At 71.8% G+C, this 57,671-nt stretch carries 45 protein-coding genes, 1 tRNA gene and 1 riboswitch (1 of these 47 running past the window's edge); of the genes, 22 read left to right on the forward strand and 24 right to left on the reverse strand.

From position 1 onward, the window contains the following. Positions 1–260: 260 nt before the first annotated feature. The 7 genes from rlmB to C503_RS0112060 form a co-directional block, all read right to left on the reverse strand. Positions 261–1,217: a 23S rRNA (guanosine(2251)-2'-O)-methyltransferase RlmB gene (rlmB, locus tag C503_RS0112030; protein ID WP_026316208.1), complete on the reverse strand. Its 957-nt coding sequence runs from the start codon at positions 1,215–1,217 to the stop codon at positions 261–263. Position 1,218: 1 nt separating this feature from the next. After that, positions 1,219–2,610 (reverse strand): cysteine--tRNA ligase, encoded by a 1,392-nt coding sequence (gene cysS / locus C503_RS0112035; RefSeq protein WP_018682456.1) that lies wholly within the window; start codon positions 2,608–2,610, stop codon positions 1,219–1,221. 112 nt (positions 2,611–2,722) lie between these two features. Then, on the reverse strand, positions 2,723–3,427 hold the full coding sequence (locus C503_RS0112040) for an HAD family hydrolase (protein ID WP_018682457.1): 705 nt from the start codon (positions 3,425–3,427) through the stop codon (positions 2,723–2,725). A 28-nt stretch (positions 3,428–3,455) separates the two neighbouring features. Beyond that, on the reverse strand, positions 3,456–3,851 hold the full coding sequence (locus C503_RS0112045) for a PPOX class F420-dependent oxidoreductase (RefSeq protein WP_018682458.1): 396 nt from the start codon (positions 3,849–3,851) through the stop codon (positions 3,456–3,458). Between the two features lie 70 nt (positions 3,852–3,921). Further along, positions 3,922–4,386, reverse strand: coding sequence for a 2-C-methyl-D-erythritol 2,4-cyclodiphosphate synthase (gene ispF / locus C503_RS0112050; protein WP_018682459.1), 465 nt, complete (start codon positions 4,384–4,386; stop codon positions 3,922–3,924). After that, the gene (ispD, locus tag C503_RS0112055) at positions 4,383–5,129 is read right to left on the reverse strand and encodes a 2-C-methyl-D-erythritol 4-phosphate cytidylyltransferase (RefSeq protein WP_051114806.1); all 747 of its coding nucleotides are present in this window, start codon (positions 5,127–5,129) and stop codon (positions 4,383–4,385) included. Before ispD ends, ispF begins: the two co-directional genes overlap by 4 nt. A 52-nt stretch (positions 5,130–5,181) precedes the next feature. After that, positions 5,182–5,673, reverse strand: coding sequence for a CarD family transcriptional regulator (locus tag C503_RS0112060; protein ID WP_018682461.1), 492 nt, complete (start codon positions 5,671–5,673; stop codon positions 5,182–5,184). A gap of 304 nt (positions 5,674–5,977) precedes the next feature. On the opposite strand from C503_RS0112060, the gene C503_RS0112065 reads away from it, so the two are divergent. Beyond that, complete coding sequence (locus tag C503_RS0112065) at positions 5,978–6,703, forward strand: copper chaperone PCu(A)C (RefSeq protein ID WP_018682462.1); 726 nt, start codon at positions 5,978–5,980, stop codon at positions 6,701–6,703. Positions 6,704–6,768: 65 nt separating this feature from the next. After that, positions 6,769–8,151 carry a DNA repair protein RadA gene (gene radA, locus C503_RS0112070; protein ID WP_018682463.1) on the forward strand — a complete coding sequence of 461 codons (1,383 nt, stop codon included), beginning with the start codon at positions 6,769–6,771 and terminating at the stop codon, positions 8,149–8,151. Here the strand turns inward: radA and C503_RS0112075 are convergent. The 7 genes from C503_RS0112075 to C503_RS0112105 all read right to left on the reverse strand — a co-directional run bounded on the left by C503_RS0112075 (position 8,148) and on the right by C503_RS0112105 (position 18,474). Then, a complete protein-coding gene (locus C503_RS0112075; RefSeq protein ID WP_018682464.1) occupies positions 8,148–8,762 on the reverse strand; it encodes a hypothetical protein in 615 nt (204 codons plus the stop codon). The two genes, radA and C503_RS0112075, sit on opposite strands and share 4 nt — an antisense overlap. Next, positions 8,749–10,380, reverse strand: a complete 1,632-nt coding sequence (locus C503_RS0112080) for a VWA domain-containing protein (RefSeq protein WP_033400546.1) — start codon at positions 10,378–10,380, stop codon at positions 8,749–8,751. The genes C503_RS0112075 and C503_RS0112080 overlap by 14 nt, the downstream gene beginning before the upstream one ends. A gap of 2 nt (positions 10,381–10,382) precedes the next feature. Next, complete coding sequence (locus C503_RS0112085; protein WP_018682466.1) at positions 10,383–11,549, reverse strand: toxic anion resistance protein; 1,167 nt, start codon at positions 11,547–11,549, stop codon at positions 10,383–10,385. Further along, on the reverse strand, positions 11,546–12,637 hold the full coding sequence (locus C503_RS0112090; RefSeq protein ID WP_018682467.1) for a hypothetical protein: 1,092 nt from the start codon (positions 12,635–12,637) through the stop codon (positions 11,546–11,548). The genes C503_RS0112085 and C503_RS0112090 overlap by 4 nt, the downstream gene beginning before the upstream one ends. Before the next feature lie 183 nt (positions 12,638–12,820). Beyond that, positions 12,821–15,349 carry a trehalose-phosphatase gene (otsB, locus tag C503_RS0112095; RefSeq protein WP_018682468.1) on the reverse strand — a complete coding sequence of 843 codons (2,529 nt, stop codon included), beginning with the start codon at positions 15,347–15,349 and terminating at the stop codon, positions 12,821–12,823. Between the two features lie 48 nt (positions 15,350–15,397). Further along, positions 15,398–16,828: an alpha,alpha-trehalose-phosphate synthase (UDP-forming) gene (locus C503_RS0112100; RefSeq protein WP_018682469.1), complete on the reverse strand. Its 1,431-nt coding sequence runs from the start codon at positions 16,826–16,828 to the stop codon at positions 15,398–15,400. A 272-nt stretch (positions 16,829–17,100) separates the two neighbouring features. Further along, positions 17,101–18,474, reverse strand: a complete 1,374-nt coding sequence (locus tag C503_RS0112105; protein ID WP_051114810.1) for a threonine/serine exporter family protein — start codon at positions 18,472–18,474, stop codon at positions 17,101–17,103. Positions 18,475–18,649: 175 nt separating this feature from the next. Here C503_RS0112105 and C503_RS0112110 point away from each other — a divergent pair. Next, a tRNA-Thr gene (locus C503_RS0112110) sits at positions 18,650–18,722 on the forward strand. A 232-nt stretch (positions 18,723–18,954) separates the two neighbouring features. Here the strand turns inward: C503_RS0112110 and C503_RS44490 are convergent. Beyond that, the gene (locus tag C503_RS44490; protein WP_084477043.1) at positions 18,955–19,686 is read right to left on the reverse strand and encodes a PIN domain-containing protein; all 732 of its coding nucleotides are present in this window, start codon (positions 19,684–19,686) and stop codon (positions 18,955–18,957) included. 279 nt (positions 19,687–19,965) lie between these two features. On the opposite strand from C503_RS44490, the gene C503_RS0112120 reads away from it, so the two are divergent. From C503_RS0112120 to C503_RS0112155, 8 genes are all read left to right on the forward strand, one after another. After that, positions 19,966–20,781 carry a PP2C family protein-serine/threonine phosphatase gene (locus tag C503_RS0112120; protein ID WP_245572458.1) on the forward strand — a complete coding sequence of 272 codons (816 nt, stop codon included), beginning with the start codon at positions 19,966–19,968 and terminating at the stop codon, positions 20,779–20,781. Positions 20,782–20,783: 2 nt separating this feature from the next. After that, positions 20,784–22,037, forward strand: coding sequence for an FHA domain-containing protein (locus C503_RS0112125; protein ID WP_018682473.1), 1,254 nt, complete (start codon positions 20,784–20,786; stop codon positions 22,035–22,037). Then, positions 22,034–23,593, forward strand: a complete 1,560-nt coding sequence (locus tag C503_RS39090) for a serine/threonine-protein kinase (RefSeq protein ID WP_018682474.1) — start codon at positions 22,034–22,036, stop codon at positions 23,591–23,593. Before C503_RS0112125 ends, C503_RS39090 begins: the two co-directional genes overlap by 4 nt. A gap of 122 nt (positions 23,594–23,715) precedes the next feature. Continuing rightward, the gene (locus C503_RS0112135; RefSeq protein WP_018682475.1) at positions 23,716–29,856 is read left to right on the forward strand and encodes an Ig-like domain-containing protein; all 6,141 of its coding nucleotides are present in this window, start codon (positions 23,716–23,718) and stop codon (positions 29,854–29,856) included. Between the two features lie 73 nt (positions 29,857–29,929). Then, on the forward strand, positions 29,930–30,895 hold the full coding sequence (locus C503_RS0112140; protein WP_018682476.1) for an AAA family ATPase: 966 nt from the start codon (positions 29,930–29,932) through the stop codon (positions 30,893–30,895). 3 nt (positions 30,896–30,898) lie between these two features. After that, the gene (locus C503_RS39095; RefSeq protein WP_018682477.1) at positions 30,899–32,089 is read left to right on the forward strand and encodes a DUF58 domain-containing protein; all 1,191 of its coding nucleotides are present in this window, start codon (positions 30,899–30,901) and stop codon (positions 32,087–32,089) included. Further along, positions 32,086–34,542: a transglutaminase TgpA family protein gene (locus C503_RS0112150; protein WP_018682478.1), complete on the forward strand. Its 2,457-nt coding sequence runs from the start codon at positions 32,086–32,088 to the stop codon at positions 34,540–34,542. Before C503_RS39095 ends, C503_RS0112150 begins: the two co-directional genes overlap by 4 nt. A 307-nt stretch (positions 34,543–34,849) precedes the next feature. Next, positions 34,850–35,077 (forward strand): hypothetical protein, encoded by a 228-nt coding sequence (locus tag C503_RS0112155; RefSeq protein ID WP_018682479.1) that lies wholly within the window; start codon positions 34,850–34,852, stop codon positions 35,075–35,077. Between the two features lie 4 nt (positions 35,078–35,081). Here the strand turns inward: C503_RS0112155 and C503_RS0112160 are convergent, their stop codons facing one another. The 4 genes from C503_RS0112160 to C503_RS0112175 all read right to left on the reverse strand — a co-directional run bounded on the left by C503_RS0112160 (position 35,082) and on the right by C503_RS0112175 (position 39,453). Then, a complete protein-coding gene (locus C503_RS0112160; protein ID WP_018682480.1) occupies positions 35,082–36,029 on the reverse strand; it encodes a methionyl-tRNA formyltransferase in 948 nt (315 codons plus the stop codon). Between the two features lie 341 nt (positions 36,030–36,370). After that, positions 36,371–37,153, reverse strand: a complete 783-nt coding sequence (locus tag C503_RS0112165; protein ID WP_026316211.1) for a PIG-L family deacetylase — start codon at positions 37,151–37,153, stop codon at positions 36,371–36,373. Between the two features lie 33 nt (positions 37,154–37,186). Further along, complete coding sequence (locus C503_RS0112170; RefSeq protein ID WP_018682482.1) at positions 37,187–38,539, reverse strand: lysine N(6)-hydroxylase/L-ornithine N(5)-oxygenase family protein; 1,353 nt, start codon at positions 38,537–38,539, stop codon at positions 37,187–37,189. A gap of 47 nt (positions 38,540–38,586) precedes the next feature. Beyond that, entirely contained in the window at positions 38,587–39,453 is an 867-nt protein-coding gene (locus C503_RS0112175; RefSeq protein ID WP_018682483.1) for a condensation domain-containing protein, read from the reverse strand. Between the two features lie 234 nt (positions 39,454–39,687). Between C503_RS0112175 and C503_RS0112180 the strand changes: the two genes are divergently transcribed. The 6 genes from C503_RS0112180 to C503_RS0112205 all read left to right on the forward strand — a co-directional run bounded on the left by C503_RS0112180 (position 39,688) and on the right by C503_RS0112205 (position 46,940). Beyond that, positions 39,688–40,308, forward strand: a complete 621-nt coding sequence (locus tag C503_RS0112180; protein WP_018682484.1) for a hypothetical protein — start codon at positions 39,688–39,690, stop codon at positions 40,306–40,308. Between the two features lie 198 nt (positions 40,309–40,506). After that, the gene (gene ectA / locus C503_RS39100) at positions 40,507–41,025 is read left to right on the forward strand and encodes a diaminobutyrate acetyltransferase (RefSeq protein ID WP_018682485.1); all 519 of its coding nucleotides are present in this window, start codon (positions 40,507–40,509) and stop codon (positions 41,023–41,025) included. A 25-nt stretch (positions 41,026–41,050) separates the two neighbouring features. Beyond that, positions 41,051–42,310: a diaminobutyrate--2-oxoglutarate transaminase gene (ectB, locus tag C503_RS0112190; RefSeq protein WP_018682486.1), complete on the forward strand. Its 1,260-nt coding sequence runs from the start codon at positions 41,051–41,053 to the stop codon at positions 42,308–42,310. A gap of 16 nt (positions 42,311–42,326) precedes the next feature. Further along, positions 42,327–42,722, forward strand: a complete 396-nt coding sequence (locus C503_RS0112195; protein WP_018682487.1) for an ectoine synthase — start codon at positions 42,327–42,329, stop codon at positions 42,720–42,722. Further along, positions 42,719–43,621 (forward strand): ectoine hydroxylase, encoded by a 903-nt coding sequence (gene thpD / locus C503_RS0112200; RefSeq protein ID WP_018682488.1) that lies wholly within the window; start codon positions 42,719–42,721, stop codon positions 43,619–43,621. Before C503_RS0112195 ends, thpD begins: the two co-directional genes overlap by 4 nt. 595 nt (positions 43,622–44,216) lie before the next feature. After that, positions 44,217–46,940 carry an AfsR/SARP family transcriptional regulator gene (locus C503_RS0112205; protein ID WP_211222385.1) on the forward strand — a complete coding sequence of 908 codons (2,724 nt, stop codon included), beginning with the start codon at positions 44,217–44,219 and terminating at the stop codon, positions 46,938–46,940. 307 nt (positions 46,941–47,247) lie between these two features. On the opposite strand, the gene C503_RS0112210 is transcribed toward C503_RS0112205, so the two are convergent. Next, positions 47,248–48,033: an SGNH/GDSL hydrolase family protein gene (locus tag C503_RS0112210; RefSeq protein WP_018682490.1), complete on the reverse strand. Its 786-nt coding sequence runs from the start codon at positions 48,031–48,033 to the stop codon at positions 47,248–47,250. Positions 48,034–48,229: 196 nt separating this feature from the next. On the opposite strand from C503_RS0112210, the gene C503_RS0112215 reads away from it, so the two are divergent. Continuing rightward, complete coding sequence (locus C503_RS0112215; protein WP_018682491.1) at positions 48,230–48,874, forward strand: DUF3159 domain-containing protein; 645 nt, start codon at positions 48,230–48,232, stop codon at positions 48,872–48,874. 65 nt (positions 48,875–48,939) lie between these two features. On the opposite strand, the gene C503_RS0112220 is transcribed toward C503_RS0112215, so the two are convergent. Both C503_RS0112220 and C503_RS0112225 read right to left on the reverse strand, forming a co-directional pair. Then, on the reverse strand, positions 48,940–49,977 hold the full coding sequence (locus C503_RS0112220) for an N-acetylglucosamine kinase (RefSeq protein WP_018682492.1): 1,038 nt from the start codon (positions 49,975–49,977) through the stop codon (positions 48,940–48,942). Positions 49,978–50,248: 271 nt separating this feature from the next. Further along, on the reverse strand, positions 50,249–51,289 hold the full coding sequence (locus tag C503_RS0112225) for an SIS domain-containing protein (protein ID WP_018682493.1): 1,041 nt from the start codon (positions 51,287–51,289) through the stop codon (positions 50,249–50,251). Positions 51,290–51,455: 166 nt separating this feature from the next. On the opposite strand from C503_RS0112225, the gene C503_RS0112230 reads away from it, so the two are divergent. Continuing rightward, positions 51,456–52,211 (forward strand): GntR family transcriptional regulator, encoded by a 756-nt coding sequence (locus tag C503_RS0112230; RefSeq protein ID WP_018682494.1) that lies wholly within the window; start codon positions 51,456–51,458, stop codon positions 52,209–52,211. A 5-nt stretch (positions 52,212–52,216) separates the two neighbouring features. Beyond that, positions 52,217–53,719: an MFS transporter gene (locus tag C503_RS0112235; RefSeq protein ID WP_018682495.1), complete on the forward strand. Its 1,503-nt coding sequence runs from the start codon at positions 52,217–52,219 to the stop codon at positions 53,717–53,719. Positions 53,720–54,126: 407 nt separating this feature from the next. On the opposite strand, the gene C503_RS39105 is transcribed toward C503_RS0112235, so the two are convergent. Continuing rightward, entirely contained in the window at positions 54,127–54,786 is a 660-nt protein-coding gene (locus tag C503_RS39105) for a hypothetical protein (protein WP_018682496.1), read from the reverse strand. Between the two features lie 135 nt (positions 54,787–54,921). Between C503_RS39105 and C503_RS0112245 the strand changes: the two genes are divergently transcribed. Next, positions 54,922–55,869, forward strand: coding sequence for a threonine ammonia-lyase (locus C503_RS0112245; RefSeq protein ID WP_026316214.1), 948 nt, complete (start codon positions 54,922–54,924; stop codon positions 55,867–55,869). A gap of 341 nt (positions 55,870–56,210) precedes the next feature. Here the strand turns inward: C503_RS0112245 and thiE are convergent, their stop codons facing one another. Next, positions 56,211–56,879 carry a thiamine phosphate synthase gene (gene thiE / locus C503_RS0112250; protein ID WP_018682498.1) on the reverse strand — a complete coding sequence of 223 codons (669 nt, stop codon included), beginning with the start codon at positions 56,877–56,879 and terminating at the stop codon, positions 56,211–56,213. A gap of 32 nt (positions 56,880–56,911) precedes the next feature. Further along, positions 56,912–57,020, forward strand: a riboswitch (TPP riboswitch). On the opposite strand from thiE, the gene thiO reads away from it, so the two are divergent. Continuing rightward, positions 57,014–57,671, forward strand: partial view of a glycine oxidase ThiO gene (gene thiO / locus C503_RS0112255; RefSeq protein WP_026316215.1) — the 5' portion only. Its footprint extends 461 nt past the window's final position; only the first 658 of its 1,119 coding nucleotides appear in the window; it begins with the start codon at positions 57,014–57,016; its stop codon lies off the right edge, out of view. Its footprint overlaps the riboswitch before it by 7 nt.

The raw sequence follows: 57,671 nt of genomic DNA on the forward strand, positions 1-57,671 counted from the left end.
ATCCGGGACGGCGACGTCGTCATCCCGGATGGAGTCTCGCATGGCGCGGGCCAGGTGTTGCCGGACTCGGGGGAACCCGGCACCAAGCACCTCGGACTAGGCGCTGTCCGGCAAGTCCGGCACGCGCTATCCGCGCCCGCGCGGCCTCCGGCCGCACGGGCGGAAAGCCCAAGTACAACCCGGTACGTGCGGCTTCCCGCCCGCACGCCCAGAGACCACGCGGATCACGAATCCCGCGCACCAGACTTACCGGACAGCGCCTAGACGCGGCCTTCCAGCCGCCGCCTGCGGGCGACCTCCGCCAACACGACCCCGGCCGCGACCGAGGCGTTCAACGACTCCACGCCAGCGGCCATCGGGATCGACACCGTGGCATCACAGCTCTCCCGGACCAGCCGGGTGAGCCCCCGCCCCTCGGACCCGACCACCACGACCAACGGCCCGGTGGCCAGGTGCAGGTCGTCCAGCTCCATGGTGCCGTCGGCATCCAACCCGACGATCATCAGCCCCTGCTCGGCATAGGCCCGCAGCTGACGCGTCAGGTTGGTGGCGATGGCGACCGGCAACTTGGCGGCGGTGCCCGCGCTGGTCCGCCAAGCCACCGCGGTCATCCCGGCACTCCGCCGCTGCGGCAACAGAACCCCGTTGGCCCCGAACGCCGCCGCGGACCGAATGACAGCACCGAGATTGCGCGGATCCGTCACACCATCGAGCGCCACCAACAAGGGTGCCTCGCCGGTGCCCGCGGCCGTTTCCAACAGCTCGTCCGGGTGCGCGTACTCGAACGGCGGCACCTGGAGCCCCAAGCCCTGGTGCATGGCCCCCGCGGTCAACCGGTCGAGCTCCGGCCGGGAGACCTCCAGCACCGAGATGCCCCGGTCGGCCGCCATCCGCACCGCGTCGGCGACCCGGTCGTCCGCTTCGATGCCCAGGGCGACGTACAGCGCCGTCGCCGGGATGCCCGCGCGCAGGCACTCCACGACCGGGTTGCGGCCCGCGACGAGCTCGTTGCCCGCCTTGTCCGAGGTCTTGGCCGCGGCGCGCCTGGCGATCGCGTTGGCCTGGCGGTGCGCCTTGTGGCCGGGGCGGTCCTCGGCCTTGGGGGTGGGGCCCTTGCCCTGCAACGCCTTGCGCCGCTGGCCGCCGGAGCCGACCACGGCGCCCTTCTTGGTGCCCGGTTTGCGCATCGCGCCCTGGCGCCGGGAGTTCCCTGCCACGTCAGCTGTCCTTCAATGTCCATAGTGGACCGTCGGGGGTGTCCTCGACGGCGATGCCCGCGCTCAGCAGGCGGTCGCGCAGTGCGTCCGCCATGGCGAAGTCGCGGGCGGCGCGGGCGCGCTGGCGTTCCTCCAGCATGGTGCCCACGAGGGCGTCCAGCGCCTGGTGCAGACCCGCTTCCGCGCCGGAGCCCGCGGCCCAGTCCGGGGACAGCGGGTCGAGACCGAACACGCCGGTCATCGCGCGCACGGTGGCGGCCGCCTCCCGGGCGCCCGTCTCGTCGCCCGCGTCCAGGGCGCCGTTGCCGATCCGCACCGAGTTGTGCACCACGGCCATCGCGCCCGGGGTGGACAGGTCGTCGTCCAAGGCCGCGACGAACTCCGGCGCTGGCGCGCTGGCCGCCACCGTGCCGGTGCGCTGCACGACCTTCTGTAGGAAGTTCTCGATGCGCTGGTAGGCACGCACCGACTCCTGCAGCGCGGCCTCCGAGTACTCGATCACCGATCGGTAGTGCGGCACGGCCAGGTAGTAGCGCAGCTCCTGGGCACGCACCCGGTTCAGCATCTCCGGGATCGACACCGTGTTGCCCAACGACTTCGACATCTTCTCGCCGCTGAGCGTCACCCACGCGTTGTGCATCCAGTACCGGGCGAACCCGTCCCCGGCCGCGCGCGACTGGGCCTGCTCGTTCTCGTGGTGCGGGAACAGCAGGTCGATGCCGCCACCGTGGATGTCGAACTCCGGCCCCAGGTAGGTGTAGGCCATCGCCGAGCACTCCAGGTGCCAGCCCGGCCTGCCCGGACCCCACGGCGTCGGCCAGGACGGTTCACCCTCGCGGGCGGACTTCCACAGCGTGAAGTCGCGCGGGTCGCGCTTGCCCCGGCCCGCCGACTCGCCCTGCTGCACCTCGTCCGGCTTGGCGCCGGACAGCTCGCCGTAGGCCGGGAACGACGACACCGAGAAATACACGTCACCGCCCTCGGCGTAGGCGTGCCCGGCGTCGATGAGCCGCTGCATCATCTCCACCATCTGGGTGACGTGCCCGGTGGCCCGTGGCCCCGCGGACGGCGGTAGGCAGCCCAGCGCGGCATAGGCCTCGTCGAAGGCCCGCTCGTGCGTGGCCGCCCACTCCCACCACGGCCTGCCCGCCTCGGCGGCCTTGGCCAGGATCTTGTCGTCGATGTCCGTGACATTGCGGATCAGCCGCACGTCCGCGCCGCCGTGCGCCAGCCAGCGGCGCAGCACGTCGAAGTTCAGCCCGCTGCGCACGTGCCCGATGTGCGGGACGCCCTGCACCGTCGCGCCGCAGAGGTAGATCGAGACCTGGCCGGGGACGCGCGGGGCGAACTCGCGCAAGGTGCGGCTCGCGCTGTCGTGGATGTGCAGGGACACGGCTATCTCCTGGTGGGAGCAAGCGTTTACGGGAGAATGGTACGGGCCACGATGTCCGTCACCGGTGCCCGGTTGGCTGCCGGTCGGCAACCCGGGGTGCCCGACCTGGCGGTTACTCCGCGATCCCGTGGGTGCGCAACGCGTCGAGCAGCGCGTCGGGACGGTTCGCGGTCGCCTGCGGCTCCACCCGCTCGAATCGACAGCCGACCTGCGCGGCTGCGCCGTCGATGGCCGCGCTGTCGCCGATCATCAGCGTCTCGCCGGGGGCGCGGTCGATACGCGCGCAGGCCAGGGCGAACAGCTCGGGCGCGGGCTTCATCAGGCCCTCGGCGTAGGAGAGCACGTACGCGTCCACCAGGTCGGCCAGGCCGCGGTGGGCGAAGGTGTCGCGGATGTCCCACGGGATGTTGCTGACCACGGCCACCGGGACGCCCCGGGCGCGCAGCAGCCGCAGCGCGGCCTCGGCGTCCGGGTAGGGGCGCCAGGCGGCTGGCGTGAGCATGACGTCGTAGAGCCGGGCGGCCATGCCCTCGGCCAGCCGGTGCGCCGGGTCGGCCAGCAGGTGCAGGTAGGCGTCGCGGTGCGCGGCCAGGTCCAGGTCGCGGCGGTGCCAGTGCTCGTGCAGGCCGGTGGGCAGGCCCGTGGGCACCTTCTCGCCGACGGTGTTCAGGCTGGTGATCAGCTCGATGTAACGGTCGGTGCCGACCGGGGTGCCGTCCATGTGGTGCAGGCCGTCGACGGACTCGACACCCGGTTCCAGACGGAACAGGGTGCCGGAGAAGTCCAGCAGGACGCCGCGGATGGCCACGGCGTCCATGCTAGAGATACGTCACATGCGCTCGCTGTCAGGTGGCGCGGCCGGTGATGCGCTCCGGGGTGATCCGCACCACCACGCGCACCGCGTCCGGGGCGTCGTTGGTGTACGGGCCGCCGGTGTATTTCTGCGAGAGCTCGTCGATCAGCTCGCGGCCGCCCTCCTCGCTGAGCCGGGCGTCGCCGCGGACCTCGACGTAGCGGTACGGGTTGGTGCGGTCGTAGATGGTGACGCTGACCCGCGGGTCCCGGCTGAGGTTCTTCTCCTTCTGCCTGCCCCGGGTAGTGGACAGCAGCAGGTCGCCGCCGTCGACCTTGACCCACAGCACCGAGGTCTGCGGGCTGCCGTCGGGGTTGAGGGTGGCCAGGGTGGCGTAGTTGTCGCCGTCGATGAGCGCGCGTGCCGCGTCGGAAAGTGTGGATGCCATGGTCCGAACTTACGACCACGCGCACCCGGTCGCCGGTGATCCCGACCGGCGGAAACGCCGGGTCAGCAGCTCAGCCGGACAACAGCAGCACGGTCGCCACGGCGGCGATGCCCTCGCCGCGGCCGGTGAGGCCGAGGCCGTCGGTGGTGGTGCCGGACACCGACACCGGCCCGCCGACCGCCGCGGACAGCGCCTCCTGCGCCTCCGCCCGCCGCTTGCCGATCTTGGGCCGGTTGCCGATCACCTGCACCGCGGCGTTGCCCACCCGCAGCCCGAGCGCCTCGACCCGGACCCGCACCTCGCCCAGCAGGGTGACACCGGAGGCGCCCGCCCAGCGCGGGTCGCCGGTGCCGAACACCGCGCCGAGGTCGCCGAGCCCGGCCGCGGACAGCAGCGCGTCGCACAATGCGTGCGCGGCCACGTCCCCGTCCGAGTCACCTGTGCAGCCTGCCTCGCCCGGCCAGTGCAGCCCGGCGATCCAACACGGTCGGGTTAGGTCGATCGGGTGAACATCCGTGCCGATCCCGACCCTCACGCAAGCTCCTCGGCGGCCAGCACGGATTCGGCAATGGCCAGGTCAAAGGGGGTTGTGACTTTCATCGCATAGGGATGGCCGGGCACCGTGGCCACCGGCACGCCGATCTTCTCCACCAGCCCGGCGTCATCCGTGGCGGAATCGCCCGCCTCGGCATACGCCCTGGTCAGCGTGGCCACGTCGAAGCCCTGGGGGGTCTGCACGACGCGCAGCGCGGCCCGGTCGGGGGTGGTCAGCACGGTGCCGGCGAAGTCGACCTGCTTGACCGTGTCGGCCATCGGCAGGACCGGGATCACCGCGGGCGCGCCCGCCTCGACGGCGTCCACGACGGCGTTGATGACCGCCGCCGGGGTGAACGCGCGGGCGGCGTCGTGCACCAGCACGACCCGGGCGTCCGGCGCCACGACCAGCGCGTGCGCCAGCGCGCGGCGGACGGAGTCGGTGCGGTCGGCCCCACCTGGCACGACCTCGGCGGCCAGGCCCGCCTCGGCGAGTAGGGCCGCGGTCGCCGCCACCTCGGCGGGTGGGGCGGCAACCACGACATGCCGCACGCGGCCCGCGTCGAGCAGGCCGCGCACGGCATGGGTGAGCAGAGCGGTCCCACGCACCGGGACCAACGCTTTGGGCACACCGAACCCGAGCCGGGTACCGCGGCCCGCCGCGGGCACGAGCGCCACGGCGGTCGCCGGGTGCCCGACGGGCGAGCCGGTCGGCTGGGTCGGGGGTGTCCCAGGGGGTGTCATGCAGGTCTCAATCGGGCCGGATCCGCCGGGCGGCCCGGTCGGGACGTGCGGGTCAGACGGTTGCGGTGGCCAGGACCTCGTCGAGCAGGACCTCGGCCTTGTCCTCGTCGGTGCCCTCGGCCAGCGCGAGCTCGCTGACCAGTATCTGCCGCGCCTTGGCCAGCATCCGCTTCTCGCCAGCGGACAGGCCGCGATCCTTCTCCCGCCGCCAGAGGTCTCGCACCACCTCGGCCACCTTGTTCACATCGCCGGAGGCGAGCTTCTCCAGGTTGGCCTTGTACCGACGCGACCAGTTCGTCGGCTCCTCGGTGTGCGGCGCGCGCAGCACGTCGAAGACGCGGTTGAGGCCCTCCTGGCCCACGACGTCCCGCACACCGACGATCTCGGCGTTGTCTGCGGGGACGCGAACCGTGAGGTCACCCTGTGCGACCTTGAGGACGAGGTACTTCTTCTCCTCGCCCTTGATCACGCGGGTCTCGATCGCTTCGATGAGTGCGGCACCGTGGTGCGGGTAGACGACGGTCTCTCCGACCTTGAAAACCATGTGTCCTCTGCCCCTTTCGCTGTCCCCATCTTAACACGGGTCGCACGGTCCAGGAGATGGACCCGCGACCGTCTGCGCAGGTCAAGGGCCACATCAGGGAACACCGGGGGGTTGACAAGAGCTGTTTGTGCGTACTCAGCGGGCTGTCACCTCCCGGTTCGCCGGAAGTCGATCTACTCCACTGTGGACGTGATTGTGCCGACACCCCTCGGGTGATTGTGCGACCACGCGCGGGCTCGATCTCTTGCCCCGGCTAGGCTTCCTGCCGGTAGGTGGAATGTCCGCTAGCGACGCAGGAGCCCCCGTGAGCCGTGCACAGCAGAACACGACCGGTCGGCTGCGCCTTGCCCCGGCGATGCTGGGCCTCGGTCTCGCAGCCCTCCTCGGTGCCGCCGGGTGCGGCTCCGGGCAGATCACCCAGACCGATTCCCAGTTGCCCGCCGTGAACGGCGCGAAGGCCGAGGCGGGCAAGGTCGCGGTGCGCGACGCCATGCTCGCGTTCCCGACCGACGGCCACTACGCCAAGGGCGCGGACGCGCCGCTGGTGCTCACCCTGGTCAACATCGGCGGGACCGCCGACCGGCTGGTCGAGGTCACCAGCCCGGTGGCGGGCGCGGTCGAGGTCGTCGGCGACACCAACCTGCCGGGCGGCTTCGCCATCCAGGTCGGCGAGCCGGGCAAGCAGGCCGAGGGCACCTCGGTCGCGGCCACCACGCCCACCCCGACCACGACCACCGCCACACCGACGACCACCACCGGGTCCGCGACGACCACGACCGGTAAGCCGTCCGGCGCGACCACCACCACCGGTAGCTCCTCGGTGCCGCCGACCAGCAGCACCCCGGCGGAGACCACCACCAGGAAGCTCGACCTGGGCAAGGCCGAGATCGTCCTGAAGGACCTGGGCGTGGTGCTGTACCCGGGCCGTAACGTGCCGGTCACCTTCATCTTCGAGAAGGCCGGGCAGATCACCGTGAACCTGCCGATCGCCGCCCCGAACGGGCCGCGCGCCGAGGCCGCCGAGCACTGAGCCTGAGCGCCGGGCCGTTCGTGGGTGATCTCCGCGCTGTCGGGGAGCACCCGTAGCGTGGCCGCGTGGTGACGAAGACGACCAAGCCGAGCCCGGCCAAGTCCGGCTACCGCTGTGCCGAGTGCGGGCACACGGTGGCCAAGTGGTTCGGCCGCTGCCCGGAGTGCCAGGCCTGGGGGAGCCTGGAGGAGGTCGGCGTGCCCCGGGTGCGGATCGCGGCGGGCGCGCCCAGCTCACCCGCGCGGCCGATTGCCGAGGTCGACGTGGAGTCGGCGAAGGCGCGTACGACCGGTGTGTCCGAGCTGGACCGGGTGCTCGGTGGCGGATTGGTACCCGGCGCGGTGGTGCTGCTCGCGGGCGAGCCCGGAGTCGGCAAGTCGACATTGTTGCTGGAGGTCGCCTACCAGTGGGCGGCCCTGGAGGGCGACAACGGGCCGACCCTCTACGTCACCGGCGAGGAGTCCGCCGGGCAGGTGCGGCTGCGTGCCGAGCGCACCGGCAACGTGCACAAGTCGATGTTCCTGGCCGCCGAGAGCGACGTGGCCGCGATCCTCGGGCACGTGGACGCGGTGAACCCGGGTCTGCTGGTGGTCGACTCCGTGCAGACCATGTCCTCGCCCGCGGTCGACAGCGCGCCCGGCGGCGTCACCCAGGTGCGCGCGGTCACCGCCGCGCTGGTGGCGCTGGCCAAGGAGCGCGGCCTGCCGGTGCTGCTGGTGGGACATGTCACCAAGGAGGGCTCGATCGCGGGCCCGCGCGTGCTGGAGCACCTCGTCGACGTCGTGCTGCACTTCGAGGGCGACCGGCACTCGGCGCTGCGGCTGCTGCGCGGGGTGAAGAACCGGTTCGGCCCGGCCGACGAGATCGGCTGCTTCGAGCTGGTCGACCGGGGCATCGTGGGCGTGCCGGACCCGTCCGGGCTGTTCCTGAACCGCCGCGACACCGGCGTGGCGGGCACCGCGGTCACCGTGGCGGTGGAGGGCAAGCGGCCGTTGCTCGGCGAGGTGCAGGCCCTGGTGGCCCGCTCGCACCTGGGCACGCCCCGGCGCGCGGTCTCCGGTCTGGACTCGGCCAGGGTGGCGATGGTCCTGGCCGTGCTGGAACGCCGCGGCGGCGTGCGACTGGGCGACGCGGACGTGTTCACCGCCACCGTGGGCGGCATGAAGATCCCCGAGCCCGCCGCCGACCTGGCGGTCGCCCTGTCGGTGGCCACGGCCGCGCGGGACGTGGCGCTGCCGCCGGACCTGGTCGTCCTCGGCGAGGTCGGCCTGGCGGGCGAGGTGCGCCGGGTCTCCGGGGTACGCGCTCGCCTCACCGAGGCGGTCCGGCTGGGCTTCACCAAGGCCCTGGTCCCACCGGACCCGGGCGACCTGCCCGACGGCATCGAGGTCCGTTCGGTCAGCGACCTCGCCTCCGCCATGCACAATCTTCAGGTCCTGCGCGCCTAACTCTCGTCGGCTCGGTCGCGTAGGTATCGGGTGTGGTCTGACTGTTTGCGGAGGTCGTCGGCGAAGAAGCGGCCGGAGACCGTTTCCGCGTCCTTCGTCAGGAGTTCCAGCTGGGTCAGCAGCTCCTCGGCCGCCGTGGGGGTGCCCGAGTTGACCTTCTTGGCCACCGACAGCCACCACGGCAGGTTCAGGTAGGTCTCCACCGCCAGCGGCACGTCCACCCGTACCAGGCGGGTCGTGCCGTGCAGCGCCTCCGGGTCGGCGGCCAGCTCGTCCGGGCGGGTCAGCAGGGAGTCGAGCACCTCGACGATCCGCTCCAGCCGGGGCAGCGCGCCCTCGGGCATGCGGCTGGCCGCCGTGCGGACCTTGTCCAGCAGGGCCGTCATGTCCGCGCGCAGTCGCGACGCGGCGTCGGCCGGGTCGACCGTCAGGTGCACCTTCTCCGGCGGGGCGGCGAGCGCGCCCACCAGGTAGAGCCCGACCACCACGACCGGCCACAGCCCGCCGCCGATGCCCAGGGCGTGCAGGCCGATCCCGAGTAGGCCGCCGACACAGCCGACCAGGTTCTTGGTCGACCCCAGGTACCCGACGACCCGCCTACTGGTAGCCACGGATCTCCCGAAACACCTGCTGCAGCCCGTTGCCCCTGGCGTCGAACACCTTGCCGCCGGTGAGCTTGGCCAGGCCGTCCATTTCGGACTGGCTGCCCTCGCCGAAGAGCACCGTGAACACCGGCACGCCGCGCAGCTCCGGCGATCGGGCCGCCTGCGCGCGCTCGAAGTCGGCGTACTCCGAGCCGCTGGTGTTCTCGCCGTCGGTCATCAGCACGATGGAGGTGAACCGGTCGGCGGGCGGGCCCTGGCCGAGCAGCCGGTATGCCTGGTCGAGACTGTCGTAGATGGCGGTGCCGCCGCTCGCGGACAGGCCCTGCGCGGTCTGCTTGATCTTGTCCAGTTCCGCCTGCGGGTCGGTTTCCGGGACGGTGAACGAGATCGGCGCCTGCGGTGTGGTGTTGAACGGGATGAACGTGACCTCCTCCCGGCCGTGGAAGCGTCGGTACTTGCCGACCAGGTCGTTGGTCACGCCGGTCAGCCCGACCAGGGACGTGCGCAGCGCGTCGATCCGTTCGCCCGCCATGGAACCCGAGGTGTCCAGCACGTAGATCGTGCGCGAGGGGTGGCGGATCTGGTCGAAGTAGGCCGACAGCAGCGCGTCGAACGCGTCCTGGGTCGCCGGGAACGGCAGTTCCACCAGGTCCTTCGGGCCGAAGCCCGCGGACAGGTCCACGCCGGGGATCGCGGGCCGCCGATGCGTGCTGGTCATGATCTCGCGCTGCGTGTCGGGGGTGCGCAGGAAGTCGGTGAGCCGCTGGTAGTCGCCACGGGCCTGTTCGTTCGCGCCCGACAGCAATGTCAGCGGGTAGTCCGCGGTGACCACGCCGTCGCTCGGGTAGATCAGCGCAAGCGGCTCGGGCAGGGTGCCCGCGGCGTTGAGGGACAACAGGACCGACTCGTAGTTCACCAGACCGTCGATCTTCTGCCCGGGGTCCGCGCCGGTGGCCCGGCGCTGGTAGGCGTCGGAGAGCCAGCCGGAGGAGCCCGCGCTCAGCACCTGCGCGGCGAAGAACTTCTTCAGCTCCGGGGTCACCGCGCCGACCTGGCCCGCGGTGACCGCGGCACCGGTGCCCGCCAGCGCGGAGGCAACACCGACCAGCGCGGAGAACCCGGAGTTCGACGCGGACGGGTCGGTCATGCCGTAGCTGAACTTCTTCTCCTCGGCGGCCTTGGCGATGTCCGTCCAGGTCACCGGTTTCCCGGTCCAGCCGAGCGCGTCCGCCTTGGACTTCGCCAGACCCAGCACGACCGGCGAGCTCATGATCTTCGTCTGGTTGCCCAACCTGCGCGCGGCCTCCGGCAGGGCCTGCGGGTAGCGGTTGGCGGAGAACCACACCGCGTCATACGCGCCGTCCGCGCCGCCCGCCGCCAGGGTCTCGGCGGCCTCGATCGTGCCGGAGAAGGTGAACTCCACCCGCACGCCGGTCGCCTGCGCGGCGCGGTCCAGCACCGGTTTGAGATCCGCCAGCTCGCTGCCCGCGAGCACCCGCAGCTTGCCCGGTTCCGCCGGACTCGGCTCCGGCTTCGAACCGGAGTCGTCGGAACACCCGGCGAGTAGACCGGTGGCCGCCAGCAAGGACAGGGCGAGGGCGGGAAACCGCCTGTGCCGTAACATGTTCACTTCGTTTCCTCGCTGAGCTGTCCGGCCCGGGACCGGCGTAGGTGGTCCTCCGCGCGGCGCAGTTCCCCGGTCAACGCGGCCACGGTGGTGGCCATGCTCTCGGTGGCGCCCGCCCGGAACGAGTCGACGGCGTCGATCGCCCGGTAGATCTGGTCGAACGACTCGCGGATCGCCGCCAGGCCCACGGCGGGGTCGCTGCTCGCCTGCCGGATCCGCTCGGTTTGCAGTGCCAGCAGGTCGTTGTTGCTGCGCATCAGGCCCTCGGTGGTGGACCGCAACGCGTCGACCTCGTCGAGCACGTCCTGTTGTCCGGCCAACGCGCCGCTCACCGCGAGCGCGACCCGCAACGCGGACACCGTGGTCGAGCAGGCCCGTTCGACGCCCCGGATGAGTTCGTCGTTGTTGCGGCGCACCAGATCCAGCGCGAGGTAGCCCTGCGCACAGACGGCCAGCTGGGTCAGCACATCCTGGTGCCGCTGCCGGACCGGGTGCAGCACGTCCGCGCGCAACGCGTTCGCCGCCGCGGGGTCGGCGTAGTCCAGGATCCCCGCCTGCCGCTCGACCGCGCCGTCCAGCGCCTCGGCGAACGCGGCGGTCTCGGCCAGCCGGGACATGTTGTCCCACAGCCGGGCACGCTCGCCCTTGATCGCCGCGTTGTCCCGGCGCAGCTGGTCCTGCCGCGTGCGCAGATCGACCACCAGCTGGTTCACCGGTGTGTTCGCGGCCAGGTAACGGTCCAGCAGGCGCTTGGCCTGGTTGCCCATCGGGATCAGGCCGAGCAGCTTGCGCGGGGTGGTCGGCAGCCCGCCCGGGTCCAGCTCGGTGACCGTGCGGCGCAGCTCGGCCAGGCTCGTGGTGACCCGCTGCTCGGCGCCCGCGCGCCTGCCCTGCGCGCCCGCCAGCGCGTCCACCGACCGGTCCAGCAGGCTCGCCGCGATCGCGGACGCCACCCGCATGTCGGCCTCGCCGACCGCGAGCAGCTCGTCCACCTTGGCGGTGAAATCGGGGGAGCGCGGGTCCAACGCGCCCAGCTGCGCGGCGAACTCGCCTGCCCGCTCGGCGGCGGCGAGCCTGGTCGGCTCGTCCAACGGGACCAGGCCCGCGACCCGCTCGACCGGCACCGGGTCCACGGGATCGGGCGGCGTCAGTGACAGCTCGGTCATTTGTACTGCTTCCCGACGGCGTCGAGCAGCCGTTCCAGCGTCTCGTAGCTGGGCGGCTCGACCACGTCGACCAGGTCGCGCGGCGCGGTCAGCTTCCGGTCGGCCACCACCTGGGCGAACACCTTCGGGTCGCTGGTGCGGAAGCCGGACTCGGCGGCCAGCCGGACCAGCTCCTGGTCGGTGGTGAGCAGCTGGCCGACCTGGTCGCCGCGGCCCTGCAACGGCACCAGGGTGTGCTTGGACAGCACCGTGGGCGCCGGGTAGAGCAACCGCATCTCCGGCCGGATCGACCCGTCGGCGCGGCCCTGCCGGTCCAGGTACTGCGACTCGTAGATCATCACCAGCGGGGTCTTGCCCATGCCCGCGGCCAGATAGTCCTCGAACGGGCCCTCGGAGCTGTTCTGCGTGTAGCCCTGGTCCAGGAACAGCCGGGTCAGCTCGGGCAGCACCTTCGCCTCCGCCTCCGGGCTGCTCACCACCGCGTTGCCGTTGGCCACGAAGGAGACCGCGGACAGGTACATGGCGGCCGAGTTGGAGTCGCGCGGGTCGGTGGTGGTGATCAGCACGTTCTTGCGCGCCGGGTAAGCGGTGTTGCCGGGCAGCTGGTCCCAGCGGGTGCCCTTGGCGGCCAGGTCGAGGTAGGCGGCCACGTCCAGCACCTGGTAGTCGCCGGTCGGGCCGGGCCGCACCACGCCATGTGCGGTCAGCAGGTCGGCGATCGGCGCGAAGGTGGCCACGGCCATCGGCGAGAAGAACGGCGTGTAGACCTTGGTGACCTTCCGGTCCTGCTGGATCTTCTGCGCCGCCGGCGCGGAGGACGGGAACGCGAAGTCGTACGGGGCCAGGTCGACCGTGGTGGCGATCTGGCGGGAACCGGCCGAGTCGAACTCGACCTTCAGGCCGTGCTTCGCGAACGCGGCGACCACCCGCTGGTCGGCGAAGTAGGCCGCCTTCTCCGAGCCGCCCACACCACGCACCGTGGTGAGCCCGGCCTCGGGCGGGTCGTCGTCACCCGAACCCATGATGATCGCGACGACCACCGCGGCGAGCAACACCACCGCCAGACCAATGCTGACCTGTCGTTTCATTCGCCCCCTCCTCGCCGTCGAGCATGTCGCGCGGACACTGCCTAGGACGTGGGTTCACCCGATCTGGTGATGAAGCGCAAATGAACGCTGGGTGACTTGTGTGCTCCTCGGGTCGGCTGTGGACAGACGCGGAACGGCGGACCCGCCCGGTGGGCAGGTCCGCCGTTCGCGGTCGGGTGCTGGTCAGCCCGCCAGCAGCTGGGCGCAGCGGATCAGGCCGAGGTGCGAGTACGCCTGCGGGTGGTTGCCCAGCGAGCGCTCGGCCACCGGGTCGTACTCCTCCGGCAGCAGCCCGGTCGGCCCGGCCGCGTCCACGATCTGCGCGAACAGGTCCTCCGCCTCCGGGCGTCGCCCGGTCAGCAGGTAGGCCTCGATCATCCAGGCCGCGCAGATGTGGAAGCCGCCCTCGTCGCCGGGCAGGCCGTCGTCGCGGTGGTAGCGGTACACCGTCGACCCGCTGCGCAGCTCCGCCTCGGTGGCCGTGACGGTGGCCTGGAACCGCTCGTCGGTCGGGTCGATCAGGCCGACCATGCCGATCATCAGGGTGGCCGCGTCCAGGTCGGTGCCGTCGTAGGCGGTGGTGAACGAGCGGACCTCGTCGTTCCACCCGTTGCTGAGCACGTCCTCGGCGATCCGGTCGCGCAGCCCGGCCCAGTCCGGCTCGGCCTTGCGGCCGTGCGCGTCCGCCAGCCTGATCGCCCGGTCGATGGTCAGCCAGCACATGACCTTCGAGTACACGTGGTGGCGCGGGCGGTGCCGCTCCTCCCAGATGCCGTGGTCCGGCTCGTGCCAGCGCCGGGTGACCGCCTCGGCCATGGCCTGGACCATCGTCCAGTCGCCGTCCGACAGCGTCCCCTTGGCCTCGGCCAGCGCCGCGACCAGGTCCACCACCGGGCCGAACACGTCCAGCTGCACCTGCTGGTTGGCCAGGTTGCCCACCCGCACCGGCCGCGAGCCCGCATAGCCTGGCAGGGTGTCGATCACCGCCTCCGGCCCGAGCGTGGTGCCCGCGATCGTGTACAGCGGGTGCAGCCGCTCCGGGCCGGGGATGGTGGCCAGCACGCCGTGCACCCACTCCAGGAACGCCTCGGCCTCGGCCGTGGAACCCAGCGACACCAACGCCTTCGCGGTCATCGAGGCGTCGCGCAGCCAGCAGTAGCGGTAGTCCCAGTTGCGGATGCCGCCGATCTCCTCCGGCAGCGAGGTGGTGGCCGCGGCCATGATCGCGCCGGTCTCGCTGTGGCAGAGGCCGCGCAGGGTCAGCGCGGACCGGGCCACCAGGTCCTTCTCCACCGGCGGCAGCGACAGCGTGTCCAGCCAGTCGGTCCAGTAACCGGCCGCGCGGGCGCGCCGGGCGTCCAGCGCAACCGGGTGCGGGCTCAGGTCGTCGGTGCCGCACCGCAGTTCGAGCACCACCGGCACGTCCGGCGTCGGTTGCACCACCGCGCGCGCCGAGTCGACCATGCCGTCCGAGGTGATCTCCCAGACCACGCCCGGCGCGCGCAACGCGATCGGGTCGGAGGTGCCGGACACCCGCAGGCCGTCCGCGGTCGCCTCCAGCCGTACCTGCACCTGCCCGAACTCGGGGCGGGGCGCGAACTCCACGACCGCGGCCGAGCTGCCGGAGATCACCCGGGTCACGTCGGTGCGGTGCGGGTCGGCGCCGTGCTCAAGGTAGTCCGTGATCAGCAGGCCGGACCAGCGCGTCTCCACGGTCATCGTGCCCGGCAGGTAGCGCTGGCCCAGCGGCAGCCCGCCGCGCTCCGGGGACACCGAGAAGTGCCCGGCGGTGGCGCCGCCGAGCAGGTCGGCGAACACCGCGGCGGAGTCCGGTTCGGGGTGGCACAGCCAGGTCAGCCGGGCGTCCGGGGTCACCAGCGCCACCGACCGCTCATTGGCCAACATGGACAGACGCTCGATGGGCGGCGCCTGCTCGCCGTAGAGCCAGTTGCGGCGCTCCTCCAGCAGCAGCGCCAGCGTGGTGGCCACCGCGATCGGGTCCGGGATCCGGTAGGCGGCACCGGTTTCGCCGTCGCCCACCTTGACCCCGAGATCCGGGCCGGACAGCCGGGCGAACGCCTTCTCGTCGGTCACGTCGTCCCCGACGAAGATCGCCGCGGTGGCGCCGACCTGGTGCCGCAGGATGTCCAGCGCGTGGCCCTTGTCGGTCTGCACCACGGCCAGCTCCACCACCGCTTTGCCCTCGGTGACCTCGACACCGGACCAGGTGCACGGGCCGGTGCGGACCTTGTCCAGCACCGACTCGGCGACCGCGGGCTCGGCCCGGCGCACGTGCACGGCGATGCTGGCGGGTTTGACCTCCAGCGCCACGCCTTCCGCGCCCTCGATGAGCTTCTCCAGCTCCGCCTCGATCCGGCGGTGCAGCTCGCGCGCCTCGGCGTCGAGCGCGTGCACGAAGCCCACGTCGAACTCGGAGCCGTGGCTGCCGACCAGGTGCACCTCGCCGGGCAGTCTGGACAGCGTGGCCAGGTCGCGCAGCGCCCGGCCGGAGATCACCGCCGTGGTGGTCTCGTGCAGCCCGGCCAGTGAGCGCAGCGCGTTCACCGACTCCGGGTGCGGGCGGGCGTGCTCGGGGTTCTCCACGATCGGCGCGAGCGTCCCGTCGTAGTCGCAGGCGACCAGCAGGCGCGGCGTGCGGGCGATCTGCACGACGGCGCGGCGCAACTCGGCAGGGAGGGCCTCGGCGGTCAACGCCTTCTCCTTGGTGACTTCAGGCAGGGTACGAAAAGGTTTCAGTTGCTAGTGGGCGTGCTCGGGGTCCAGCGCGTCGAGGAACGAGCGCGCCCAACGGTCGACGTCGTGGGTCAGCACTTGACGACGCAGCGCGCGCATCCTACGGCGCCCCTCCGCGGGATCGAGGGTTAGGGCGGCGTGCATGGCGTTCTTGACACCGTCGAGGTCGTGCGGGTTCACCAGGAAGGCACTGGTCAGTTCGGCGGCCGCGCCCGCGAACTCCGAGAGCACCAGCGCCCCGCCGAGATCGTGCCTGCAGGCCACATATTCCTTGCATACCAGGTTCATGCCGTCGCGGACGGGCGTCACCAACATGACGTCGGCGGCGGCGAAGAAGGCACTCAGCTCCGCGCGTCCCACGGACTGGTGCAGATAGTGCACGATCGGGCGGCCGACCTTCCCGAACTCCCCGTTGATCCGGCTGACGACCTGCTCGATGTCGCCGCGCATCCGCTGGTAGTGCTCGACCCGCTCCCGGCTCGGCGTGGCCAGCTGCACCATGACCACCTCGGCCGGGTCCACCCGGCCCTCGGCCAGCAGCTCCTGCAGCGCGTAGAGCCGCAGGTCGATCCCCTTGGTGTAGTCCAGCCGGTCCACCCCTAGAATGATCTTCTTCGGGTTGCCCAGGTCGGCCCGGATCTGCTGGGTGCGCGCGACGGTTTCCCGCTTGCGCGACAACGCGTCCAGGCCCGCGGCGTCGATCGAGATCGGGAACGCGCCCACCCGCACCGCGCGGTCCCCGAGCTGGATGACGCCCGGACGGGTGCGCACGCCCACCGCGCCCCTGGTCGGCTCCAGGCCGAGCAGCCTGCGCGCCAGCCAGAGGAAGTTCTGCGCGCCGCCGGGCCGGTGGAACCCGACCAGGTCGGCGCCCAGCAGCCCGCGCACGATCTCAGCACGCCAGGGCAGCTGCATGAACAGTTCGGTGGGCGGGAACGGGATGTGCAGGAAGAACCCGATCCGCAGATCCGGCCGCAGGTCGCGCAGGATCGCCGGGGCCAGCTGCAGCTGGTAGTCCTGGATCCACACGGTCGCGCCCTGGGCGGCCACTTTCGCGCAGGCCTCCGCGAAGCGGTGGTTCACCTTGACGTAGCTGTCCCACCAGCCGCGGTCGAACACCGGCGGCGCCACCACATCGTGGTAGAGCGGCCAGAGCGTGGCGTTGGAGAAACCCTCGTAGTAGTCGCGGACGTCGTCGCCGGTCAGCGACACCGGGTGCAGCCGCAGACCGTCCTCGGTGAACTCCTCCACCTCGACGTCGGCCACCCCGGGCCAGCCCACCCAGGCCCCGCTGTGGCTGCGCAGGAACGGCTCCAGCGCGCTGACCAGACCGCCGGGGCTGTGCTTCCACCGCCGCGTGCCGTCCGGCAGCCGTTCCAGGTCGACCGGCAGCCGGTTGGCGGCCACAATGAAATCGGCACCGTCTTCGCTGCTCACGCCTGACGCGCCTCCCGTCGGACCGTCGGAATACCGGCTCTGAGGCTAGTCACTGACGACACCGCCCGCGTCCTGCGACCGGTGCGAGAAGGGCGTGGCCACTCTCACGCCACCCGGGGGTTTACAGGTCCCGCCAGCCCGGCCCTATGAGATTGGGTCGCGATCCGTGTATCTGGCTCGGTGAGATGGTTGCCGTGGTGAAGTCTCGTCACGGTGCCCCTGGGGTTGCTGTTGGTGTGTGGTCGGCCGTGGGGGTTGCTTCTCGGGGTGGTCTATTCCAGGCGGCGTTCGGTGGGGCGTAGCGGGCCGGACATGCGGGGGCCTGCCAGGCGGCGTTCCAGGCGGCCCAGGCCGCTGCGGACGGGTTGGGCGAGGTACTCGCCGAGTACGACGCCCGCGGCCAGGGCCAGGGCGATGGCGGCGGCCACCATCAGGGTGGGCAGGCCGTTGAGGCTGCGTTCCACGGCCAGCTCGAACACCGCGCGGTAGGTGGTGAGACCGGGCAGCAGCGGCACCATCCCGGACACCGCGACCACCAGCGGCGGCATCCGGAACCGGCGGGAGATCATGCCACCGGCGAACCCGATCACCACCGCGGCCAGCCCGGACGCGGCGATCGGGCTGGTCCCGGTGAGCGTCAGCGCGCCGTAGGTCGCCGTGCCCACACCACCCGCGGCCGCGGCGACGAGCAGCGCGCGCGGCTTGGCGTAGCTGGCCAAGGCGAACAGCCCGGCCGCGGCGGCACCCGCCACCGTCTGCACCGGCAGCCGGAACGCGCTGGGCGGCAATGGATCGGCGAGCGGGGTGTAGGCCATGCCGAGCGTGGTAGCGGTGTTCAGGGCCAGCACCACGCCCGCGATCAGGCCCGCGGTCATCAGCGAGACCTCCATCGTGCGGCCTGCCGCGGTGACGTTGTAGCCGGTGATCGCGTCCTGCACGGTCGACACCACCGACAGCCCGGACAGCAGCACGGTGATCGCCGCGGCCACCAGCACGGTCGGCCGCACGTTCAGCATCCCGCTCGCCAGCAGCCCCAGCGCCGCCCCGGTCGCCAGCCCGCCGCCGACCACCTGCTGGAAGAAGAACGGCAGCGCGCGCCGGTTGAGCACCCGCCCGACCCGGTCCACCACCGCGGTGATCAGCGCGGCGAACACCGCCATCAGCGCCTCGCCGCCGATCAGCACGGTGATCGCGGCCGCCATCCCGGCATAGGCGGCGGTCGCCAGCCAGCGCGGGTACGGGTGCGGCGCGGTCGTGATCCGCTCCAGCTCGGCGCGCGCGTCCCGGACCGAGATCAGCCGGGCGGCGATCTGCCCGACCAGCGTCTCCACATCGGCGAGCCGGGTGTAGTCCAGGCCGCGCGAGCGCACCACCCGCAACGAGGTGATCGGCGGCTCCTCGGTGCCGCGCTGGCAGGCCACGGTGATCGAGGTGAAGATGACGTCCACCTCGCAGTGCGGAAGACCATAGGCGGCGGACACCGCGATGATCGTCGCGGTCACGTCCGAGGCGCCCGCTCCGGACGCCATCTGCACCTCACCGATGCGCAGCGCCAGGTCGAGCACGGAGTGGACGGTGCGTTCCTCGGGCAGCGCGGGCCCCTGCACCGCCGCCTGCCCCAGGTGGTGCCCGTTGGTTCGCGGCATCGGCAGCCCACTCGGCTGCCTGCGCCCCAACCACCGCACCCGCTGCGCGAACCCCGGCACCGCGCCCTCCCGTCTCGGCACACATCCCACCGCTGACGACCGTCGCCGATCATGGGCCGGCCCGCAACCCCACCGGCGGCGAGGCTTACGATGGTCGAGGCACCTCCGGTGCCAGGCCGGCATAGCTCAATTGGCAGAGCACTCGCCTTGTAAGCGAAAGGTTGCGGGTTCGAGTCCCGCTGCCGGCTCCCGCGCGCATCGTGCGCCTCTTTTGGAGAACGCCCAGGTCAACGGCTGCGCTTCGGTTCTCGCCTCGGCCGACTGGATGGTCCATTGTGGTCACGGTCGGCGGTGGTCTCACCAGCGGACCCGATGTGGATCTCGGCGCGCTGTCGCCCAGCGGCAAAGGAAAACCCGGCCCACGAGGGGCCGGGCGGGTATGGTTGCTCATCCTAGCCAGGAGGCTTCAAAACTTCAACATCACCAGCCAAGAGGTTTCGTGTAGCCGCCTGTCGGATCGGGCAGCTGCTGACCCGTGTAGTCGGCTGCGACCACGCTCCGCCACCAGTGGTGACCTGCGCCGCTGGTCGGTCCTCTGGACAGCGCGCCAGCCGTGTAACCACCCCCGGGGTTGACCACGCCGACCGGGACTCGCTGCCAAGCCTCGTGTACAGGCATCCGCAGATCGCTGTCATTACTGATCACGACAGCCGCGTCCACGGCATCGGTCAGCACGTCCACCAGGAGGTGGGAGGCGACGTTGACGTCTGAGCCTTTCTCTTCCCACGTTCCGACGGACGCTATGAACGTAGCCGCGGGCTGTGCCAGTCCCTGAGTCTGGATCATGATTGGCCACGCCGGTCGAGCTGTTACCGGCCTGCCGCGCCGGTCGGGCGTCGCCAGTGGACGCTTGATGACCTTGCTGATGTAGGAGCCGAATTCGATGTAGTCGACACTGCGGCTCGCGAGCAGTGCCTTGAGGTAAACGTCTTGATCGGCTGCTCCGCTGGGATTCCCTGCTCCGCTGATTCGAGCTGTGCAGTAGACGATTCGGTGCACCGTCGCTCCCGGCCATATTTGAGCTTGCTCGGCCACCAACTTGGTTGCCAAGGCGCGAATGTCGAGCCAGCGCCAGCCGGGTGTGCCCCGACCGCAAGCCTTTCTTCCCCCGTAGTACAGATTGTAGCCGTCGACGTAGATGCCAACTCGCATCTGACGACCTTAGCAACACGAGATCGCGCCCTTAAGGCTGCGGGTTCGAGTCCCTGCGGTCAGCTTCTGCATCACCGAGACGGTTCCTTTCGGCCCGGGAATACCGTCGGCGTGTTGGGAAATGCGCGCCCACGAGTTGGTGAATACCCGAGGAGCCTGCCGTTCCCGCCGACTCCACGTACGCGCGCGGACACGCCCCGCACACGGTTCGTGGCGAGGTGTGCAACGGTGGCCTGTGCTGGGACGATGTGTCCGTCGACCGTCGTAGAGGGTGTGGGGGTGCCGGTGGCCGGGGAACCGAGGATTCGGGCCGGGGCCGCGACCGATGTCGGTCTGGTCCGGGTGGCCAATGAGGACAACTACGTCATCACGGCCAGCGTGTTCGCCGTGGCCGACGGGATGGGCGGGCACGCGGCCGGGGACGTGGCCAGCGGCCTGGCGGTGGCCGGGCTGGCGCAGCTGGGCACCGAGGGCACGGTGCGGCCGGACGACGTGCGCAGGCACATCGTGCGGCTCAACGGCGACATCCTGGCCGCCGCCGCGCGCAACCCGGAGCAGGCCGGGATGGGGACCACGGTCACCGGGCTGTGCCTGGTCGACTTCGCCGGGTCCCCGCACTGGGTGGTGTTCAACGTCGGCGACTCGCGGGTCTACCGCTACGCCGAGAAGGACGTGCCCGGGGTGCGCGTGCTGGAGCAGCTGACCGTGGACCACTCCGAGGTGGGCGAGCTGGTGGCGGCGGGGAAGCTGAGCCCCGCCGAGGCCGCCGTCGACCCGCGGCGCAACGTGGTCACCCGGGCCCTCGGGTCGCCCGCCGCGCCCGAGCCGGACCTGTTCGTGTACCCGCTGACCGCGGGCGAGCGGTTCCTGATCTGCTCCGACGGCCTCACCGGCGAGCTGGACGACGCGGCCATCGCGGGCCTGCTCGACCGCGAGGAGGACCCGCGGGACGCCGCCGCGACCCTGGTCCGCGCGGCCGTGGCCGCGGGCGGCCGGGACAACGTGACCACCGTGGTGGTCGACCACGTCGCCGCCGACCCGGGCGCGGGCGACACTCCCGCCGACGACGAGACCGCGCCGCGACAGGTGGGCTGAGCATGGAGGTCCGGTACCGGCCGGGGCAGTGGGTGGCGGTCACCGGACCGCGAACCTGGCTGCTGGTGGCGGCCGCCGCGGACGCGCCGCTGGTGGCCCGCTGCTGGCAGCTCGCCCGGACCGGTGCCGACGAGCTGGAGCTGCTGAACGCGCTGGTCGCCGAGGGCCTGCGCGCGGTGCGCGGGTTCGCCGTGGCGGGCTACGCGGACGGGGTCGGGCAGGTGGTGGTGCGCGGCGAGGTCACGGTCACCGCCGTCGACGCCGACGGCACCGAACGGGTGGTCACCGCCGAGGGCATGGCCACCTGGGTGGAGTCCCGGCTGACCGGCTCCCTGGCGCGGCTGCTGTTCACCGGCCCGGTCGCGGACGGGCCCGCGTTGCCGCTGGACAGCGGGGTCGTGCACGCGGGCGCCCTGGAGATCATCGTCGGGCAGCGGCTCGCGGGTGTCCGCGCGGAGCAGGCGGACACGCCGATCGAACCCGTCTCCGACGCCGTCGCCCATGACCACCTTTTCGGGGCCGAGCCGGATCCGATTCCCATCGAGCCGGACCCCATTCCTGTCGAGCCGGATCCGATTCCCGTCGAGAAGCCCGCGCCCATTCCGGTGTCCGCCGACAAGCCCGCGGAATCCCGCTCCGAACCGGCCCCGGAGATCGGGAACACGACCTTGTTGACGCCGGTGCCCGCCATCCCCGAGGGCACCACCAACGTCATCACCCACCTGGCCTGGGCCGTGGCCGACGACCCGGGCGCCACCCGGATGCGCGCCACCGGCCCGTCCGCGCCGCCGACGCCGATGGTGGTGCTCGCGATCCGCTGCGAGTCAGGGCACTGGAACCCGCCGCACGCGCTGTCCTGCCGGGTGTGCGGGTCGGGTGTGCCGCCGCAGCAACCGATCGAGGTGCCGCGCCCCTCGCTCGGCGTCCTCCGGCTCACCACCGGCGACCTGGTCCAGCTGGACCGGGGTGTGCTGCTCGGCCGACAACCCGACACCGCCGCCGTCGACCAGCCGGTGCGCCCGCACGTGGTGCGGCTGCGCAGCCCGCTCGGCGACATCTCCCGCAACCACGTCGAGGTCCGCCTGCACGGCTGGCAGGTGCTGGTGGCCGATCTCGGCTCGCGCAACGGCACCGTGGTGTGCCCGCCCGCCGACCTGCCCTTCGACCTGGTGGCGCGGCAGCCGGTGGAGATCCAGCCGGGCACGGTGGTGAACCTGGCCACGGACATCGGGTTCGTGTTCGAGGTGACCGGGTGAGCCGCCCGGGGCCACCCGAGATCCCCGGTCTGGACCTGGTCAAGTTCCTCGGCTCCGGCGGCTTCGCCGAGGTCTACCTCTACCGCCAGGACAAGCCCAAGCGCGAGGTCGCGGTCAAGGTGCTCTCGGACGCCGCGCCCGCGGTGCGGTTCACCGAGGAGGCCGACGCCATGGCCGAACTCGGCGACCACCCCAACATCGCGCAGGTCTTCTTCACCGGGGTGAGCGTCGACGGTCGCTCCTTCCTGGTCATGCCCTATTACCCGCGGGCCAACTTCGCCGAGCGGGTGCGCACCGAGCGCGTCGGCGTCGCCGAGGTGCTGCGGGTCGGGGTGCGGATCGCGGGCGCGGTGCAGGCCGCGCACGAGGTGGGCATCCTGCACCGGGACATCAAGCCAGCCAACGTGCTGGTCGACCGGCTGGGCGAGCCCCGGCTGGCGGACTTCGGCATCGCGGGCCGGGCAGGCACCGGGTTCGCCGCCGACGCCGGGGTGCCGATGTCGGTGCCGTGGTCGCCGCCGGAGGTGCTGCGCGGCGAGCCGTCCACCTTCCAGTCCGATGTGTACTCGCTGGGCGCCACGGTCTGGCACCTGCTGGCAGGCCGGTCGCCGTTCGAGGTGCCCGGCGGGGACAACGGGGTCGACGCGCTGGTCCAGCGGATCGAGCACACGGACGTGCGGCCGACCGGGCGCCCGGACGTGCCCGCCGAGCTGGAGCGGGTCCTGGCCCGCGCGATGTCCCCGCACCCGGGCGACCGCTACGGGAGCGCACGGGAGTTCGCCCAGGCGTTGCGCGCGGTCGAACAGAGCGGCGACCTGCCCGCGCAGACGACCGTGCTGCCACCCCCGCGGCCGCGGCCCAAGCCGGATCCGGTCGAGGAGACCCGGCTGCGCTCGCCCGCCGAACCGGGCGCGGAGACCCGGTTCCGGGCACCGTCCTATGTCGAACCGGCCGAACAGACCCGCGCGCGGCCGATTGCCCCGATCGGTCCATCGCTCGTTCGTCCATTGGCAACCCCACCGCCCGTGCCGGTCCACTTCGACCCGCCCGAGACCCCGTGGCGCCTCGAACCGAGCGTGTCGTCGCCCACACCCACCGTCCCGGAGCCGATCATCACGCCCGAACCCGAGCAGCCCGCGCCGCGCCGACCGTGGGCCGCGCTCGTGCTCGGCGGGGTCGCGCTCGTCGCCGCGGCCGTCACCGGGGCGGTGCTCCTCTCCGGCGGACAGCCGCCCGCGCCGGACCGATCACCGGTGGATCCCGGTGTGCGAGATCAAAACGCGGGTGGACCTGAGGCGCCGCCGGGCCGACCGACCGTCACCGCGACCAGGTTGACCACCGAGACGATCCGGTTCACCTGGACCTATTCGGCCCAGTTCGACTCCGATACGTATGCCTGGCGGGTCGTCGACCAGTCGCGGAACGGAACGGAACCGGAACCGCACGTGGACCTCGCGGCCGCCCCGGGAACCGAGATCTGCGTTCAGGTCAAGGTCATCCGGCTGGACGGTGGGAACGCGACCGCCGACTGGTCGCCACCCGGGTGTGGAAGGTGACCCGGTGAATCTGCAACATTGTCACCGCCCGGCACGATAGGGCCCAAAGACGGCTCGGGGACTCTGGCAGGGGACACGTGGGTTTTATCAGGCGACACCGAACCGCCATCGCTTCCTCGGTCGTGCTCGCGATCGGCGCGTCCGCGCTGGTCACCTTCGCGCTGTCGTCGACCGGCTACCCGGTGCGGCAGGTCGACCTCGACGACGGCGGCATCTGGGTCACCAGCGACCGCGACGGCCTCTTCGGCCGGTTGAACAAGCCCGCGGGCACCCTGGACGCGGCCTTCTACCCGCCCGGCGGCGCCCAGCAGGCATACCAGCTCGACATCGTGCAGGACGGCGCCGCGGTCGCCGCCCGCGACGAGACCACCGGCCGGTTGTTCCCGGTGGACGTCGCCCGCGCGGTCGCGTTACCTGAGCAGGGCTTAACCATCCCCGGCGACATGACCCTCGCCATGGGCGGCGGCACGCTCGCCGCGCTCGACCCCAAGACCGGCCGCGTCTGGGCCACCCGGGTGGACACCCGGGACGGCATGACGAACATGGGCACCCTGGACCCCGCGAACACCCCGGTGGCCACGGTCGACGCCGACGCCGCGCTCGCGGTGGGCGTGGACGGCACTGTGCGCGCGGTGGCGAAGTCCGGCAAGACCGCCACGATCCGCGCGAACAAGGACAACTTCGAGGACCCCGACTACTCGACGCTGCCGCATCCGTTGCGCAGCGTGCAGGTCACCGCGGTCGGCGGCGACATGGTCGTGCTGGACGCGGCCGCGGGCAAGGTCGTGCTCCCCGGCGGCCAGGAGGTCTCCGTCGGCGCGGACGCGAACGCCGCGGTGCAGCAGCCCGGCGCCGGTTCCGACACCGTCGTGCTGGCCACCTCGTCCACCCTGTACTCGGTCGGCATCGCCGACGGTCGGGTCGTCGAGCTCTCGCACGCGGGCAAGGGCCCGCCCGCCGCACCGGTACGCCTCGGCGGCTGCGTGCACGCCGCGTGGGCGCGCACCGACTCCGGGTACGTGCGCTCCTGCGGCGGCGCCCCCGCCACCCCCGGCAACCTGCGCGACGCGCAGGTGCTGGCCAAGCCGATGTTCCGGGTCAACCGCGGCTCGGTCGTGCTCAACGACCTGGCCAACGGCGCGGTGTGGGACCTGAACACGCAGAAGAAGGTCGACAACTGGTCGGCGGTGAAGCCACCGCCGGTGCAGAACCCCAGCGACAAGTCCAAGGACGACAAGAACACCGACGCGGTCAAGGACAAGCCGCCGAAGGCCGTGGACGACGACCTCGGCGCCCGGCCCGGCCGCACCACCGTGCTGCACGTGCTGGACAACGACTCCGACCCGGCGGGCAACATCCTGTCCATCTCGGCGGTCACCGCCCCGGACAACCCGGCGGTGAAGCTGGCCATCGCCCCGGACGGGCAGACCGTGCAGATCACCCTGCCGGACACCGTCGTGGACACCCGGTTCAAGTACACCGTCGACGACGGCCAGGGCCTGAGCGCGACCGCCTCGGTGAACGTCGACGGCCGCGGCCCGGACGACAACAAGCCGCCGGAGCTGCGGCCCGGCTACAAAGAACAGGACTGGAGCGTCGCCTCCGCGGGCGTGCTGTCCATCCCGGCCCTGGACGACTGGCGCGACTTCGACGGCGACCCGATCGTGCTGGCCGACGCGCACGTGGACGCGGGCGCGGTGACCACCACCCCGGCCGGGTTCGTGGAGTACTCGGCGCCGCGTGACGCGGGCACCCGGCGGGTCGACTTCCGGGTCACCGACGGGCACGGCGAGCCGGTGATGGGCCAGGCCTCGGTGCGCGTGCTGGAGCCGACCGCCACCACCGCGGTGGCCGCGGTGGCCCAGCCGGACGTGGTGCGCGGCCAGGTGGGCCAGCCGATCCAGGTGCGGCCGCTGGAGAACGACCGCCCCGGCTCCGACCCGACCGACCCGCTGGCCCGGCTGCGGTTGGCGGGTGAGCTGTCCGCGCCGCCGAATGCGGCGGTCACCACCGACCTGAAGACCAACCAGGTCACCGTGGTCGTGTCCCGGCCGGGCACGGTGTTCCTGGAGTACTCGGCGGCGTTCGGCAACGCGCCGTTCGCCAAGGGCAGCATCCGGGTGGACGCCACCCCGGCGCCGTCCGCGCCGCTGCCCCCGGTCGCGGTGCCGGACAGCGCGGTGGTCCGCGCGCAGCTGCCGACGCTGGTGGACGTGCTGGCCAACGACGTCGACCCGGCGGGCTCGCTGCTGGTCGTGCAGACCGCCGACCCGGTGGTGGACAACCAGCTCAAGGTCGCCATCGTGAAGGGCAGGTGGCTGCGGATCACCGCGCTCACCCCGACCCTGAGCCCCAACCCGCAGCTGGTCCGCTACACCGTCACCAACGGCCTGACCGGCGCGGTCACCGGCGAGGTGTCGGTGACCCAGCTCGGCCCGCCCGCCGACGACACCCCGGTGCCGCGCGACGACTACGCCACCGTGCGCGCGGGCGACTCGGTCGCCATCCCGGTGCTGGACAACGACACCACGCCAGGCGGCTCGCCGATCTCGTTGCAGGCCAACGTGGAGGGCGCGCCCGCGCGCGGGCAGCTGTCCGTGACCGGCGTGTCCGACCCGGACCAGCAGGTGGGCACCGCGTACGTGACCGGCAACGTGGTCCGCTACGTGCCGCCCGCCGCCGTGGACGTCCAGACCAGGGTGTCGATCGCCTACGTGGCGCTCAACCCCAACGGCGACCAGGCCGTCGGCCACGCGCACGTGACGATCAACCCGGCGCCCACGCCCGCCGTCCCGAACCAGGCGCCCGCGCCGCAGCCGGTGGAGGCGCGCGCGGTCGCGGGCGACACCATCAAGATCGTCATCCCGACCTCCGGGGTGGACCCGGACGGCGACTCGGTGACCGTCACCGGCATCGGCTCGGCCGCCGCGCTCGGCCGGGTGATCGCCATCGGCGCCACCTCGGTCACCTACCAGGCCTACCCGACCAGCGCGGGCACCGACACCTTCAACTACGTGGTGACCGACCCGTACGGCAAGTCCGCGCAGTCCACCGTGCGGGTCGCGATCGTGCCGCCCGGCGACCCGCAGCCCGCGGTCGCGGTGGACGAGGTGGTCACCGCCGCGCCGGGCGTCCGGCTCGCGGTGGACGTGCTGGCCAACGACCTGCATGCGCCCGGCGACCAGATCCGGGTCGAGCCGCTCGCCGAGCGGAACCCGAACCTGCCCAAGGACGTCACGCTCAACCCGGACACCGGGCTGATCGAGCTGACCGCGCCGGACCTCACCGGCAAGCCGCTGGTGGTCATCTACGCCATCACCGGCGGGTTCGGCGAGCCGTCGCTGGCCAAGCTGACGGTGCGCGGCCAGAAGGACTACAACGTGCCGCCGATCGCGGGCGACACCTACGCCGAGCCCCGGCCCGGCGCGGACACCGTCGAGGTGGACGTGCTCGGCGCGGCGGGCGATGTGGACGGTCCGGCCGAGGAGCTGACCGTCACCAAGGTCTTCGACGACAAGGCCTCCATCGCGGGCGGCAAGATCACCGTGCCGGTGCGCGACCAGCCGCGCACCGTCGCCTACGAGCTGCGCGACGGCGGTGGCGCCACCGCGCTGGGCTTCGTGCACATCCCGGCCAACGGCAACGGCGCCCCCTATGCCAAGCGGGACCAGAGCATCGACGTCCCGGTCAACGGCAGCCGCACCGTGTCCGTGGCGGACTACGTGGTGGACCCGGCGGGCAAGCCGGTGAAACTCACCCTGGCCGACCGGATCTCCGCCTCGCCGTCCATCGGCCTCAAGGCGCACAACGACGGCGACCAGAACCTGGTGCTCACCGCCGAGCCGAACTACAACGGCCCGGCCGCGGTCACCTTCGAGGTCACCAACGGCACCGGGGTCACCGACGGCACCACCGCCTACATCACGGTGCCCGTGCAGGTGGGCCCGGACGTGCCGATCCTGCGCTGCCCCACCGGCACCATCACGCTGATCGCGGGCGGCACCACCATCGGCATGGACGTCACCTCGGTCTGTCACGTGTGGACGGCCAAGCCGGGCGGCGCGGCCGACCTCAAGTACACCGCCCGCTGGCAGAACGAGGCCGAGGGTGTCGACGTGGCTGGCGAAGGCACCCGCACCATCCGGCTCACCGCCTCCGGCGCGGCCCGGCCGGGTGCCAACGGCGTGCTGGAGATCGGTGTGCAGGGCTCGGAGGGCGCGCCGACCCCGTTCTCGGTCAAGGTCATCGCCGCGCCCGCGCCGTCGGTGTCGCCGGTGACCGTGGACGGCATCAAGGCAGGCGAGACCGCCGAGGTGAACCTGGCCGCCTACGTGCGCTCCCGGCTGCGCGACCCGGTCGTGTCCGTGGTGTCTGTGCGCCAGCTGGACGGCATGGCCGCATCGTCCACTTCGGACGGCGCGACCGTGCGGATCACCCCGGGCGGCGACTCGCACGGCGTGATGAACTTCGAGGTGACGGTCACCGACGTGGCCGACACCAGCCGCAACGACCGCAAGGTCCCCGGCCGCATCACGCTGCGCGTGCTCGGCACGCCGGACGCGCCCGGCGCCCCGGTGCCCGGCCGCACCACGCTGAGCAAGGTCGTGGAGCTGTCCTGGACCACCCCGGCCAACAACGGCGCCCCGATCGAGGGCTACGAGGTCGACTGGGACGGCGGCAGCCAGGCCTGCGCGGCCTCCCCGTGCTCGATCAACGGGCTGACCAACGGCCGCCAGTACACGTTCACCGTGAAGGCCCGCAACCTGGTCGGCTGGAGCAAGCCGAGCGTGGGCTCCGCACCGTCCACACCGGACGAGGTGCCCGGCGCGGTCGGCGGGCTCACCGCCTCCCAGCCGCGCGACGGCGCGGTCCAGCTGAACTGGACCGAGCCGCACAACGAGGGCAGCGAGATCCTTCGCTACGAGATCACCTGGACCGGCGGCGGCCGAACCACCGCGAGCGGCGGCGCCACCGGCGCCACCGCGACCGGGCTGGACAACGACACCGTCTACACCTTCACCGTCGTCGCGGTGAACGCCCAGGGCCCCGGCCCCGCGGCGACCACCACCGGCCAGGCCGCGGGCGTGCCCGCCCGGCCCGCCGCGCCCACCTTCACCGCGGCCCAGTCGGCCGACTCGTCCTCGCGCGCGGTACAGGTGAGCTGGAACGCGGTCGGCCCCAACGGCCCCGGCCCGGTCACCTACACGGTCAACCGCTCCGGCGGCGGCCGCGACAAGGTGGTGTGCGCCAACGTGTCCGGCACCTCGTGCGCCGACGACGGCCTCGCGAACGACGGCACGATCTACACCTACACCGTCACCGCGACCAACTCCGCGCCCGGCGACAACCACACCTCCCCGCCCAGTCCGGGCGCGGAGATGGAGGCCACCGCCACCCCGGACCCGTTCACCTCGTCGTTCAAGGCCGAGGCGACCGGCGTGGACGGCCAGGCGAAGATCAGCTTCGACGCGCCCGCCTCACACGGCCGCAGCAACACTGTCACCTGCACCTGGGGCGGCGGCAACAGCTGCGGTACCTGGAACTACGACCCAGAGGGCCGAAACAACGTCGAGTACACGGTCAACGGCCTGCCCAACGGCAAGGAGACCGCCATCTCGCTGCGCACCTGCAACGGCAGCGGCGGCGGTGCCTACGCGGGCGACCCGTGCAACGCGCCCGGCACCGCGTCGGTCACCACCTTCGGCCCGATGCAGGACCTGCAGGTGGAGCTGACCACCACCAGCCAGGACGTCAACATCGACGTCAGCGTGGACCCGAACGGCAAGCCCGCGCAGGTCCGGGTGCAGAGCGCGAAGAACGACCAGACCTTCACCACCGAGGTGGGCGTCTGGAGCAAGAAGCTCGCCGACAACGACATCGGTTACGACACCACCGACACGGTGACCGTGACCGTGACGTCGCCGGGCAGGCCAACGCTGACCATGACGAAGACGATCAAGACCGGTCCGCCGCCGCCCACCCCCGAGGTCATCGTCAGCAAGGGCAACACGTGCGGCGGGGCCTACCCGTGCAGCAGCACCGACCCGAACGCGTGCACCGACGCCAGCTGCGCGTTCATCACGGTGCAGACGAAGTTCTTCCTGACCAACGTGACCTGCTCGTTCACCGCGGACAACCCGGGCAACTTCGTCAACGTGAACATGGGGCCCAACCAGACCAAGCAGACCACCAACTTCTACGGCCATCCGGGCACGAAGGTCTACGTCACCTGCGGCAGCGTCCGCGGCGAGCTCGTCTGGTGACCCCCGCCTTCCCGGCACACGGCGGCTTCCCGACCCACAGCGGCTTTTCGGTACACAGAGGACAGGAACGGTTATGACAGCCACACCGGAGCAGGCGCAGCTGTTCGCGCAGACCTTCGACCGGCTGGTCGCGAACGTCAGCGTCGCGATCGTGGGCAAGGAGCACGCGGTCCGCCTGGCGTTGACCTGCCTGCTGTCCGAGGGGCACATCCTGCTGGAGGACTACCCGGGCACCGGCAAGACGATGCTGGCCAAGGCGCTGGCGCGGTCGGTGCAGGGCACCAACTCGCGTATCCAGTTCACCCCGGACCTGCTGCCGTCGGATGTCACCGGCGTGACGATCTACGACCAGCGGCGGCAGGAGTTCGAGTTCCATCGCGGCCCGGTGTTCCACTCCATCGTGCTGGCCGACGAGATCAACCGGGCCTCGCCGAAGACCCAGTCGGCGCTGCTGGAGGTCATGGAGGAGGGCCGGGTCACCGTCGACGGCGTGTCGCACGAGGTGGGCAAGCCGTTCATGGTGATCGCCACGCAGAACCCGGTCGAGCAGGCGGGCACCTACCGGCTGCCGGAGGCGCAGCTGGACCGGTTCTTGATGAAGACCAGCATCGGCTACCCCGACCACACCGCCACCGTGGCGCTGCTGTCCGCGGCGTCGGTGCGCGACCGGTCGGCCGCGGTGCAGCCGGTGATCAGCTCCCAGGTCGTGTCCCAGCTGGCCGCCACCGCGGACCGTACGCACGTGGACGCGGCCGTGCTGTCCTACGTGACCCGGATCGCCGAGGCGTCGCGCGAGCACGAGCACGTCCGGCTGGGTGTGTCCGTGCGCGGCTGCCTGTCCTACGTGCGCTGCGCCAAGACCTGGGCGATGACCAAGGGCCGCAACTTCGTCACCCCCGAGGACGTCAAGGAGCTGGCGCTGCCCGTGCTCGGGCACCGGGTGCTGCTCAACGCGCAGGCCCAGTTCGACGGCGTCTCGGTGACCGACGTGATCGAGAAGCTGCTGGCGGACGTCGCGCCGCCGGTCGCCAGGGGCTGATCCGTGGACGGTCTGCTGGCGGCGGTGCGCGCGGTGACCCCGATGGGGGTCACCGTCGCGGTCTGCTCGGTGCTCGCCTGGATCTCCGGCGCCGTGCTCGGCTGGTCCGAGCTGGTGGTTGCCGGGGCGGCAGGCGTGCTGGCGTTCCTGGCCTGCCTCGGCTGGGCGGTCGGTCGGGCGGCCCTGGAGGTGCGGTTCCGGCTGGAGAAGGAGCGCGTGGTCACCGGCCAGCCCGCGGGCTGCGTTGTCGAGGTGGTCGGCAGGCGCTCCGGCAACCGGCTGCTGGCCATGGAGCTGGAGCTGTCGGTGGACGACGAGGTGCATGTGGTGGAGGTGCCCGGCCTGGCCGCCGGGCAGACGCACCGCGAGCTGTTCCCGATCCCCACTGAGCGCCGCGGCGTGATCGCGGTCGGCCCGGCGGTGACCGTGCGCGGCGACCCGCTGGGCATGCTGCGCCGCACGGTGACCTGGGGCGAGGCGCGCGAGCTGTTCGTGCACCCGGTGACCGTCGCGTTGGGACCGCTGGGCGCGGGCATGCTGCGCGACCTGGAGGGCTACACCACCACCGACCTGTCCACCAGCGACCTGGCCTTCCACACCCTGCGCGAGTTCGCCCCCGGCGACGACCGCAGGCACATCCACTGGCGCTCCTCGGCGAAGGTCGCGAACGCGGGCACCGGCGGCGCCAACTTCCTGGTCCGGCAGTACCTGGACACCCGGCGCGCCCGGCTGGTCATCGCGGTCGACGGCGACCCGACGGCCTACCCGGACCCGGACGAGGACTTCGAGACCGCCATCTCCGTCGCCGGTTCGCTGGCGCTGCGCGCGACCGAGGACGAGATCGACCTGACGCTGTTCGCCGCGGGCCAGGTGGTGCACGACGCCACCGCCCAGCGCGCGCTCGACGGCCTGTCCCGGGTCACCCCGGTGACCATGGGCCTGGACGACCTCACCAGCCGCGCCGCGCGGCTCGCCCCGGACGCGACCGTGGTCGTGGTGGTGGCGGGCGGCAACCGCAGCTACGCCGAACTGCTGCGCGCCTGCGGGCAGTTCCCGTCCGACATCCGCCGCGCGGCCATCACCGTGTCCGCCGCCGGGCGGGCCGGGATCACCGAGGGCCCCGGCCTGACCGTGGCCGCGGTGCGCGACCTGACCGACCTGCGGGCCGTGCTCGCCGGAGGACCGCTGGCATGACCAAGCCCGACAAGAAGAAGCCCGACGCCAAGGCGGGCACCAGGAAGCCCGACGCCCGTAAGGCCGAGGCGAGAAAGTCCGACGCGCGGAAATCCGAGGCCAGGAAGGCCGGTGCGGGGAAGACCGACGTCAAGCCCGCCAGGTCCGCGCGGCCTGCCTCGCACGCGAAGGGCAAGGGTTCCCGCTCGATCGTGCCGACGCGCGCGGACCTGGCCGACGCGGCGTGGCTGTCGGTGCTGTTCACCGTGGCCCTGGCCGGGTTCACCACCAGCTACACCGGCTGGTCGTTCCTCTGGGTCGGGCTCGCGGGCCTCGGCCTCGGCCTGCTGGTCGGGCACGTGGCCAACGTGCTGCGACAGCCGCTGATCACCGTGGCCGCGCTGACCGTGGCGGTGTTCTTCCTGCTCGGCAGCGCGGTCGTGATGCGCGACCGCGCGGTGGCAGGCTTCCTGCCCGGCCCGGACGCCCTCACCGGCCTGGCTCGGTCCAGTGTGGACAGTTGGAAACAGCTGCTGACCACGCTGCCGCCGGTCGACGCGACCGGCCCGCTGCTGGTGATCCCGTACATCCTGGGCCTGCTGTGCGGCGCGGGCGGTCTCACCATGGCGCGCCGGGTGCGGGTCAGTGCCGCGCCGGTGTTCGCCCCGGCGGCCGTGCTGGTCGCGGTCGTCCTGTTGGGCACGGCTTCGCCGACGCTTCCCCTGGTGCAGGGCGGGGTCTTCGCCGCCGGCGCGCTGGCGTGGACGGCCGTCCGCGCCCGACGCCGCCGTCGGCAGCTGCGCGACGGCAACCGCCGGGCCACGCGCGTGTTCACCGCCGCCGCCCTGATCGGCGCGACCGGCGCGATCGCCGTCGTGGCCGGCCCGGTCCTGCCCGGCGCGGGCGGCCACCGCACGGTGCTGCGCGACTACATCACGCCGCCGTTCGACCTCAACGCCTACGCCAGCCCGCTGGTCGGTTTCCGGAAGTACACCAAGGATGCCAACCAGCTGTGGGACCAGACCCTGTTCACGGTCAAGGGCCTGCCCGAGGGCGCCCTGGTCCGCATCGCCACCCTGGACGACTACACCGGCACGGTCTGGGGCGCGGGTCCGGGCGACCAGGCCACCACCACGGGCGCCAGGAAGAACGGCTTCCAGCGCGTCGGCTCGCGCATCCCGTCCACCGTGGACGGCCCACGGGCCACCGTGGAGATCGCCGTCGGCGCCGCCTACGCCACCGCCGACGACGTCAATGCCTGGCTGCCCACCCCGGGCTCACCCACCGCGATCCGCTTCACCGGCGACACCGCCGCCGCGCACGCGGACAGCTTCCGTTTCAACCTGGCCACCAACGCGGGCATCGTCGCCGACCGCCTGCGCACCGGCGACAAGTACACGGTCGACACGATCGTGGACACCGTGCAGGTCCCCGAGGACCCGCAGCCGTTCGGCCGCTCCACCCTGTCCTCGTCGTCGTACACGTTCGTCGCCGCCAAGGCGAGCACCTGGACCGGCAAGGCCACCGACCTCGGCGCCCGACTGAGGGCCGTCGCCGCCTACCTCCGCGACCACGGCGCCTACAGCGACGGCGGCCCGGGGGAGACGGAGTACCTCCCCGGCCACAGCGTCGGCAGGCTGACGAACTTCCTCAACGCCCAACGCCCGGTCGGCGACGACGAACAGTACGCGTCGGCCTTCGCCCTGATCGCCAACCAGCTGGGCATGCCCGCCCGCGTCGTCCTGGGCGCCAAGCCGGGCACGGACGGCGTGGTCCGGGGTGAACAGATCCAGGCCTGGGTGGAGATCCACCTGACCGACGGCCGCTGGGCGCAGATCATGAACACCGAGTTCATGCCGGACCGGTCGAAGAAACCCGACCGCGTCCCCCCGGAGCAGTTCGAGAACACCGACGCCTCGATCGTCCCACCCCCCAACACCGTCCACCCGCCAAGCTCCCTCACCGACTCCAGCCGCGTCGACCCCAACGTCGGCCGCACCCCGTCGACCCAGGGCACCAGCATCTGGGACGGCCTCCCCGGCTGGCTGATCACCACCCTCACCTGGGGCGGCCCCCCGGTGCTTCTGGTCGTACTGGTCTGCACGGTGATCATCGGCGGCAAGGCCCTTCGCCGCCGCAGAAGGAGAAGGCGCGGTGTCCCGGCCACCAGGGTCGCGTCCGGCTGGCAGGAGATCATCGACCGCGCCCGAGACCTGGGCACCCCGGTCCCGGCAGGCCTGACCCGCCCAGAACAAGCCACCGTCCTGGGCAACGAGGGCACCCTGACCCTGGCCAGAGCCGCCGACGCCACCGTCTTCGGCCCCATCGACCCCACCGACGCCACCGCGACCCACTTCTGGACCTCGGTCGACGACGTCCGTAAACAACTGGGCACCAACGTAAGTCGCCTCCGCCGCCTACGCGCCGCCCTCAGCCTGCGAACCCTGCGTCCCCCACGCCCGCTGACCTCGTAGTCACGGACTTATCCACACCCCCAGCCCAACCCCCGCCACACGGTCGGCCCCCCGGACTATCATGGATTCGGGGGGCCAAGGGCCGCACCCAAATCCAAGATCACCAGTCACCAGGCTGGTGAATGGAGGGCCAGCAGCCGCCCTCCCGACTTATCCACACCCAAGATCACCGACGCCGCCGTAGTGTCGGTACCCCCGACTAGAATGGTGATCGGGGGGCCGGAGGCGCGCCCCGGCAATAGTCACCCTTCTGCGATAGCAGGCAGAACCCCACCAGTATCCAGGTGACTATGGACAATCCGACCCGGTGCGGCTGGTCGACGCGGTGCGCCGCCTGCTCGCGGGCCGCGACGACCTGCCACAGGCGGCCGCCGAGGTGACCGAGGAGGTCGCCACCGAACTGGCACAGCCCAAGGCGGACAAGGGAAAGCTCCAGCGGCTGCTGGAGACGCTGGTGAAGCTCGTGGCCCCGGTCGAACCGGTGGCCACCACCGTGAACGACCTGTCGCACGCGGTGGCGGCCATCGGCTCGTGACCGGTCACGGACGGGAGGTCAGGTACCCGCCCATGTGCTTGAAGTAGTCGTGCGCGGCCAGCTCCGTGCCGTCCGCCGTGCGCACCCGGGTGACCAGCAGCGCCTGGTTGCGGCCACGTCGGGCCTCAGGACCCGCCACGATTGCGACGCCGTCGCCTTCGCGGTAGAAGATCCGGCCCGGCGTGCCGCCGTAACGCGCCTCGGAGACCTGCGCGGTCACGATCTCCAGCCGCTTGCCGCGGTGGAAGCAGAACGCGCTCGGGTACGGCGCGGACTGCGCCCGGACCAGCCGGTCCAGCTCGTCGGCCGCCCAGGTCCAGTCGATCCGCAGGTCCTCCTCGGCGCGCTTGTGGAAGAAGCTGGCCTTCGACCGGTCCTGCTTGGTGAAATCGGTCCGGCCCGCCGCGATCTCGGCCAGCCCGTCCACCGTGATCGGCCCGAACAGCGCCAGCGTCTTGGCGAACAGGTCGGCCGAGGTGTCTCGCGGCCCGACCGGCACGGCCCGCTGCAGCACGATGTCACCGGCGTCGAGCGTGTCGTCCATCATGTGCGCGGTGACCCCGACCTCGGACTCGCCGTTGATCAGTGCCCAGATCAGCGGCGAGAACCCGGCGTAGGCGGGCAGCAGCGAGTCGTGCACGTTCAGCGTGCCCCGCTTGGGCAGGGCGAAGATCCGCGGCGGGATCCAGGTGCGCCAGTTGGTGGCCACGATGACGTCCGGGTCGAGCTCGCGCAGCCGCTCGACCAGCTCGTCGTCGTCCGGCCGCTCGCGCACGATCACCTCGACGCCGTGCGCCTCGGCCAGGTCGGCGACCGAGTCGCTCCAGACCTTCTCGTAGACGCCCTCGCCCGGCGGGTGGGTGACCACCGCGACCACCTCGTGCTCGGACTCCAGCAGTGCTCCCAGGGTGCGGTGCCCCCAGGTCTGAAAACCGAACATCACGACCCGCATGGACCCTCCTGAACTCCGTCGGTTCGGTCCAGCCTAGTTTTGCTTAGGCTAACCTCACCAGGCAGTGTGAGATGGTCCGCCTTTATTGCCACTCTTTATTGCCACTGTGGAGGCTCTTTCCCCGCCCGCCTTGGTCACCCGGCTCGACGGCGTCCCGAATCGCGACCGCGCCGACACCGGGACGGGCCCATGGCCGTGCGGACACCGTCAAGCCGCCATTCGAAGTCGATCTGTGCACAGAGTTGTCCCCAGCCTGGGGACAACTCGTTCACCTCGGGCGATGCGCGCGAACGCCGGACGAACAACACCGGAACGGTCTTGCACCGCCTGACCCCGCTCGACTAAAGGCCCGCCATGATGTCCGTCTCGGTGATACCCGGCCCCTGCCCCGCCCGGATGAACCACTCGATGCCGAACGCGAACCCGAACGCCTCGTCCGGGATGGCCAGGAAGAAGCTGTCCTCGCTGATCTGGCTGGCGTGCGCGCGCATCGCCGCCCGCTTGGCGTCCAGGTACTTGGTGACGTCGACCCGCGCGGTCAGCTCCGCCTCCGGCTTGCCGATCTCGAAGTCCTCCGGCGGGCCGACCGGCGCCTCGCCGCGCTCCTGCGCCGCCGCCTGCATGGCCTTGATGCTGTCGCGGTTGGCGGTGGCCTGGTAGACGCGCGGGGTGCCCGCCAGCTCGGCGGCGCGCGTGCCGACCCGGTGCACCTGGATGTGGTCGGGGTGGCCGTAGCCGCCGTTGTCGTCGTAGATGGTGAGCACGTCCGCCGCTTCCTCGGTGAGGATCGCCGCGAGCCGGGCCGCGGCCTCCTCGACCGGGGCCGTCCAGAAGGTGCCGGAGACGTCGTTGGTGGGCTCGCCCATCATCCCCGAGTCGGTGTAGCCGAGGAACGCCACGCGGGCGACGCCGAGGACCTCGGCGGCGGCGTGCGTCTCGGCGACCCGGCGCGAGGTGAGGTCCTCGCCCGGGTCAAGGAAGCCGTCCTCCACCTCGCCCAGCTCACCGCGGGTGGCGACGACCAGCACCACGCGGTGCCCCTCGTCGGCGGCCTTGCGCATGACGCCACCGCAGTTGATGCACTCGTCGTCCGGATGGGCGTGGAAGGTGACCAAAGTTGCCATGGTCCCCAAATTACGCAGAAACGCCGACAGTTCTCAGTGGAGCGCGGCCGGGATCCCGGTCCCGGGCGCCGGTTCCGCTACGGGCGAACCTCCGCGCTGGACCGACTCCAGGATCTCGCCCACCCGGACGGCCGTCGTGGACAGCAGCGACGCGGTCAGACCGTGGCTGTGCTCCGACCCCTGCAGGTAGATGCCCGCCCGCATGTTCGACGCCGTGCGCAGCCGGTAGTCCCGGTCCACCACCGGCCTGCCCGACGCGTCCCGTTCGCACACCGCCGCGACCCGGTCGAGCAGGGCGAACACGTCGACCGGGTGAAAGCCGGTGGCGTACACCAGGGCATCGCACTCCAGGGTCTCGGTCTCGCCGGTGGGCAGGAACTCCACCGTCGCGTACACCGCCTCGTCGGTCTCCCGGGTGTAGGTGACCCGCGAGGCGTTGCGGATGTCCAGGCGTTTGCGGCCGGAGACGCTCTCCCGGTACTCGCGGGCGTACAGGTCCTCGATGAGGTCCATGTCCACCACGGAGTAGTTGGTGTTGCGGTGGTAGTCCATCAGCATCCGCCGCACGTCCGGGGGCGCGCCGTGGAAGTGGTCGACCGCGCGCGGGTCGAAGATCCGGTTGGCGAACGGGCTGTCGTCGGCAGGCGCGTAGCCGTAGCGGGCGAACACCGCGCACACCTGGGCCCGCGGCAGCGCGGTGTGCAGCTCGGCGGCGACCTCGGCGGCGCTCTGCCCGGACCCGACCACCAGTACCCGGTGCGGGTCGGTGCGGGCCAGGCCGTCGACCCGGTGCATCAGCTCGATGTTGTGCCACACCCGGTCCGACGGCACCGCGTCCGCGGGCAACTTGGGCCGCAACCCGGTGGCGACCACGATGTTGCGTCCGCGCACGGTGCGCACCCGGCCCGCGCCGTCCTTGGCGATCACGTCCAGGTGGGTGATCTCGCCGTCCACCTCGACCGGCCGCACCGAGGTGACCTCGGCGTCGTAGTGGACCTGGTCGGCCACCCGCGCCGCGGCCCACTCGAAGTAGTCGTGGAACTCGGTGCGCAGCGGGAACAGTGTCTTGTGGTTGATGAACTCGGCCAGCCGGTCGCGGTCGCGCAGGTAACACAGGAAGCTGAAGTCGCTGGCCGGGTTCCGCATGGTGACCAGGTCCTTGAGGAAGGACACCTGCATGGTCGCGTCGTCGATCAACATGCCGCGGTGCCAGCCGAAGGCCGCCTGCCGCTCCAGGAACAGCGCGCGTACCGGCGCCTGCGGGTGCGCCAGGTTGTGCTCGTGCACGGCGATCGCCAGCGCCAGGTTGGACGGTCCGAAGCCGATCCCGACGATGTCCCACACCTCGTCACCGGATACGTCCTGCGGAAGAACCTCGCTGGTCACTGGGGTCCCTTCGTCGGCGATGATCGGCAAAGCCAGGTAAGGCTAACCTAAATAACGACCGGTGGGGAGTCCGCGTCCGCGCGGGTGGCGTGGTCTGGGTCTCCCTCGCGCAGAGCCTGCCGTACCAGCTCGCCCAGGCCCGAGAGTTCCCAGTTGCCTGCCGCCGCCGGATGCGCCTCGATGGTCAGCCGGTGCGCCGCCGAACTCAGCCTGACCAGCGAGAACCGGACCATCGGCGCCCAGTCGACGCCGAACCCCGGCTGGTGCGGCGTCGGCTCGAACCCGGCGCCGACCCCGGCCACCGCGAACGCCCGCGACCCCACCATCCGGCACGCCGACGCCAGCGCGGGGCGGTCGCGCACGACCGCCTCCACTGCCTCGCGCACCCGTTCCCGGTCGACGGCCGCGGGCAGGTCGACGGTGATCCGCGCCGGTTCGCTCGCGGCATCCGGCAAGGGGGTGACCCGACCAGCCTCGGTGGCCAGCCCGGTCAGCGCCGCGCACCAGGTGTCGGCCAGCTCGGCCACCGCGTGCTCGGTCACCGCCGTTGCCCGCCACGTCCACGTCGACGCGATCGTTCCCTCGGCGATCTCGGCGAACACCTCGATCACGTGGTGGTCGGTTTCGCCCCTGACCCGCGTGTCGAAGGCGAAACCGACCGTATCCGCGGCAGGCGGCGCGGCGAGCCTGCGCACGGTGTGCGCGAGGCCCGCGGGCGCGTCCACGGACAGCGCGCGGCCGTGCCGCGCAGACCATCGGGCGACCGCCACCACCAGTGCCGAGCGCAGCAGGTCGGCGGGGTCGGTGGCGTAGTAGCCGGGCGCGGTGCCCAGCAGCGCGGCGGTGTGCTCGGCGCCCAGCGCGCGGCGCAGTCCGGGGTGGCCGATGGGTAACGGCGCGACCAGAGTATCCATTGTGGACTGATCACCCTCCTCGACGGGCTCGGAGCCCGAGCGTAAGTTAGGTCAGGCTGGCCTCTCAAGCGACTGTGTGAATGGCAATTGACCAATTGCCAACATTCCGCCATCACGCCCAAGCCGGACTCACCCGGGTGATCCATCACCCGGGCGTGACACCGAGCCGATCGCCGCCGCACCAACGGGTGAACCGGGTAGTCGCGCCGCGCCCCCGCAACTACGTTGCCGGGCATGTCGGAGTTCGCCGAACTGGTCGGTCGCATGCGCGGCGACCGCGGCCTGCTGCGCGCCCAGCTGCTGGCCCGCCCGCACGAATGGCTGGTCGACCAGCTCCTGGCCATCGCCACCGGCGACCCGGGCGCGGTCCCCGACCAGCGCACCGACCCGTCGCCCGGCCACCAGCCCAGGGCGCTGCCGCTGGACGAGCGCTCGCTGGCCAGGCACACCGCCCGCCTTGGCGCCTGGGACACCAGCGCCTGCCTGGTCGCCCCGTGCCCGCCCGGCCCGGTGATCGAGCCGGACCGGCGCACCGCCCAGGGCGAGGACCTGCTCCGCCTGGCGAAGGACCTGCTGTTTGCCATCCTGTTCGGCGGCCCGGCCCAGGGCGTCCGGCTGGAGCGCGCCCGCCGTGCGACGATCACCCTCGGGCTGCCCGCCGGGAAGGCGCACGTGCTCGCCTTCCTGCGTCAGACGATCACCGGCGACACCGTGCGCATCGAGTTCGACGAGATCGCCAGTGGCGCGGTCGCCGACGCGGTGGTCGCCGCGCTCCGCGTGATCAACCGGTTGGAGATCAACGAGGAAGTGCTCTACGCCCGCCGCGCGGATCCCCTCGACAGCACCATGATCTGACGTCTCGGCGAATCAAACCCATACTTTCGTAGGGTTTCGTTCAACGATGCCGGTAGCACGACCGTTGCGACGGTAACAACCGGACTGTTGCACTCCTCACCCATGTTTCGGGATATCCCCAGGTAGGTACCCGGTTGCGCGCGCCGCCCGCCGCGCTTCGTCCGGAGCGGACGAAACACCCCTGTTACGTTCCGATATATGTCCGGGGAAACGCACGACATCCACATCGCCGAACCGTCTACATCGGACGGGTCGGAGCTGTGGCGGATCGCCCGCGATTCGCGCACGCTCGACCTGAACTCCTCCTACGCCTACCTGCTGTGGTGCCGCGACTTCGCCGACACCTCCGCGATCGCCTGGCGGGCGGGCCGCCCGGTGGGGTTCGTCATCGGTTTCGTCCGCCCGACCGAGCCGGAGACCGTGGTGGTCTGGCAGATCGCCGTCGACGGCGACCAGCGCGGCCTGGGGGTCGCGGGCAGACTCCTCGACCACCTGCTCGACCGGCTCGCGCCGCGCGGCGTCCGGCACCTGGAGACCACGATCTCGCCCGGCAACGACGCCTCCATCGCGCTGTTCCAGGCGCTGGCCCGGCGCCGCGGCGCGGATCTGCGCCGTGCCGGGCTGTTCGCCCCCGCGCACTTCCCCGACGACCACGAGGCGGAGGACCTGTACCGCATCGGTCCGCTCGTCCCCGCGCGCGAACGCGTGCCCGCCTGACACGACTGGGGAAAGGGAGATCTCCGTGAGTGTGTTCGAGACCCTGGAGTCCGAGGTCCGCAGCTACAGCCGCGGCTGGCCGGTGGTGTTCGACCGGGCCGTCGGCGCGCACCTCTATGACGAGATGGGAAAGTCCTATGTGGACTTCTTCGCCGGCGCGGGCGCGCTGAACTACGGCCACAACAACCCGGTGCTGAAACAGGCCGTGCTCGACTACATCATGCGCGACGGCGTCACCCACGCGCTGGACATGCAGACCGTGGCCAAACGGGACTTCCTTGAGTCCTTCCGGGACCTGGTGCTGACCCCGCGCGAGCTCGACTACAAGGTCATGTTCCCCGGGCCCGCGGGCGCCAACGCCGTCGAGGCCGCGCTCAAACTGGCCCGCAAGATCACCGGCCGGGAGTCGGTCGTCAACTTCACCAACGCCTTCCACGGCATGACCCTGGGCGCGCTCTCGGTCACCGGCAACTCGATGAAGCGCGGCGGCGCGGGCATCCCGCTGGTGCACGCCACCCCGATGCCCTACGACAACTACCTCGACGGCCAGGTGCCGGACTTCCTCTGGCTGGAACGCCTGCTCGCCGACAGCGGCAGTGGCCTCAACGAGCCCGCCGCGGTCATCGTGGAGACCGTGCAGGGCGAGGGCGGCATCAACGCCGCCCGCGTGGAATGGCTGCGCGGCCTGGCGGAACTGTGTCAGCGGCACGGGATCCTGCTGATCGTCGACGACGTGCAGATGGGCTGCGGCCGCACCGGCCCGTTCTTCAGCTTCGAGGTCGCGGGCATCCGGCCGGACATCGTCTGCCTGTCCAAGTCGATCGGCGGCTTCGGCTTGCCGCTCGCGCTCACCCTGATCCGCCCCGAGCTGGACGTCTGGGAGCCCGGCGAGCACAACGGCACCTTCCGCGGCATCAACCCCGCCTTCATCGCCGCCACCGAGGCGCTGCGCGCCTACTGGGCCGACGACGGCCTGGAGAAGGGCACGCTGGCCAAGGGCGAGCAGGTGGAACGGGTCCTGGTCGGCATCGCCGAGCGGTACCCGGCCGCCGACCTGCGTGCCAAGGGCCGCGGCCTGGCCAGGGGCCTGCGCTTCCCGGACGGCGCCACCGCGGGCGCGGTGTGCCGGGCCGCGTTCGAGCGCGGCCTGCTGATGGAGACCTCCGGCCCGGACGGCGAGGTCGCCAAGGTCATGCCGCCGCTGACCATCACCGACGACGAGCTGGACGCGGGCCTGGCCATCCTCACCGACGCGGTGGCCACCACCCTCGACCGAACCGAGTGAACCCGGGAGGACCGCCATGATCGTCCGCACCCTGGACGAGATCACCGACACCGACCGCGACATCCGGACCGAGAACTGGCGCAGCAAACGCATCGTGCTGGCCAAGGACGGCGTCGGTTTCTCGGTGCACGAGACGACGCTCTACCCCGGCGCCGTCAATGACTTCTGGTACGCCAACCACATCGAGGCCGTCTTCGTGGTCTCCGGCGAGGGCGAGCTGCTGGACAAGGAGACCGGCCGCAGCTACGAGCTGGCCCCCGGCGCGCTCTACCTGCTCGACGGCCACGAACACCACCAGCTGCGGCCCCGCACCGAGATGCGCACCGTGTGCGTGTTCAACCCGCCGGTCACCGGCCGGGAGGTGCACGACGAGAACGGGGTCTATCCGCTGATCACCGAGGAGGACCGATGACCCTCACCGATGTCCGCACGCCCGACCGCTACCTGACCAGGACCGCGACGCCCGGCAGGCCGATCGAACGCACCGACCCGACGGTGTGGGGCGAGCACGCCGACGGCCCGATCGACGCGGCCACCCTCGCCGCGCACGAGGTCCGCGGCTACTCGGTCTTCGACAACCTGCTCAGCGCGGCCGAGGTCGAGACCTTCCGCGCCGAGCTGGACCGGCTGGCCGGGGACGAGGCCGTGCGCGCCGACGAGCGCACGATCGTGGAGCGTTCCTCGGCCGAGGTCCGCTCGATCTTCGAGGTGCACCGGACCAGCGGGCTGATCGCCGAGCTGGTGCGCGACCCGCGCGTGCTCGACCGTGCCCGCCAGGTGCTCGGCTCCGAGGTCTACGTGCACCAGAGCCGGGTCAACTACATGCCCGGCTTCAAGGGCAAGGGCTTCTACTGGCACTCGGACTTCGAGACCTGGCACGCCGAGGACGGCATGCCCGCCCCGCGCGCGGTCAGCATGTCCATCGCGCTGACCGACAACCACCCGTTCAATGGTGGCCTGATGGTCATGCCCGGCTCGCAGCGGGTGTTCGTGCCCTGCGTCGGCGAGACGCCCGCGGACCACTACAAGGCGTCGCTGACCGAGCAGGAGATCGGTGTCCCGAGCCACGCGCACATCAGCCTGCTGGCCGCCGAGCACGGCATCGAGCAGTTCACCGGCCCGGCCGGGTCGGCCCTGCTCTTCGACGCGAACATCATGCACGGCTCCGGGAACAACATCACCCCGTTCCCCCGCTCCAACATCTTCATCGTTTTCAACAGCGTGGCGAACACCCTGGTGGAGCCGTTCGCTGCGCCCGCGCCGCGGCCAGGGTTCATCGCGTCCCGATCGTTCGCCCCGCTCATGAGGTGACCCGAAAGTGATCATGTGTAATCCGTCTGTTACCATGTGTGCGCGCCGCGCGGCTGGTTGATCAAGAGCTGGTCGGGGTCCCACTCGGGGTGGAACCCGACGTGCTGTCGACCAACTCCGCGTGGTTACGGCCCCGTCCCCGCCGACTCGGGATCGGCGCGGTGGCGGGGCCGGTCCATGTCCGCACCCGGAGCGGAGTCCACAGTCACCGGGCTCCGGCCAACCCGACTCGGACACCCCTTTTTTCGTCCGCCGAGTGGGCTGCGTCACTTCGTTTGTTTCGGCGCCTGCCCCGTTGCCGCCCTTCGCTTTCCACGCGACCCGGAATTCGCCGCTGACACCCCGTGTCACCCGCTCGACGGTCCGTTTGGCCGGTTGCCCGGAAACTTGTCCGGCATTAGGCCATCCGGTTGACGAGTGTCGTATCCGGGCCGTGATCGGCCGATTCGTCCTAGGTTTGTCCCCGGGAGCGCTTGTGAACCGGCTTAGGGGAGCCGGTCCGATCGGGGGGTGGTACCTGGTGGCGCATGACGCGCTCGCGGATCCGGAGCAAGGGGGTCCGCGGTTTTGCGTATTGGGCCCGGTGTGCGCGCTGGTGGGGGAGAACACGCTGGTTCCCGGGGGGCCGGGACTGCGCGGGATGCTGGCGATGCTGCTGTTGGAGCCCAATCAGGTGGTCTCGGTGGAGCGCGTGATGGACGTGCTCTGGGACCACGAACCACCCGCCACGGCGCGGACCATCGTGCAGGGCTATGTTTCCCGCCTCCGCCGCTGGCTGTCCACTGTGGATTCCACGCGGACCACCAGGATCCAGACCGCGGGCCCCGGCTACCGGCTGGAGGTCGACGAGACCCGCATCGATGTCGCGCTGGCCAGGGAACTGCTGGCCGAGTCCCGCGACCGGCCCGCGGCCGAACGCGCCGACCTGCTCGCCCGCGCCCAGGGCCTGTGGCGGGGCCCGGAACTGTCCGGCATCGGCGGCCGCGTCCGCGCCCCGGAACTGGCCGAGCTGCGGCTCACCGTGCTGGAGGCGCGCCTCGACGCCGATCTTGAGCTCGGCAGGCACGACGAGGTCATCGGCGAACTGGCCGCGCTGGTCGACACGCACCCGTTCCGGGAACACCTCGTCGGCCAGCTCGTCCTCGCGCTCTATCGCTCCGGCAGGCGCGCCGCCGCACTGGAGATCTACCAGCGCTTCGCGCACCGCGCCGCCCGCGAACTCGGCCTCGACCCCGGCCCCGGCCTGCGCGAGCTGCACAGCCGGATCCTGCGCGACGACACCACGCTGCTCGAATCGCGCGGCGCCGCGGTGATCGCGCCCCGGGTCGGCGTGCTCACCCCCGCCCAGCTGCCCGCAGCGCCGTCGGGGTTCACCGGCCGCGAGGAGGAACTGGCCTGGCTCGACGAGGTCCGCGCGGGCGCGGACGGCACCGCCCCCGCGATCGGCGTGCTCGTCGGCCCAGCCGGGGTCGGCAAGAGCGCGCTCGCGGTGGTGTGGGGCACCCGCGCCGCCGCCGAGTTCCCGGACGGCAGGCTCTACGCCGAGCTGCGCGGCTTCGACCCCCGACACGACCCGGTCGAGCCCGCCGAGGTGCTGGCCCGCTTCCTGCTCGCGCTGGGCGTGGCCGCCGAGCACATCCCCGAGGACATCACCGAGCGCACCGCCTTCTACCGCTCGCTGCTGGCCGAACGCAGGCTGCTGGTGGTGCTCGACGACGCCCGCGACTCCGACCAGGTCCGCCCGCTGCTGCCGGGCGCGCCCGGCTCCACCGTGGTGGTCACCAGCAGGCGCAAGCTCGACGGCCTGGTCACCGACGGCGCGAGCCTGCGCGTGCTGGGCACGCTCCCGCCCGCCGAGGCCGAGGCCGTGATCACGCACGCGGCAGGCCCACCCGCCCCACAGGAACGCGCCCTGCGCGACCGCCTGGCCCGGCTCTGCGGCTACCTCCCGCTCGCCCTGCGCATCGCGGGCGCCCGGCTGGTGGTCAGTCCACAGTGGTCACTCCGGGAACTGGTCGACGAGCTGGCCGACGAGCACACCCGGCTCAGCGCCCTGCGCGTGCAGGACGTGGACACCGGCGTGCGCGCCGCCCTCGACCTCACCTACCGCGGCCTCGACGACGCCCAGGCCGAGACGCTGCGGCTGCTCGGCGCCGTGCCCGGCCCCACCGTCGGCCCGCACCTGCTGGCCGCCATGGCGGGCGGCACCGTCACCGAGGCCCGCGCCCGGCTGCGCGCGCTCGCCGCGCTGTTCCTGGTGAACGAGACCGACCCGGACGTCTACGGCATGCACGACCTGGTCCGCCTCTACGCCCGCGAGCTGTGCTCGGACGACCTGCTCCCATTGGTGCTGCGCTACTACCTGGTGGCCGCCGACGCGGGTAGGCGGCACCTGCGGGCCGCAGGCGACGACCTGGACCACGCCGCCACCGAACCGGAGGTGCCCCGCCCGGAGATCGCGGGCCGGGACGACGCGCTGGCCTGGTTCGAGCGCGAGTGGCCGAACCTGGTCGCCGCCGCCGAGGCGGGCGCCCGCGCCGGTCTGCACACCGAGGTGTGGCAGCTGGCCCGGATGGCCAGCGAGTTCCGCCGGGTCCGCACCCGCCGCGACGACTGGGAGCACGTGCTGCGCCTTGGTCTCAAGTCCGCCCAGGCCGCGGGCGACCGCCGCGGCGAGGTGCTGATGCGGCTGAGCCGGTGCGTGCTGCTGACCCGCTTCGACCGCGAGCACGAGACCGTCACCGACGCCGAGCGCGCCGTCGCCATCGCCACCGAGCTGCGCGACTCCAAGCTGATGGCCATGGGCTTCAACACCGTCGCCAGCGCCCTCTACGGCCAGAAGCGCTACGCCGAGGCGCTCGCGGGCTACCGCAAGGCCCTGGAGCTCTCCGGCCGCGCGGGCTACCGGCTTGGCGAGGCCAACCTGCTCAACAACATCGCCCAGGTGCACCGCAACCTGGGCGCGCCAGCCGAGGCGGTCGGCCCGCAGGCGCAGGCGGTGGCGATCTTCCGCGAGGTCGGCGATCTCGGCTTCGTCGGCCTCGCGCTGGCCAACCTCGCCGAGCTGGAGCACGAGCTCGGCCTGCCGGAGGCGGCCGGGCTGCACGCCCGCGAGGCCATCGAGCTGGCCGAGGGCAACGGCCTGGACCTCACCGAGGCGTTCGCCCGCGAGGTGCTCGCCCGGGTGCTGCGCGACCACGGCGACGTGGCCGCGGCCCGGGTGGAGCTGACCCTGGCGCTGGAGCTGTACCGACTGGTCCAGTCACCGGCCGCGGACGCCGTCCAAGCCGGACTGGCCGCGTTGCCGAAGGACGTTTAGCGAACGCTTAGCCGTCCGCCTTCGACAGCCGGCAACCTCTGCGGCCAGGGTCCCCGTGCCAACCGGGACCCAGGGCCGCGGCGGGAGATAGTTGGGGGACAGCGGCCCGACGTACCGGCCGGCGCTCTCGGGGGAGGGAGAGCCGGCCGGTCGTCGTTTCCGGGTCATTCCGTCGGAATCCCCGCGCCGCGACCGTTCGATCGCCGAACCGTCCGTGTCCACGATGTGTCCCGAGCGCCGCGTCCCGGGCACCGATGACCATCGGGCCCGGGACGTGCCGGACGCTCTCGGATGGACCGACCCCGGATCAGACGTTCAGGCTCTCGCCGTCCACCTGGAAGGGCCGCAGTTCCGGACGCTTCGGCGCCAGACCGTCCCCGAGGGATTCCCCGGTGATCTGCCTGCGCACCCACGGGAGCAGGTGCGTGGTGGTCCAGGCCAGGTCGTCCTGCCGCAACCGCAGCCACGGCTTGCGCTCCTCGCTGGGCAACGGCTCCCGCCAGTCCTCGACGACCGGGACCCCGAGCACCTCCGCGGTGCGCAGCGCGATCCGTCGGTGACCCTCGGTCGAGAAGTGCAACCGGTCGTCGCACCAGGACCGCCGGTCGTGCAGCACATCCATCGACCACAGATCTACCACCCGCGCGCCGTGCCGCTCGGCGATGGCCCGCAGGTGTCCGTTGTAGATGGCCACCTTGCCACGCACCCGGCGCAGCAACGGCTGCACCTTCGGGTCGGGCCCGGTGAACATCACCACCTCGCAGTCCACCGCGCGCAACGCGGCGACCGCCGTCTCGAACAGCGCCGCCACATCGTCGACATCGGTGCCCGGCGTGATGATGTCGTTGCCACCACCGCACAGCGTCACCAGATCGGGCCGCGTCGTGACCGCGATCGGCACCTGCTCGTCGATGATCTCCTGCAGCATCTTCCCGCGCAGGGCCAGGTTCGCGTACTGGAACCCACCCCGCTGCGCCGCCATGACCTCGGCCAGGCGGTCCGCCCAGCCGACGTAGCCACCACCCGGCGCCTCGTCGCTCATACCCTCGGTGAAGCTGTCCCCGATCGCGATCCAGCTGTCCCACCCGTGCACAGCCGACCTCCCCTTCCGATCCGTTGCCTCTTACAACCAAACGTCCAGAATGCCCCCGCATTCCCGCTCGACGCCACCACCGGTGCAGGGCAGGGTAAGACCAACGTCCGACATCGACCACTCCATTCCCCGGTGTGCCTGAACACAGCCGGGGTCTGGCCTACCTAACGCAGTTGACGTGCGGCAGGCTGGAGGCGTGACCGACTCGCTGTCCGACATCCTCGGCGGGCGCCGCGGCGCGCTGGACGCCACCGCGCCGCCGCTGGCGTTCGCGGCGGGCTACCTGGTGTCCGACAACCGGATCGGCTGGGGCGCGGCGGTCGCCCTGCTCACCGCCGCCGTGGTCGCGATCATCCGGGTCACCCGGGGCGAACGGGTGACCGCGGTGGTCGGCAGCAGCACGGCGGTGGTGGTCGGGGCGATCGTGGCCCTGCACACCGGTCGGGGTGAGGACTTCTTCCTGGTCCAACTGTTGTCAAACATCGGCAGCGCCCTCGCGTGGGCTGTGAGCGTGCTCATCCGCTGGCCGCTGCTGGGTGTCGTGGTCGGCACCCTGCTCGGTCAGAAGACCCGGTGGCGGCGCGATCCGCAGTTGCTCCGCGCCTACAGCCGGGCGAGTTGGGTCTGGGTGTTCGGCCAGTACACGCTGCGCACGGTGATTTACGGCGCGTTGTGGCTGGCGGGCAACGTCACGGCGTTGGCGATCGCGCGTGTCGTGCTCTCCTGGCCACTGGTCGCCGTGGTGGTCGCTGCGAGCGCTGCGGTGCTGGCCAGATCGCTGCCGGAGGGACATCCCGGCATCCGCCACCCGCGCATCCCGCAGCCCGCGGCGAAGCCCTAGCGGGACCGACGGTCGGCCCGTCGACCGGCAGGCGACCGGACGGCGGCGGCCCGCACCGCGGTTGGTCATCGGGGGCGGGCGGCGTCGGCCCCGAAGGCGTCCAGGGCCGCGAGCCAGGCCGCGCCCACGGCCCCGTCCTCGGCCCCGACCACCTCCCGGTCGGCCAACAACTCCCGCACCCGATCACCGACCAGGGTGCGCAGCACACCGCCGACCAGCACCACCGGCCCGTCGACGTACACGCTCGACACTTGTCCCGCCAGGGATCGCGCCGCGCGCTCCACGATCCCGGCGGCCACCGGATCGGTGTGCGCCGCCGCTGTCACCAACGGCGAAAACCGCGCCAACCGCACCGGCTCGTCCCGTCTCACCGCCGCGATAACCATCCCGAAAAGTGTCGCGGCAGCCAGCAGTTCATGATCTTCCCCTGTCCCCGTCGGTTCTCCCGCGAGGTCGCGGGAGCGATTCGAGGCCAGGTTATGCAGGCCCTCGGACGAGTCCAAGGCGATCTCGCCGCCTGTGGATGAATCCGGGGATTGTGGATAACTCGGCTGTGGATAACCCAGCGCGCCCAGCACCGAGGCGGCCAACACGCCCATCGGCTCCTGCCCCTGCAGGGTGCGTAGGGTCGCCCGGACGGCCTCGCGCCCGATCCAGAAGGCCGACCCCTCGTCGCCCAGCAGCCAGCCGTACCCGCCCGCCGTGGCGACCCGTGCCCGGCCGACCAGGCGAATCGCGATCGACCCGGTCCCGGCGATCAGCACCGTCCCGTCCGGGGACGCCGTGCCCGAGGCGAACGCCACCTCCGCGTCCACCACGACGCGCGGCCGTAAGATCGCGAACACCGGCCGGAAGGCGGCCGCGACCGGCGGCGAGCCCAGCGCGGAGTACCCCGCCAGACCGATCACGCAGGCCGCGAGGGGACGTCCGCCCAGCGCCTCGCGCGCGGCGGTGAGGATGTTGTCCGCGGCCACGGCGGGCGCGACGGATACCGGGTTCGCCCCGCCCGCGCGCCCCCGCCCGACCACGGTCCCGGCCGCGTCGACCGCCAGCGCCCGGGTCGTGCTCCCGCCCGCGTCGATGCCCAGCGCGACCCCGCTCACCGGCGCACTACTCCGTTCGGCGTAACATGTGGTGGCCCGCTCCGCTCCACCCCCTCGGCGGAGCGGGCACCTACGCCTACCTTGCGCACGGCCGAGTCGGGCGACATACACCCAGGCTAGGCGCTGTCCGGCAAGTCCGGCGCACGCTATCCGCGGGCGGAAAGCCCAAGTACAACCCGGTACGTGCGGCTTCCCGCCCGCGCGCCCGGAGACCACGCGGATCACGAATCCCGCGCAACAGACTTGCCGGACAGCGCCTGGTTACCCGACCTCAGCGGGTCTTGGTGACCTTGTTCAGCCCGCGCGGCGCGTCCGGGTCCCCGCCGCGAGCCAGCGACAGCCCGAGCGCGAGCCGCTGCAGCGGCAGCACCTCCAGGATCGGCGCCACCTCCTCCGCGCTCGCGGGCAGCTCCACCCGCAGCGTCGCGGGCACCGACGCGGCCGCCGAGCCCACCGCCACGATGTCGGCGCCGCTGCGCGCGACCACCTCCAGCACCTCGCGCATCGCCGTGCCGCCCGCGCCCTCGCTGGCCACCGCGAGCACGCCGGTGTCCGCGCCGACCGCGGCCACCGGGCCGTGCAGCAGGTCGGCACCGCTGTAGGCGCGCGCGGACAGGTAGCTGGTCTCGGCGAGCTTGAGCGCCGCCTCCGCCGCGGTGGCCGAGGAGTAGCCGCGGCCGGTGGTGACCATCCGGTCCACGAACCGCAGCCTGGCCACCGCCTCGTCCACGTTGTCCGCGGCCAGCGCCCGCTCGGCCAGCTCGCCGATCTCGGCGACCGCCTTGCCGTCGCCGCCGCGCACCGCGTCCACCAGCAGGTAGAGCGCGAGCAGGGTGGCGCTGTAGGTCTTGGTCGCGGCCACCGCCAGCTCCGGGCCCGCGCCGATGTCGATGGCCAGCTCGGCCGCCTCGACCAACGGCGAGTCCGGGGTGTTGGTGACCGCCACGGTCAGCGCGCCGCGCTCGCGGGCTGCCCGGGTGGCCTCGATCAGGTCCGGCGAGCCGCCGCTCTGGCTCACCGTCACGTAGAGCACGTCACCGAGATCGGGCTGCGCGCCGTAGAGCGTGGTGGTCGACGGGGACACCAGGCCCGCGGGCAGGTTGAGCAGGACCTCGGTCAGGTACTTGGCGTACAGGGCCGCGTGGTCGCTGGACCCGCGGGCGGCGAACAGGGCGAACCGGGGTCGGGCAGCGGCGATCCTGGCCGCCACCTCGGCGGTCTCGGCGCGCTTGGCGACCGCGGCGGCCAGCACGGCGGGCTGCTCGGCGATCTCGGCACGCATCCGTTCGCCGGATGGTTGCGGGTTCGTCATCTGCGGCTCCTCAGCAGGTAAGGTCTAGACCAATCATACCGTGCGGGCGCCGCCACGCGTCCAGCCCGTCGGTCACGGTCGGACCAAACCGGCGGGGTGTGATCGCGTCAGGCACCCCCGACAAGGCATTCTGTAGGGGTCGGGCGCAAGACTCAGGAGGGACGCCATGCTGGAGATGTCCACGGCCGACGGGTCGGACACGGTGGCGCGCGTGCAACGGGAACCCAAGTACTGGGGTCTCAAGCGCCACTTGCTCGACCTGCTCGGCTCCATGCCTCCCGGCTCGCCCATCCCAACCGAACGCTCACTGGCCACCGAGTTCGACGTCTCCCGCACCACGGTCCGCCAGGCACTGGCCGAGCTGACCGTCGAGGGCAGGCTACTGCGGGTGCAGGGCAAGGGCACCTTCGCTGCCGAGCCCAAGGTCGCCCAGCGACTGCAGCTGTCCTCCTACACCGAGGACATGCGCGCCCAGGGCCGCGAACCGTCCAGCAAGCTGCTGGAGGTCTCCGAGATCCCCGCCGAGGCCGACCTGGCCCGGCTGTTGGGCATCCGCGCGGGCGCCAAGGTGCTGCGACTGCACCGGCTGCGGCTGGCCGACGGGGAACCGATGGCGATGGAGACCACGCACCTGCCGCTGGGCCGCTTCCGCGGCCTGCGCCGCTACGTCAGCGGCGGCGGCTCGCTCTACCAGGTGCTCCGGGAGCGGTTCGATGTCGAGATGGGACACGCCGAGGAGACGATCGAAACCGCGCTGGCCGGTCCGCACGAGGCCGAGCTGCTCGGCGCGGACGTGGGCATGCCGATGCTGCTGCTGTCGCGGCACTCGTTCGACACCGACGAGCGGCCGGTGGAATGGGTGCGGTCGGTCTACCGGGGCGACCGCTACAAGTTCGTGGCCACGCTGAACCGGCCGTCCTGACCAAGGTGACCGCGACACTCGCCGACATCCGCTGGGGCAGCGCCCCGGCGCGCGGCGTGCTGGCCACCACCATCCTCGGGTCGGGGATGGCCATGCTCGACGGCAGTGTCGTCAACGTCGCCCTGCCGCGTATCGGCACCGAGCTGGACGCCTCGGTCGCCGGTCTGCAGTGGATCCTGGACGGCTACCTGCTCGCGTTGGCCTCGCTCATCCTGGTCGCGGGCTCACTCGGCGACCGTTATGGGCGAAGACGGGTGTTCCTGGTCGGTGTGGTGTGGTTCGGCGCCGCGTCGGTTTTGTGCGGTTTGGCGCAGAACACGGCCATGCTGGTCGCGGCGCGGGTGCTACAGGGCATCGGCGGCGCGCTGCTGACCCCGGGCTCGCTCGCGATCCTGCAATCGGTCTTCCACCGCGAGGACCGCGCACGTGCCATCGGAGCGTGGTCGGGTCTCGGCGGCCTCGCGGCCGCGGCGGGACCACTCGTCGGCGGCCTGCTGGTACAGGCGTGGTCCTGGCGGCTGGCGTTCCTGGTGAACATCCCGGTCGCCATCGCGTGCGTCCTGCTGGCGCTGCGCTACGTCCCGGAGACGAGGGACGGCGAGGTGACCGGTCACCCGGACGTGGCGGGCTCGACCCTGGGCGCGCTCGGCCTCGCCGGGATCACGACAGCGTTGGTCGAGGCCCCGGTACGCGGCGCGGACTGGCTGGTCGTCGGCGCGGGCGTACTCGGCGTGCTGGCGCTGGGGACGTTCGTGGTGATGCAACGCCGCCAACGAACGCCGCTCGTGCCGCCCGCCCTGTTCACCGGCCACACGTTCGTCATCTCGAACGCACTCACGTTTGTCGTCTACGCGGCACTGGGCGGCGTGATGATGCTGATGGTCCTGCAACTACAGGTCTCACTCGGCTACCCACCGACCGCAGCGGGCGTGGCGGGCCTCCCGATCACGCTGATCATGCTGACGCTGTCGGCCCGCTCCGGCAGACTCGCCGCCAAATGGGGCCCGCGCTGGTTCCTGGTCCTCGGCCCACTGACCGTGGCGGCGGGCATGCTCCTCATGCTGCGCATCGCCCCTGGCGCGTCATACCTGGGTTCGGTACTGCCCGCGGTGATCGTGTTCGGCCTCGGGCTGTCCATCGTGGTCGCTCCGGTGACAGCGACGGTCCTGGCCGCCGCCCCGGACCGCTACGCGGGCGTGGCATCCGGCGTGAACAACGCGGTAGCCCGCACCGGAAGCCTCCTCGCGGTGGCAGTCCTGCCCGCGGTGGCCGGACTTACCGGCGCCGCTTACACAGACCCGGCGGCGTTGACATCGAGCTGGCGCATCTCCCTGTGGGTATGCGCCGGTCTCGCAGCCCTGGGCGGCCTCCTGGCCATCAGCATCCACGACAACGTCCTGGCCGCCGCCCCGAAAACCCCCACCCCCGAATCCCCCCAACCCGGCGACTGCCTCCACTGCGGCGTCGAAGGCCCACCCACTCACGTCGTCCCGACCCGCGCCGCCTGAGCTGCTCACGCCCCAGCTGGACGAGCCCGCACCCTCCGCGGCCTGTGGACAGCTCCGCGCGCTACCTCGCCTACCAGCGGTAACGTAGAAATCCGGGGATCCCCCGCAAGCTATCCACAATCCGTCGAACCGTCCCCAAGCACGCAGCGCCACTTGACGAGCCCCCGCTCCACCGCCCCTGTGGACAGCTTCGCGCACGGTCTCTCCCACCAGCGGTAGCGTGGAAATCGGGGGTCCCGGCGAGTTGTCCACAACCCCTCGAAACCATCCACAGGCCACCGACGCGGCTTGTTTGCCCTGCTCAGCGTTCGGCAGGATTGGTAAGGACCCCGGGGCAGGATTTCCCATCTTCAGCCAGCGTGATCATGAAGCCCGGGTGGGCTCTGGTTCTCAGCGGGTGACGTGGGTCAGGTCGGTGGGGACTGGATTGAGGTGGCGGCGTCGGGAGACGACGTCGTGGTCGGGGGCGGTTGTGGGGTTGTCGTTGTGGTCGGGGCGGCGGATGTGGTGGGGGTGGGTGTCGTGGTTTGAGTGGGGGTTTGTGTCGGGGACGGGGTTGTTGTCTCCGGGGTGGTGGTGGGGGCTGTCGACGTGCTGGTCGGGGTCTCGTGCACGGTGACCGTGGTCGTTGAGGGTGGGCTCGTCGGCGCCGCCGGCTGCACCAGGTTGCCCAGGGTGGTGCCCTCGGCGCCGCTGAGTGACTCGCCGCGGGCGAACTCGACAGCGGTGATCACAGCCATGCCCAGGACGAACATCAGCACGCCGCCCGCGACCATCGCCCAGGGGCGTTTCGTCGCCGGTTTCGCGGGCGGTGCGGGTTCATCGGACTCGTCGTCGGTGCTCACGACCGTGCCGTTGCGGGTGATGATGCGGTCGCGCACCGCGTCCCGAGTGCGTTCCAGCGAGCGCAGGTAGAGCGTGCCGCCGACGGTGGTGATCACGCTGGCCACCGCGGCGCCGGTGACGGTGCCCGCGACGCCCAGGGTGGAGCCGAGCAGCGCGGCGGTGGCTGCCGCGAGGGCGCCCGCCGCGACCTGGCTGATGCGAAGTGTGTGGTCCTGACTCATGATTCCGTTCGGTGTCGTTGCCGTGCCCCTCCATTGCCGCCGACGCGTGACGCGTTCGCCCGGTTGGCCCAAGGTGAGCTGCGCGACACCGCCCAGTCCATAGTGGACTTGGCGGCCCCGGTGCACACTGGGTGGGTGAACCTTGTCACCCTCGCCGACATCACCGCCGCCGCCGAGCGGATCGCGGGCACCGCCGTGCGCACCCCGCTGGTCCCGTGCCCGTGGGCCGATCGTCCACTGTGGATCAAGCCGGAGAGCCTGCAACCGGTGGGCGCGTTCAAGATCCGCGGCGCGTACAACGCCATCGCCCGCATCGACGCGGCGACCAGAGCCCGCGGGGTGGTCGCCTACTCCAGCGGGAACCACGCCCAAGCCGTGGCCTACGCGGCCAAGGTGTTCGGGATCCCGGCGTGGATCGTGGTCCCCGAGGACACGCCGACGGTCAAGGTCGAGGCTACCCGCGCGCACGGCGCGGAGGTGGTGCTCTCCGCCGTCGGGCAGCGCGAGGCCGTGGCCTACGAGATCGTCGAGCGGGAGAACGCGACGCTGGTGCCGCCGTTCGACGATCCGGGGGTGATCGCCGGGCAGGGCACGATCGGCCTGGAGATCGTCGCCGACCTACCTGACGTGGACCTCGTCCTGGCCCCGGTCAGCGGCGGCGGCCTGATCTCCGGCATCGCCGCCGCGGTCAAGGCCCTGCGCCCCGAGGCCCAGGTGTGGGCGGTGGAGCCGGAACTGGCCGCCGACACCGCCGAAAGCCTGGCCCGCGGCGAACGCGTCTCCTGGTCGGTCGCCGACCGCAACCGCACCATCGCCGACGGCCTGCGCAGCCAGCCATCGGAACTGACCTTCGCCCACCAGCAGGCCCTGGTCGACGGCATCGTCACCGTCTCCGAGGACGAGATCCGCGACGCCGTCGCCGTCCTGGCCCACCGCGCCCGCCTGATCGCCGAACCCAGCGGTGCCGTCGCCACCGCCGCCTACCTGCACCACGCCGACCGACTCCCACCCGGCAAGACCGTCACCATCCTCAGCGGCGGCAACCTCGACCCGACCACCCTCGCCGACCTGCTGAAGGCCTGACCTGTCCGCATCGCCCCGCTGCGGACCAGAGCCCACCGGCTTCATGATCGCGCCGCACTCAAGATCGAGATCCGTCCCCGGGGCGGGCCCCGCCCGCCCCGGGGTGCGGCGCTCTTCCACAACCTATCGAGCGCTGAGCAGGGCAAACAAGCCGCGTCGGTGGCCTGTGGATGGTTTCGAGGGGTTGTGGACAACTCGCCGGGATCCCCCATATTCCACGCTACCGCTGGTGGGCGACGTTGCGCGCGGAGCTGTCCACAGGGAGTCGTGGGTGTGCGGGCTGGTCACGTGGGGTGTGGGCCTGGGCGACAGTCCAGCGGGGCTGCGGGCAACTTGGGTGATCAGCTGCGGAGGGCGGCGGACAGGGCTTCCGCGGCGGCCTTCGGGTCCGGAGCCTCGGTGATCGCGCGGACGACGACGATGCGGTCGGCGCCCGCGGTGCGGACCTCCGGTAGGCGGGTGTCGTCGATTCCGCCGATGGCGAACCAGGGGCGGGTCGGGGCGGTGGCGGCGCAGGCTCGGACCAGGTCGAGGCCGGGGGCCGGGCGGCCGGGTTTGGTGGGGGTCGGCCAGCAGGGGCCGGTGCAGAAGTAGTCCACGCCCGGTTCGTTCGCGGCCGCGATGGCCTGGGCGAAGTCGTGGGTGGAGCGGCCGATCACGATGTCGTCGCCCAGGATGTGGCGGGCCACGGTGACCGGTAGGTCGTCCTGTCCGAGGTGCAGCACGTCCGCGCCTGCCGCGAGCGCTACGTCCGCGCGGTCGTTCACCGCCAATAACGCACCGTGGGCAGCGCACACTTCCGCGATGACGGATAGCGCGCGCAGTTCCGGTCCTGCCTCCAGCGGTACGTCGTTCCGCTTGTCCCGCAACTGCACGATGTCCACACCGCCCGCGAGCGCGGCGTCCACGAAGTCCGCGAGGTCGCCGCGGTCGGAGCGCGCGTCCGTGCACAGGTAGAGCCGCGCGTCGGCGAGCCTGCGCCTGATCTGGTCCCCGTCGAGTCCTGGCATGGAGTTGACGCTAGCGCCTGCGCTACGGTGGTGGTCGGTCGCACGGGAGTCCGGGGAATCGGGCTGAGAGGGAGCTGTGTCGCTCCGACCGTCGAACCTGATCCGGGTCATGCCGGCGCAGGGAGCGTGAGGACATGAGTGAAGTGGGCCGCATCGCCGTCGTAGGCGGCGGGGTGGTCGGGCTGTCGGTGGCGTGGTGGCTGGCCGCGGCCGGATATCCGACGACGCTGGTGGATCCCCGGCCGAAGCGTGGTGCGTCCTGGGTGGCGGGTGGCATGTTGGCGCCGGTCACCGAGTCCTGGCCGGGGGAGGAGGACGCCCTGGAGCTGGGCAGAGCCTCATTGGACCAGTGGCCGGAGTTCGCCGCGCGGTTGACGCGCGCGGGCGGTGACCCCGGGTTGCGGCATGAGGGCACGCTTGCGTTGGCCATGGACTCCGCCGACGTCGGCACCCTGGCCATGCTCGCCGACCACCTGCGGGATCGCGGCCGCGAGGTGCACCGCCTGTCCGGCCGTGAGCTGCGCGGGCTGGAGCCGACCCTGGGATCGAGTGTCCGAAGTGGACTTCATGTGCCCGGGGATCTGGCCGTGGACAACCGCGCGTTGCTTACTGCCCTGCACGCCGCGTGCGTCCGATCGGGTGTGGAGTTCGTCACGGTGTCAGCGGACACGGTTCACCCGGGTGGCGTCGAGCTGACCGACAAGTCCACTGTGGAATGTGCGGTGGTGGTGATCGCCGCGGGCGCTTGGAGCGGCGCGCTGCACCCGGCGTTGCACGGGCTGGTGCGTCCGG

The organism is Actinokineospora enzanensis DSM 44649 (assembly GCF_000374445.1).
Lineage (GTDB): Bacteria > Actinomycetota > Actinomycetes > Mycobacteriales > Pseudonocardiaceae > Actinokineospora > Actinokineospora enzanensis.

Bases quoted from the DNA above. Each gene is read 5' to 3' on its own strand.
- ectA (WP_018682485.1), top strand. From the start codon at position 40,507: ATGTCCGGGGAAACGCACGACATCCACATCGCCGAACCGTCTACATCG.
- ispD (WP_051114806.1), bottom strand. From the start codon at position 5,129: ATGACACCCCCTGGGACACCCCCGACCCAGCCGACCGGCTCGCCCGTC.
- C503_RS0112060 (WP_018682461.1), bottom strand. From the start codon at position 5,673: ATGGTTTTCAAGGTCGGAGAGACCGTCGTCTACCCGCACCACGGTGCC.
- C503_RS0112160 (WP_018682480.1), bottom strand. From the start codon at position 36,029: ATGCGGGTCGTGATGTTCGGTTTTCAGACCTGGGGGCACCGCACCCTG.
- C503_RS0112085 (WP_018682466.1), bottom strand. From the start codon at position 11,549: ATGACCGAGCTGTCACTGACGCCGCCCGATCCCGTGGACCCGGTGCCG.
- C503_RS0112150 (WP_018682478.1), top strand. From the start codon at position 32,086: ATGACCAAGCCCGACAAGAAGAAGCCCGACGCCAAGGCGGGCACCAGG.
- thpD (WP_018682488.1), top strand. From the start codon at position 42,719: ATGACCCTCACCGATGTCCGCACGCCCGACCGCTACCTGACCAGGACC.
- C503_RS0112045 (WP_018682458.1), bottom strand. From the start codon at position 3,851: ATGGCATCCACACTTTCCGACGCGGCACGCGCGCTCATCGACGGCGAC.
- C503_RS0112040 (WP_018682457.1), bottom strand. From the start codon at position 3,427: ATGGACGCCGTGGCCATCCGCGGCGTCCTGCTGGACTTCTCCGGCACC.
- C503_RS0112230 (WP_018682494.1), top strand. From the start codon at position 51,456: ATGCTGGAGATGTCCACGGCCGACGGGTCGGACACGGTGGCGCGCGTG.
- C503_RS0112140 (WP_018682476.1), top strand. From the start codon at position 29,930: ATGACAGCCACACCGGAGCAGGCGCAGCTGTTCGCGCAGACCTTCGAC.
- C503_RS0112225 (WP_018682493.1), bottom strand. From the start codon at position 51,289: ATGACGAACCCGCAACCATCCGGCGAACGGATGCGTGCCGAGATCGCC.
- C503_RS0112080 (WP_033400546.1), bottom strand. From the start codon at position 10,380: ATGTTACGGCACAGGCGGTTTCCCGCCCTCGCCCTGTCCTTGCTGGCG.
- C503_RS0112195 (WP_018682487.1), top strand. From the start codon at position 42,327: ATGATCGTCCGCACCCTGGACGAGATCACCGACACCGACCGCGACATC.
- C503_RS39105 (WP_018682496.1), bottom strand. From the start codon at position 54,786: ATGAGTCAGGACCACACACTTCGCATCAGCCAGGTCGCGGCGGGCGCC.
- C503_RS0112105 (WP_051114810.1), bottom strand. From the start codon at position 18,474: ATGCCGCGAACCAACGGGCACCACCTGGGGCAGGCGGCGGTGCAGGGG.
- C503_RS0112180 (WP_018682484.1), top strand. From the start codon at position 39,688: ATGTCGGAGTTCGCCGAACTGGTCGGTCGCATGCGCGGCGACCGCGGC.
- C503_RS0112175 (WP_018682483.1), bottom strand. From the start codon at position 39,453: ATGGATACTCTGGTCGCGCCGTTACCCATCGGCCACCCCGGACTGCGC.
- C503_RS44490 (WP_084477043.1), bottom strand. From the start codon at position 19,686: ATGCGAGTTGGCATCTACGTCGACGGCTACAATCTGTACTACGGGGGA.
- C503_RS0112165 (WP_026316211.1), bottom strand. From the start codon at position 37,153: ATGGCAACTTTGGTCACCTTCCACGCCCATCCGGACGACGAGTGCATC.
- C503_RS0112090 (WP_018682467.1), bottom strand. From the start codon at position 12,637: ATGAAACGACAGGTCAGCATTGGTCTGGCGGTGGTGTTGCTCGCCGCG.
- C503_RS0112125 (WP_018682473.1), top strand. From the start codon at position 20,784: ATGGAGGTCCGGTACCGGCCGGGGCAGTGGGTGGCGGTCACCGGACCG.
- thiE (WP_018682498.1), bottom strand. From the start codon at position 56,879: ATGCCAGGACTCGACGGGGACCAGATCAGGCGCAGGCTCGCCGACGCG.